General features: G+C 46.1%; 52 protein-coding genes (1 of these 52 running past the window's edge). 44 read left to right on the top strand and 8 right to left on the bottom strand.

Annotated features, from left to right (window positions below; genetic code table 11):
• Both NCY57_RS00260 and NCY57_RS00255 read left to right on the top strand, forming a co-directional pair.
• On the top strand, positions 1–1,411 hold the 3' portion of the coding sequence (locus NCY57_RS00260; protein ID WP_118752997.1) for a S8 family peptidase. Its footprint begins 401 nt before the window's first position; 1,411 of the gene's 1,812 nt are visible here — the last part of the coding sequence; its start codon lies off the left edge, out of view; its stop codon occupies positions 1,409–1,411.
• 211 nt (positions 1,412–1,622) lie between these two features.
• Positions 1,623–2,711 (top strand): class II aldolase/adducin family protein, encoded by a 1,089-nt coding sequence (locus NCY57_RS00255; protein WP_250789316.1) that lies wholly within the window; start codon positions 1,623–1,625, stop codon positions 2,709–2,711.
• A 151-nt stretch (positions 2,712–2,862) separates the two neighbouring features.
• Here the strand turns inward: NCY57_RS00255 and NCY57_RS00250 are convergent, their stop codons facing one another.
• On the bottom strand, positions 2,863–4,089 hold the full coding sequence (locus tag NCY57_RS00250; protein WP_015527199.1) for a 6-phosphofructokinase: 1,227 nt from the start codon (positions 4,087–4,089) through the stop codon (positions 2,863–2,865).
• 157 nt (positions 4,090–4,246) lie between these two features.
• Between NCY57_RS00250 and NCY57_RS00245 the strand changes: the two genes are divergently transcribed.
• From NCY57_RS00245 to NCY57_RS00165, 17 genes are all read left to right on the top strand, one after another.
• The gene (locus NCY57_RS00245; protein ID WP_015527198.1) at positions 4,247–4,477 is read left to right on the top strand and encodes an HPr family phosphocarrier protein; all 231 of its coding nucleotides are present in this window, start codon (positions 4,247–4,249) and stop codon (positions 4,475–4,477) included.
• Positions 4,478–4,693: 216 nt separating this feature from the next.
• Positions 4,694–4,972, top strand: a complete 279-nt coding sequence (locus NCY57_RS00240) for an autorepressor SdpR family transcription factor (RefSeq protein ID WP_119239061.1) — start codon at positions 4,694–4,696, stop codon at positions 4,970–4,972.
• Positions 4,959–5,618, top strand: a complete 660-nt coding sequence (locus NCY57_RS00235) for an SdpI family protein (RefSeq protein ID WP_320442562.1) — start codon at positions 4,959–4,961, stop codon at positions 5,616–5,618. Before NCY57_RS00240 ends, NCY57_RS00235 begins: the two co-directional genes overlap by 14 nt.
• 157 nt (positions 5,619–5,775) lie before the next feature.
• Positions 5,776–6,207, top strand: a complete 432-nt coding sequence (locus NCY57_RS00230; protein ID WP_092068357.1) for a hypothetical protein — start codon at positions 5,776–5,778, stop codon at positions 6,205–6,207.
• Between the two features lie 34 nt (positions 6,208–6,241).
• Positions 6,242–7,528, top strand: a complete 1,287-nt coding sequence (locus tag NCY57_RS00225) for a vWA domain-containing protein (RefSeq protein ID WP_250789314.1) — start codon at positions 6,242–6,244, stop codon at positions 7,526–7,528.
• The gene (locus tag NCY57_RS00220; protein ID WP_250789313.1) at positions 7,525–9,045 is read left to right on the top strand and encodes an AAA family ATPase; all 1,521 of its coding nucleotides are present in this window, start codon (positions 7,525–7,527) and stop codon (positions 9,043–9,045) included. Before NCY57_RS00225 ends, NCY57_RS00220 begins: the two co-directional genes overlap by 4 nt.
• 124 nt (positions 9,046–9,169) lie before the next feature.
• Complete coding sequence (locus NCY57_RS00215; protein WP_015527192.1) at positions 9,170–10,042, top strand: phosphoribosylaminoimidazolesuccinocarboxamide synthase; 873 nt, start codon at positions 9,170–9,172, stop codon at positions 10,040–10,042.
• 177 nt (positions 10,043–10,219) lie between these two features.
• The gene (gene srtB, locus NCY57_RS00210) at positions 10,220–11,038 is read left to right on the top strand and encodes a class B sortase (protein ID WP_021651401.1); all 819 of its coding nucleotides are present in this window, start codon (positions 10,220–10,222) and stop codon (positions 11,036–11,038) included.
• 32 nt (positions 11,039–11,070) lie between these two features.
• Complete coding sequence (locus NCY57_RS00205) at positions 11,071–11,793, top strand: NAD-dependent protein deacylase (RefSeq protein WP_110103217.1); 723 nt, start codon at positions 11,071–11,073, stop codon at positions 11,791–11,793.
• Between the two features lie 49 nt (positions 11,794–11,842).
• On the top strand, positions 11,843–12,037 hold the full coding sequence (locus tag NCY57_RS00200) for a DUF951 domain-containing protein (protein WP_022426426.1): 195 nt from the start codon (positions 11,843–11,845) through the stop codon (positions 12,035–12,037).
• A 115-nt stretch (positions 12,038–12,152) separates the two neighbouring features.
• Positions 12,153–12,440: a 30S ribosomal protein S6 gene (rpsF, locus tag NCY57_RS00195; protein WP_015527189.1), complete on the top strand. Its 288-nt coding sequence runs from the start codon at positions 12,153–12,155 to the stop codon at positions 12,438–12,440.
• 74 nt (positions 12,441–12,514) lie between these two features.
• Complete coding sequence (locus tag NCY57_RS00190) at positions 12,515–12,973, top strand: single-stranded DNA-binding protein (protein WP_015527188.1); 459 nt, start codon at positions 12,515–12,517, stop codon at positions 12,971–12,973.
• Between the two features lie 48 nt (positions 12,974–13,021).
• Complete coding sequence (gene rpsR / locus NCY57_RS00185; RefSeq protein ID WP_021651398.1) at positions 13,022–13,285, top strand: 30S ribosomal protein S18; 264 nt, start codon at positions 13,022–13,024, stop codon at positions 13,283–13,285.
• 173 nt (positions 13,286–13,458) lie between these two features.
• Positions 13,459–15,507 (top strand): DHH family phosphoesterase, encoded by a 2,049-nt coding sequence (locus tag NCY57_RS00180; protein ID WP_227589084.1) that lies wholly within the window; start codon positions 13,459–13,461, stop codon positions 15,505–15,507.
• 2 nt (positions 15,508–15,509) lie between these two features.
• Positions 15,510–15,956: a 50S ribosomal protein L9 gene (gene rplI / locus NCY57_RS00175; RefSeq protein ID WP_015527184.1), complete on the top strand. Its 447-nt coding sequence runs from the start codon at positions 15,510–15,512 to the stop codon at positions 15,954–15,956.
• A gap of 3 nt (positions 15,957–15,959) precedes the next feature.
• Positions 15,960–17,288 (top strand): replicative DNA helicase, encoded by a 1,329-nt coding sequence (gene dnaB / locus NCY57_RS00170; RefSeq protein WP_015527183.1) that lies wholly within the window; start codon positions 15,960–15,962, stop codon positions 17,286–17,288.
• A gap of 226 nt (positions 17,289–17,514) precedes the next feature.
• Positions 17,515–18,084: a MerR family transcriptional regulator gene (locus NCY57_RS00165; protein ID WP_022426424.1), complete on the top strand. Its 570-nt coding sequence runs from the start codon at positions 17,515–17,517 to the stop codon at positions 18,082–18,084.
• Between the two features lie 46 nt (positions 18,085–18,130).
• On the opposite strand, the gene NCY57_RS00160 is transcribed toward NCY57_RS00165, so the two are convergent.
• Positions 18,131–18,301, bottom strand: coding sequence for a DUF362 domain-containing protein (locus tag NCY57_RS00160; RefSeq protein WP_015527180.1), 171 nt, complete (start codon positions 18,299–18,301; stop codon positions 18,131–18,133).
• A 208-nt stretch (positions 18,302–18,509) separates the two neighbouring features.
• Between NCY57_RS00160 and NCY57_RS00155 the strand changes: the two genes are divergently transcribed.
• Complete coding sequence (locus NCY57_RS00155) at positions 18,510–18,710, top strand: DUF1858 domain-containing protein (RefSeq protein ID WP_015527179.1); 201 nt, start codon at positions 18,510–18,512, stop codon at positions 18,708–18,710.
• A 106-nt stretch (positions 18,711–18,816) separates the two neighbouring features.
• On the opposite strand, the gene NCY57_RS00150 is transcribed toward NCY57_RS00155, so the two are convergent.
• The gene (locus NCY57_RS00150; protein ID WP_021651393.1) at positions 18,817–19,584 is read right to left on the bottom strand and encodes an adaptor protein MecA; all 768 of its coding nucleotides are present in this window, start codon (positions 19,582–19,584) and stop codon (positions 18,817–18,819) included.
• 360 nt (positions 19,585–19,944) lie between these two features.
• Here NCY57_RS00150 and NCY57_RS00145 point away from each other — a divergent pair, with 360 nt between their 5' ends.
• The 10 genes from NCY57_RS00145 (at position 19,945) to NCY57_RS00100 (ending at position 30,653) form a co-directional block, all read left to right on the top strand.
• Positions 19,945–20,214 (top strand): hypothetical protein, encoded by a 270-nt coding sequence (locus NCY57_RS00145; protein ID WP_021651392.1) that lies wholly within the window; start codon positions 19,945–19,947, stop codon positions 20,212–20,214.
• Positions 20,215–20,399: 185 nt separating this feature from the next.
• Positions 20,400–22,049 (top strand): glycosyl hydrolase family 18 protein, encoded by a 1,650-nt coding sequence (locus NCY57_RS00140; RefSeq protein WP_250789311.1) that lies wholly within the window; start codon positions 20,400–20,402, stop codon positions 22,047–22,049.
• 85 nt (positions 22,050–22,134) lie between these two features.
• The gene (locus NCY57_RS00135) at positions 22,135–22,854 is read left to right on the top strand and encodes an N-acetylmuramoyl-L-alanine amidase (RefSeq protein ID WP_044961495.1); all 720 of its coding nucleotides are present in this window, start codon (positions 22,135–22,137) and stop codon (positions 22,852–22,854) included.
• Positions 22,855–22,923: 69 nt separating this feature from the next.
• Entirely contained in the window at positions 22,924–24,921 is a 1,998-nt protein-coding gene (locus NCY57_RS00130) for a hypothetical protein (protein ID WP_021651389.1), read from the top strand.
• Positions 24,911–25,621, top strand: coding sequence for a glycosyltransferase family 2 protein (locus NCY57_RS00125; protein ID WP_021651388.1), 711 nt, complete (start codon positions 24,911–24,913; stop codon positions 25,619–25,621). Before NCY57_RS00130 ends, NCY57_RS00125 begins: the two co-directional genes overlap by 11 nt.
• Before the next feature lie 18 nt (positions 25,622–25,639).
• Positions 25,640–27,898, top strand: a complete 2,259-nt coding sequence (locus NCY57_RS00120) for a DUF2298 domain-containing protein (protein ID WP_250789310.1) — start codon at positions 25,640–25,642, stop codon at positions 27,896–27,898.
• Positions 27,899–28,034: 136 nt separating this feature from the next.
• The gene (locus NCY57_RS00115) at positions 28,035–28,616 is read left to right on the top strand and encodes an HD domain-containing protein (RefSeq protein WP_015527168.1); all 582 of its coding nucleotides are present in this window, start codon (positions 28,035–28,037) and stop codon (positions 28,614–28,616) included.
• Between the two features lie 12 nt (positions 28,617–28,628).
• A complete protein-coding gene (locus tag NCY57_RS00110; protein WP_059086902.1) occupies positions 28,629–29,711 on the top strand; it encodes an L-threonylcarbamoyladenylate synthase in 1,083 nt (360 codons plus the stop codon).
• On the top strand, positions 29,692–30,120 hold the full coding sequence (gene rpiB / locus NCY57_RS00105) for a ribose 5-phosphate isomerase B (protein WP_015527166.1): 429 nt from the start codon (positions 29,692–29,694) through the stop codon (positions 30,118–30,120). The genes NCY57_RS00110 and rpiB overlap by 20 nt, the downstream gene beginning before the upstream one ends.
• A 38-nt stretch (positions 30,121–30,158) precedes the next feature.
• Entirely contained in the window at positions 30,159–30,653 is a 495-nt protein-coding gene (locus NCY57_RS00100) for a deoxycytidylate deaminase (protein ID WP_015527165.1), read from the top strand.
• Between the two features lie 86 nt (positions 30,654–30,739).
• Here NCY57_RS00100 and NCY57_RS00095 read toward each other — a convergent pair whose 3' ends face one another.
• Entirely contained in the window at positions 30,740–33,424 is a 2,685-nt protein-coding gene (locus NCY57_RS00095) for a sensor histidine kinase (protein ID WP_250789308.1), read from the bottom strand.
• A 42-nt stretch (positions 33,425–33,466) separates the two neighbouring features.
• Entirely contained in the window at positions 33,467–34,168 is a 702-nt protein-coding gene (locus NCY57_RS00090; protein WP_173758382.1) for a response regulator transcription factor, read from the bottom strand.
• 236 nt (positions 34,169–34,404) lie between these two features.
• On the opposite strand from NCY57_RS00090, the gene NCY57_RS00085 reads away from it, so the two are divergent.
• On the top strand, positions 34,405–35,340 hold the full coding sequence (locus NCY57_RS00085; protein WP_227589023.1) for a radical SAM protein: 936 nt from the start codon (positions 34,405–34,407) through the stop codon (positions 35,338–35,340).
• A gap of 182 nt (positions 35,341–35,522) precedes the next feature.
• Here NCY57_RS00085 and NCY57_RS00080 read toward each other — a convergent pair whose 3' ends face one another.
• Positions 35,523–36,962, bottom strand: coding sequence for a TrkH family potassium uptake protein (locus NCY57_RS00080; RefSeq protein ID WP_250789305.1), 1,440 nt, complete (start codon positions 36,960–36,962; stop codon positions 35,523–35,525).
• 12 nt (positions 36,963–36,974) lie between these two features.
• Positions 36,975–38,333, bottom strand: coding sequence for a Trk system potassium transporter TrkA (trkA, locus tag NCY57_RS00075; RefSeq protein WP_022426054.1), 1,359 nt, complete (start codon positions 38,331–38,333; stop codon positions 36,975–36,977).
• A 244-nt stretch (positions 38,334–38,577) separates the two neighbouring features.
• Here trkA and NCY57_RS00070 point away from each other — a divergent pair, with 244 nt between their 5' ends.
• Genes NCY57_RS00070 through NCY57_RS00060 form a run of 3 tightly spaced genes read left to right on the top strand, consistent with a single transcriptional unit; the run spans position 38,578 to position 39,728 of the window.
• A complete protein-coding gene (locus tag NCY57_RS00070; protein WP_250789300.1) occupies positions 38,578–38,823 on the top strand; it encodes a spore coat associated protein CotJA in 246 nt (81 codons plus the stop codon).
• The gene (locus tag NCY57_RS00065) at positions 38,823–39,101 is read left to right on the top strand and encodes a spore coat protein CotJB (RefSeq protein WP_250789361.1); all 279 of its coding nucleotides are present in this window, start codon (positions 38,823–38,825) and stop codon (positions 39,099–39,101) included. The genes NCY57_RS00070 and NCY57_RS00065 overlap by 1 nt, the downstream gene beginning before the upstream one ends.
• A gap of 3 nt (positions 39,102–39,104) precedes the next feature.
• Positions 39,105–39,728, top strand: coding sequence for a manganese catalase family protein (locus tag NCY57_RS00060; protein ID WP_015527157.1), 624 nt, complete (start codon positions 39,105–39,107; stop codon positions 39,726–39,728).
• 135 nt (positions 39,729–39,863) lie between these two features.
• Here NCY57_RS00060 and NCY57_RS00055 read toward each other — a convergent pair whose 3' ends face one another.
• A complete protein-coding gene (locus tag NCY57_RS00055) occupies positions 39,864–44,105 on the bottom strand; it encodes a 2-hydroxyacyl-CoA dehydratase (RefSeq protein ID WP_173739281.1) in 4,242 nt (1,413 codons plus the stop codon).
• 302 nt (positions 44,106–44,407) lie between these two features.
• On the opposite strand from NCY57_RS00055, the gene tgt reads away from it, so the two are divergent.
• The 10 genes from tgt (at position 44,408) to NCY57_RS00005 (ending at position 57,198) form a co-directional block, all read left to right on the top strand.
• Positions 44,408–45,559 carry a tRNA guanosine(34) transglycosylase Tgt gene (tgt, locus tag NCY57_RS00050; protein WP_015527155.1) on the top strand — a complete coding sequence of 384 codons (1,152 nt, stop codon included), beginning with the start codon at positions 44,408–44,410 and terminating at the stop codon, positions 45,557–45,559.
• Between the two features lie 157 nt (positions 45,560–45,716).
• Positions 45,717–46,031 (top strand): preprotein translocase subunit YajC, encoded by a 315-nt coding sequence (gene yajC / locus NCY57_RS00045; protein WP_015527154.1) that lies wholly within the window; start codon positions 45,717–45,719, stop codon positions 46,029–46,031.
• 746 nt (positions 46,032–46,777) lie between these two features.
• On the top strand, positions 46,778–48,133 hold the full coding sequence (locus tag NCY57_RS00040) for an SPFH domain-containing protein (RefSeq protein WP_173739280.1): 1,356 nt from the start codon (positions 46,778–46,780) through the stop codon (positions 48,131–48,133).
• Between the two features lie 84 nt (positions 48,134–48,217).
• The gene (locus NCY57_RS00035; protein WP_022426084.1) at positions 48,218–49,303 is read left to right on the top strand and encodes a hypothetical protein; all 1,086 of its coding nucleotides are present in this window, start codon (positions 48,218–48,220) and stop codon (positions 49,301–49,303) included.
• 13 nt (positions 49,304–49,316) lie between these two features.
• Positions 49,317–50,117, top strand: a complete 801-nt coding sequence (locus tag NCY57_RS00030) for a TPM domain-containing protein (RefSeq protein ID WP_173739279.1) — start codon at positions 49,317–49,319, stop codon at positions 50,115–50,117.
• Between the two features lie 266 nt (positions 50,118–50,383).
• A complete protein-coding gene (gene leuB, locus NCY57_RS00025; RefSeq protein ID WP_173739278.1) occupies positions 50,384–51,469 on the top strand; it encodes a 3-isopropylmalate dehydrogenase in 1,086 nt (361 codons plus the stop codon).
• Between the two features lie 119 nt (positions 51,470–51,588).
• Positions 51,589–53,262 carry a dihydroxy-acid dehydratase gene (ilvD, locus tag NCY57_RS00020; RefSeq protein ID WP_015527149.1) on the top strand — a complete coding sequence of 558 codons (1,674 nt, stop codon included), beginning with the start codon at positions 51,589–51,591 and terminating at the stop codon, positions 53,260–53,262.
• 15 nt (positions 53,263–53,277) lie between these two features.
• Complete coding sequence (ilvB, locus tag NCY57_RS00015; protein WP_173739277.1) at positions 53,278–54,960, top strand: biosynthetic-type acetolactate synthase large subunit; 1,683 nt, start codon at positions 53,278–53,280, stop codon at positions 54,958–54,960.
• Complete coding sequence (gene serC, locus NCY57_RS00010; RefSeq protein WP_015527147.1) at positions 54,953–56,035, top strand: 3-phosphoserine/phosphohydroxythreonine transaminase; 1,083 nt, start codon at positions 54,953–54,955, stop codon at positions 56,033–56,035. The genes ilvB and serC overlap by 8 nt, the downstream gene beginning before the upstream one ends.
• A complete protein-coding gene (locus tag NCY57_RS00005) occupies positions 56,035–57,198 on the top strand; it encodes a phosphoglycerate dehydrogenase (RefSeq protein ID WP_021651414.1) in 1,164 nt (387 codons plus the stop codon). The genes serC and NCY57_RS00005 overlap by 1 nt, the downstream gene beginning before the upstream one ends.
• Positions 57,199–57,671 lie beyond the last annotated feature (473 nt).

The raw sequence follows: 57,671 nt of genomic DNA, 5'->3' as shown, positions 1-57,671 counted from the left end.
AAATGCAGGCGGCTCCAGAATCGCTTATTTATGGGATCAGTCCATAGAAGAGGAAGAACAAAATCAGTCTGGACGGGAGTTGGAAGCTGAAAATGGAGATGCAGATAATTTGCCGGGGGATGATATAGCAGATACAGAAGTTCCATATGGCAAATTATTCCGGAAAAAGGATATCGACCGGGCACTGGCTTCCGAGGAGCCGTTTGCCATCGTGCCATCCAGAGATACCAACGGCCATGGCACGGCACTGGCAGGTATTGCTGCTGGAAATATGGTACCCGGAGAAAATTTTACCGGAGCAGCGCCGGAGGCAACCCTGATCATTATCAAGGTAAAGCCGGCAAAGCAATATCTCCGGAATTTTTATCTTTATCCTCCGGAGGCAGAAGCTTTTCAGGAAAATGATGTGATGATGGCCATTGCTTTTGCGATTTCCCAGGCCAAAAAGCTGAAGATGCCACTTTCTATCTGCCTGGGGATCGGAAGCAGCCAGGGCGCGCATCTGGGGACCAATGCGTTAAGCCAGTATGTGGACTATGTGGCAAATTTTTCTCAGGTATCCGTATCTGTGGCAGCAGGAAACGAAGGAAATACAAGAAACCACAGTACGGGGATTTTTTCTCAGGGAAGGGAACAGATCGTGACAGAACTCCGTGTAGCGGAAAGAGAGCAGGGCTTTACCATAGAATTCTGGGGAGAACCGCCGGAAATCTATGAGCTTTCCATCCAGTCACCAACCGGTGAGATACTGGAAGTCAGCAGTTCCATAGGTTCCAGAACCCAGGAGCTGTCATTTGTTTTTGTGGAAACAAAGGTGTATGTGAATTATATCCTGATCGAGCGTCAGACCGGATATTCCCTGGTGTATATCCGATTTTTCCATCCGGCGTCCGGTATCTGGAAAATTTTTACCCAGGCAAGAAATCAACAGAACGTACAGTTCCATATATGGCTTCCTGTGGAAGGGCTGATCTCCCAGGATACCTATTTTCTGGAACCATCCCCCTATACCACGGTGACAGCGCCGGGAGACGCCAGGAACAGCATTACGGCAACTGCCTACCAGCATCGTGACGGAAGCATCTACATTGCAGCAGGCAGAGGCTATACGCCAGATGGCATGATAACTCCACATCTGGCAGCTCCTGGCGTTAACGTAAAAGTGCCGCTGGTACGAGGCGGCTTTGGAACCCGCTCCGGAACCAGTATCTCCGCCGCACAGACCGCCGGTATCGCGGCACTTCTGTTTGAATGGGCGATCATACGGGATAACCAGCCGTTTTTTACCGGGAGCAGCGTGAAATATTATCTGCAGAGAGGCGCAAGAAGAGAAGAAAACATGCAGTACCCAAACCCGGAGTGGGGGTATGGGAAGGTGGATCTGTATCATACCTTTGAACTGCTGACGTGAGATGATGCGAGCTGGAAAAAATATGAAAAGCAGAAACAGATCATTTCCTTTGGAAAGAGTAGATGCATAGATATTACATTTGGAAAAATAAAAAAAGGATACGAAAGTACTAATTTTGGAAAAAATATTCATATAGATAATTCACTTTGTATCGTGTACTATAAATATATGGAAAAATCATATAATGACACAACAGGGAGGAATTTTACTTATGGAGCTTTCAACTTTGGTAAAAATGTCAAACACTTACGGAAGCAATCCGGCCTATGTTCTGGCAGGAGGCGGTAATACTTCTGTAAAAGACGATACAACACTGTATGTAAAGGGATCCGGTACACAGCTTGCTACCATTAAGGCAGAGGAATTTGTCAAAATGGACAGAGCCCGTCTGAATGAGATCATGAAAACGGAATATCCGGCGGATGATGTGAAGCGTGAATCTGCATATCTTGCAGATGTAATGGCGGCAGTGACCGATGAGGATAAAACCAAACGTCCCAGCGTGGAAGCACTGCTCCACAATCTGTTTGCTTATACGTATGTCCTGCATGTTCATCCGACACTGATCAATGGACTGACCTGCGGAATGGGCGCAAAGGCTCTTTGCGAAGAGCTTCTTGGAAAAGATGTACTCTGGATCGATATCTGCAAACCGGGATACACACTTGCCCGTATCTGCTTCGAGAAAATGAATGCCTATAAAGAAGAAACAGGAAAAGACGTGCAGGTTCTTCTGCTTCAGAATCACGGAATTTTTGTTGCGGCTGATACTGTAGAGGAGATCGGCGTTTTATTCGATGGTGTGATCGGAAAGCTGGAAAAGCACGTAAAGAGAACTGCGGATGTAAGTGATGCAGTTACACCTGAAAAAGAGCAGGCAGCACAGAAGCTTTCCAGTATGCTCGGACATGCGGTGGAAGTCGTACCGGCTGCGGAGGCGGATCATTTTGTAAAAGATAAAACTGCTGCGGCACCTCTTCTGAAGCCGTTTACTCCGGATCATATTGTATATTGCGGACCTTATCCGTTATTTGTAGAAAATATTGATGAGGCGAAAAATGCGCTGGATGCATTTATGACAGAGCATGATAAAGAGCCAAGACTGATCCTAGTACAGGGTGTTGGCGCATTTATCATGGAAGATGACAAGGGAAAGGCAGCAAAGGCACAGCTTCTGGTAAAGGATGCGATCAAGCTTGCAGTGTATGCAGAGAGCTTTGGCGGCCCGCTGCAGATGACCGATGAGATCACATATTTTATCACACACTGGGAAGCAGAAGCATATCGCAGTAAGAAATAAAAAAGAAAAATATATAGAGAGAAATAAAGAAAATGCATCGGGAACTATTAGGAAATTCCCGGTGCATTTTTTATCGAATGACGGATAAACAGTTACTCAGGACAGAGTTACGCAGCAAATGTGGATATTTTTATCCGCATTACCACAAATCTTATTTCCGATACACGAACGCCGGCAGTCCATCCTCACCAACCGGAACATTTACAGTTCCCTGGATCAGCGGGCGGGCATAGCGGATAAAGTCTTCGGTGACATCGGAGCCGTCTTCTGTGATCCATTCCACAGGGACCGTCTTTTCTTCGTTGCAGATAACGTTGACATCCTCCAGTGTACATTTCATGGAGTACGGAGAATCACTCTGACGTTTAAATGCGATCATCTTTCCGGTTTCGCCGTTCAGGGCAGCCTGTACACCAAATTCACCGGCGAGGATGCCTTCTTGCTGGTCTGTTCCGGCGAGCATAGCTGCAGAGCAGCGCTGGCTTACATTGAGCTCTACGGAGCGGGCTTTGACACCAAGACGGCTGCGTACAAGATTCTCAAGATATTTACCGCAGCCAGCAAGCATCTTGTGACCGAAGGCGTCGGTTCCGGCAGCGCTGTCGTATTCGCAGATGAAAGTGCCGTCTTTATCATGGATTCCCTCAGATACACAGACTACGACGTTGCAGTTTTTCTCGAAGGCAGCATGAACTTTCTGGAGAAATTCTTCTACATCGAAATCGGTTTCCGGAAGATAAATGAGAAGCGGATTGTCTCCAACGTATTTCCGGGCAAGGGCAGCAGCTCCGGTGAGCCAGCCTGCGTGACGTCCCATGATCTCGATGATAGTGACAGATTTTTTCTCATAGACACAGGCGTCCAGGGTGATCTCACGGACGGTGGAGGCTACGTAGCGGGCAGCACTTCCGAATCCGGGAGTATGGTCGGTGTTTACAAGGTCGTTATCAATGGTCTTCGGCTCACCGAGGATACGGATGTCGCTGCCGATCTTTTCAGCATAGCGGGAAAGCTTGCTGACGGTATCCATGGAATCGTTGCCGCCGATATAAAAGAACCAGCCGATGTTCATCTCCTCGAATTTCTGAAAAAGCTTCGGATAAACCGGATCCTCCAGGGATTCCGGAAGCTTGTAACGGCAGGAGCCGAGATAGGCACCGGGTGTCCAGGTAAGAGCGAGAAGCTGCTCTCCCGGAAGTGCTTCCTGGAAATCAAGGACTGTTCCGTTTAAAAATCCCTCAATGCCGTTGACCATACCATAAACATGGTCGATCTCCTCTGTATGTTTAAGTGCTTCAGATACCACACCGTAAAGACTGCTGTTGATAGCTGCGGTCGGTCCGCCGGATTGTCCTGCGATAAGGTTCTTTTTTGACATTCTGATACCTCCTGGGTGTTGTTTTTTTATATTGTAACAGAAATAGGAGAAGATAACATCTAAAAAAATCACCTTTTTTATAAAAAAAATACTCTATACAAATAATTATATCATAGTAAAATAGTAGTATAGATAGAGAAAAGAGGTGAAAAAAACGATGACAGTAAAAAAAGTACAGTTTGAGAGCATGGATGAAGTGAACCGTTTTCTTGATGTGACGGAGCATTTTCCGTTTGCAGTGGATCTGAAAAGGGGAAGCAGAACAGTAAATGGCAAATCCATTCTTGGAGTTGCATCCATTGGCCTTGGCAGAGAGATGGACTTTTGTGCACATGTGCCGGAGCTTGCGCCGGAGATCACATCCAGTCTTGGTTTTTGCATGAGGTAGGTTTAAGAGGGGAAAAAATAAATAATGGTTGATCGATGGTGAATGAGGATATCGTAAGGTCGCAGAGGCGATGATCGGTATCCTCATTTTTTTATAGATGACAAATGTAAGTATTTAGAAAAAAATCTAAATACTTATTGACTGGGAAATCTGAAAATGATATATTCTATTCAGAAATATTTCTAAATACCATCCAAAAGGAGGAAGACATACACGATGGCGTTTGCGGAAACCTTCAAGGCACTTTCGGATCCTGTGCGGAGAGAAATCCTGCAGCTTCTGAAAAACGGGAAAATGTCAGCCGGTGAGATCGGAGGACATTTTAACATGACAGGCGCAACCATATCCTATCATCTGAAAATTTTGAAGAAAGCAGATCTTGTGTGGGAGACGAAGGTAAAGAATTTCGTGTATTACGAACTGAATACCACAGTTGTAGAGGAGCTGCTTCTGTGGCTCAGTGATCTGAAAGGGGGAAAGAATGATGAAAGGTGAAGAAAGAAAAGAGTTTCTGAAGGAATATAAAATGTCCCTGATCTCCGGGAGTATCCTTACGATCTCGCCGTCACTGGCAGGGATCCTGCTGTGGAACCGTCTGCCGGAGAAGATCGCAACACATTTTGATCAGCATAATCTGGCCAACGGCTGGAGCAGCAAGCCGATGGCAGTTTTTGGAATTCCATTTCTGCTTTTGCTGATCCATCTGTTTTGCGTGTTTTTTACAGCCAATGATCCAAAGAGAAAAAATATCAACAGGCGTATTTTTACCATGGTCCTGTGGCTGGTTCCGGTGGTGTCTGTGATTACCTGCATGTCAATCTATGGTCTTGCTCTGGGTATGGACATTGATATAGGTGTGATCGTGAATATCATGGTGGGGATCATGTTTATCATTCTCGGAAATTACGTTCATAAGGTGAAACAGAATTATACAGTGGGAATGAAGCTTCCCTGGACCTTGAACAGCGAAGAGAACTGGAACCGTACCAACCGTATGACAGGCTGGATACTGATCCTGTCAGGGCTGCTTTTTCTTATGAATTCGCTGCTCCTGAAAACGGAAATTGTTTTTGCGGTAATTTTGCTGGTCATCCTTGTGCCAATGATCTATTCATTTATTCTTTATAAAAAGGGAATCTGAGAAAATAATTTCGGACCGTCACTGTCAGAAAAAAGGCAGTGGCGGCTTCTTTTTTATCAAAAAATAATGTTCAAACAAAACGGTACGTGATATGATAATATCATACAAAAGCATTTCCTCGAACACTATAAACAGACAGCAGACAGGAGGGATCATTATGACAGAATTAAGCCGTTTTCAAAAAGATGTGGAAGTTGCTGCCACTGCTCTTGAAATGCGGGCGGAGAACGAGGATGCCAAAGAAGAGGCCATTCATCTTTACCGGAAATTCGGAAGTACCAAACAGGAGCCGCTGCGGCTGGCAGTTGCCTTGCGGGGATATTTTCTGGAGGAAGGTGTGGAGGAAGAGGAACGCGCGCATTATGGAGCATATCTTAAGAAAAGGATCCGTCCGGCTGTGGAACGCCTGATCCTGGAAGATGACTGGGAAAAGATCGAGAAGCTTTATGAGAACGAATGGTTTGGGGAACAGGAACTGGAAGTGTTCCTGAAACTGGCTGAAGAGTGGAGGAGACCTGCAGCGCTGATGGGACTTCTCCATTTGAAAAAAGCAAATTATGGATTTAAAGAGAAGAAATTCGAGCTGTGATTTTTTCAGGAAAGCGGGAATGGAGGCGGATTCGGTGGAACGGAGGCAGGAAGAGCTTGGAATACATATCCTGGAAAATATAAGGAACGAACTGTACTACTATTTTCCATATCTGGACGGTGCTTTTGCCTGCATTTCCGGGAAGGGCTCAGAGCAGACCGGAACCATTGGAACAGATGGAGCTTTTTTTCTTTTTTCCCCGGAATATCTTCTGAAGCTTTATGTAAAAAAGCCGGAGGCAGTGCGAAGAGGTTATCTGCATATGCTGCTGCACTGTCTGTATCTGCACCTTTTTCGGGAGGATCAGGAGGACAGACGCTTATGGAACCTGGCCTGTGATATTGCGGTGGAACAGATCATTTCCAGGGAAAAGATCCCGATTCTGGAGACAGGCGGCGATGCGAAAAAAATCCGTGAAAAGGTTTTTCATATTCTGGGAGACAGGTCGGATTCCGCAGAAAAGATCTGCCGGAAGCTGAAGGAACAGGTTTTTCCGTTTCACCTGGAAGAACTGGAGGAAGCCTTTCATTTTGATGACCACACCCTGTGGGACACCTGCACAGGAGAAAAAGGAAAAAGAACAAAGGAAAAATGGAACAAGCTTCTTTCCTATACTGCCGCAAACCGTCAGGATCACCGGAAACGGCGGGGAAGCCAGAAAGGGGACCAGAAGGAAGAGGCAGGAACGGTAAGATCCGGAAGGTACGATTACAAAAAGTTTCTCCGTCAGTTTTCTGTGCTGCGGGAAGAGGTGGAGCTGGATACGGAAAGCTTTGATTATATTTTTTATAATTACGGGATGGAGCATTATGGAAATCTTCCGCTGATCGAGCCGCTGGAATATAAGGAAGTGAACCGTCTGGAGGAGCTGGTGATCGCCATTGATACTTCCGGCTCCTGTGATGGAGAGACTGTGCGGAGATTCCTTGGAGAAACGTATTCTATTCTCAGTGAAAAAGAGAATTTTTTCCATAAAATGAAGGTGTATCTGATCCAGTGTGACTGCTGTATCCAGGATGTTAAGGTGATCCATTCCGAGGAAGAATGGAAGGAATACAGCAAAAATATCACCATACAGGGCCGGGGCGGAACAGATTTCCGGCCGGTGTTCCGGTATGTGAAGGAGCAGCAGGAGAAAAAAGAAATCCGCAGTCTTAAGGCTCTGATCTATTTTACAGACGGGGATGGGATATATCCCGGAAGCAAACCGGATTATGAAACGGCCTTTGTATTTTTACATAAAACAGAAAAAATGGAGCTTGTTCCGCCCTGGGCGATCCGGCTTGTGGCAGAACAGGAAGGAGTGCGTTACAGAACATGAACATAAAAGAGGCAAAAGAAGAGATCAAACATACCTTACTGGCTTACAACCGGAAGGATGCAGCCGGACGCTACACATTTCCTAAACTCCGGCAGCGTCCCGTCCTGCTTATGGGGCCTCCCGGAATCGGGAAAACAGCGATCATGGAGCAGGTGGCAGAGGAATGTAATGTAGGTCTGGTAGCCTATACCATTACCCATCATACAAGACAGAGTGCGGTAGGACTGCCAAGGATCGTGACCCGGTGCTACAACGGAAAAGAGGTCAGCATCACAGAGTATACCTTAAGCGAGATCATTGCTTCTGTGTATGATTGTATGGAACGTACCGGAAAGAAGGAGGGAATCCTGTTTATCGATGAGATCAACTGTGTCTCCGAGACACTTGCGCCTACCATGCTGCAGTTCCTTCAGAACAAGACCTTCGGAAGCCACAGTGTGCCGGAAGGATGGCTGATTGCGGCAGCAGGAAATCCTCCGGAATATAATAAATCGGTCCGGGAGTTTGATATTGTAACACTGGACCGTGTGCGGAGGATGGATATCGAGGCAGATCTTGAGGTGTGGATGGAGTATGCCTGGAAAAAGGAGATCCACGGATCAATCCTGGCTTATCTCGGCATGAAAAAGGATCATTTTTATTCTGTGGAGAATACAGTGGACGGGAAATTCTTCGTGACAGCAAGAGGCTGGGAAGACCTGTCTGAGATCCTGAAGGCTTATGAGGAGCTGGGCGTGGAGATCACAGAGAATCTGGTCGGGGAGTATTTATGCAGAGAGGAGATCGCAAGAAACTTTTTTGCCAGCTATCAGCTGTATCGGAAGTACGGAGAGGACTATGGCCTGGAACGTCTGCTTTCCGGAGAGATGCCGGAGGAGGAACAGCAGAAAAAGGTAAAAATGGCGAAGGAAGCTTCCTTTGAGGAACGCTTCCTTGTGACAGGGCTTCTGCTTGACGGTCTGAACGGAGGTTTTCTGACCTATGAGAAGATGGATGGTGAGACAGGTGCTGTTTATCAGGAACTTCTGCATCTGAAAGCTTTTCTTCAGGATAAAAAGGACATGACAGCGCTGGATGAATTTACAGATATGAAGAAGAAAAGTCTGGCTGTCCGTCTGGAGGCGGAGCTTCTTACCGCAGATCAGCAGACTACGGAAGAGCTTGTGATCCGCACTCTGGAGGAATTCAGCCTTACTATCCGAAAGGAGCATATTACAGAAACAGAGGCTGGTTTTGAACGGATCCGGCAGCTGTTTACGGAAATGGCGGAGAAGAGAAAGGCCTGTGCGAAAAAGATCAGCGGGGAGCTGGAACAGGCATTTACATTTATGAAGGAATGCTTCGGGGACGGACAGGAAACGGTGCTTTTTGTCACCGGATTGACCCGGAACAGCCATGCGGCGGCCTTTATCCGGGAGTATGGCTGTGATCCTTATTTTGCCTGCAGTGAGAAGCTTCTTTACCGGAAACAGGAGAAAAAGCTTCAGGAGGAATGTGCATCACTATTAGAAATATGAATGATCCCTTAACGAATACTTATGACTGAAAGGGGCCTGACATCTTGACAGGAGGGCTTGTGAGGTGATACGGTAACGGTGTCGAAAACAAAAATCAAATAACCGAATGATGAGGTGTGAGAACATGCAGGAATTAAAACCAATCAAAGAAGGTAAAGTACGTGAGATCTATGACAATGGAGACAGTCTGATCATGGTTGCAACAGACCGTATCAGCTGCTTTGACGTAATTCTGAATAACGAAGTTACAAAGAAAGGTGCTGTACTGACCCAGATGTCCAAATTCTGGTTTGACATGACTGAGGACATTCTTCCGAACCACATGATCTCTGTAGATACCAAGGATATGCCGGAGTTTTTCCAGCAGGAGAAATTCGAAGGAAAATCCATGATGTGCCGTAAACTGAACATGCTGCCGATCGAGTGTATCGTACGTGGATACATCACAGGAAGCGGCTGGGCAAGCTACAAGGAGAACGGCACTGTATGCGGCATCAAGCTTCCGGAGGGACTGAAGGAATCCGACAAGCTGCCTGAGCCGATCTACACACCATCTACCAAGGCTGAGATCGGTGATCACGATGAGAATATTTCCTTTGAGCAGAGTATCGATCATCTTGAGAAATACTTCCCAGGAAAAGGACGCGAGTATGCAGAAAAGCTTCGTGACAACACCATTGCTCTTTACAAAAAATGTGCAGAGTATGCACTCAGCAAGGGAATCATCATTGCAGATACAAAATTCGAGTTTGGTCTTGATGAGGATGGAAACATGGTTATCGGTGATGAGATGCTGACACCGGACAGCTCCCGTTTCTGGCCGGCAGAAGGCTATGAACCAGGACATGGTCAGCCATCCTTTGACAAACAGTTTGCACGTGACTGGCTGAAAGCCAATCCGGACAACGACTGGACACTTCCGCAGGAGATCGTTGACAAGACTATTGAGAAATATCTCCAGGCATACAAAATGCTTACAGGAAAAGAACTGGCCTGAAAAATAACAGCAGCTCTGAAATAGAACATACCTTACAAGCCGCTTCGGATGCCCATTCCGAGGCGGCTTCTTTCTGTATAAAACAGGACAAAAACAAAACGGTTGCAAGAAAACGGAGGGATATTTATAATAAATACAGAAACCAGATGATCCTGACAGATTTAAAGGAGTGTGATTATGAGCAGGAAAAACAAGGTGAAAAAGAAAAAAACAGTTGGAGATCATATTCTGACGATCGTTCTGATCGTGGCAATCTGTATTTTCTGTTATGCAGCTTTTAACCTTTATCATATTTATACAGAATATAAAAAAGGAACCGATGAATATAACAGCATTTCCGAAATGGCAGTGACAGAACGTGATCCGGACCAGGTGGAAGAGATAGATCAGCCGGATGAACAGCCTGTAGCACCTGTGAGCATTGATTTTGATTCTCTCAGGAGTATCAATGAGGATGTGATCGGCTGGATCTATATGGAAGCATTGCCTGAGATCAGTTATCCGGTGGTACAGGGAGAGGATAATAATTTTTATCTGCACCAGACATATGAGAAAAATTATAATTTTGCGGGAACGATCTTTATTGATTATGAGAACAAAAGAGATTTCAGCGATTGTAATACCCTGGTGTACGGACACAACATGAAGAATGGTTCCATGTTTGGAATGCTGAAAAAGTACAGAGCTGATGAGACGCTTTATAATACCAGCAAATATTTCTGGATCCTCACACCGGAAAAAGATTACCGGTATGAGATTATTGCAGCGTATACGACTTCTGTAAACAGCGATACGTATACCTTATTTAAAGGACCTGGCAAAGAGTTTCTGGAATATGAGAAAAAAATGTTCCAGAATTCGGAGATCAGAACAGATGCCACTGCAAGTGAAGCCAATGTGAAGGATAAGATCGTTACATTATCAACCTGTACCGGCAATCAGGCAACACGTTTTGTGGTACAGGGAAAAAGAGTGAATGCGGTGAACCCACAGTAGAGCTTTTGCGGATAAGTTTGGGAGGAAATGATATGGGAAATGAGATAGAAAAATTACAAAAGATCATTGATGAGAGCAGAAATATTGTATTTTTCGGCGGCGCAGGTGTTTCAACAGAAAGCGGGATCCCGGATTTTCGAAGCCAGGACGGACTGTATAACCAGAAATATGATTACCCGCCGGAGACGATCTTAAGCCATACATTTTTTATGCGAAAACCTGAGGAATTCTTTAAATTTTACAGAGATAAGATGCTTTGTGATACTGCAAAACCGAATGCGGCACATCTTAAGCTGGCGGAGATGGAGCAAACAGGAAAGCTGAAGGCTGTGATCACTCAGAATATCGATAATCTTCACCAGATGGCAGGAAGTAAAAAGGTCCTGGAGCTTCACGGAAGCGTTTACCGAAATCATTGTATGAAATGCGGGAAATTCTATGATTTTAAATATATGAAGGAATCGAAAGGTGTTCCGCGGTGCAGCTGCGGCGGCATGATCAAGCCGGATGTGGTCCTTTATGAGGAAGGGCTGGATGACTATACGATCCAGGAATCAGTAAGAGTGATCTCAGAGGCGGAGGTGCTGATCATTGGGGGAACTTCTCTGGCGGTATATCCGGCAGCAGGCCTGATCGATTATTTCAGGGGAAATCATCTGGTGGTGATCAACAAGGCACCGACACCGAGGGATAAATATGCGGATCTTCTTATTAAAGAACCGATCGGGCAGGTGTTTTCTCAGATAAGAGTCTGAAAATATGGGAACCTGGGATGATCTGCAAAATAAAAATGAGGAGTATCAAATGGGATTAAATTATGAAGTTGGAGATATTGTCACACTGAAGAAGGCTCATCCCTGTGGCAGTAAAGAATGGGAGATCCTTCGCGTAGGAGCGGATTTCCGCCTGAAATGCAAGGGCTGCGGACATCAGATCATGGTGGCACGTAAGCTGGTTGAGAAAAATACACGAGATTTGAAAAAAATTGAAAAAAATTAAATTTATGCTTTACATCACGGGAGAGATGTGCTAGAATCAACAATCGTGATATATTTCATATCCTTGCTCTTTGACAGGCAAAGGGCCAAAAGACCATAAGGAGGTTAAGACAAGCATGAACAAGTACGAGTTAGCATTAGTTGTGAGCGCTAAGCTTGAGGACGAAGCACGTGACGCTGTAGTTGAGAAAGCAAAAGGCTACATCACACGTTACAACGGCGTGATCACAGAAGTTGAAGAATGGGGTAAGAAGAAATTAGCTTACGAGATTCAGAAAATGCATGAAGGCTTCTACTATTTTATTCAGTTTGAAGCAGATTCTCAGTGCCCGGCGGAGATCGAGAGACATGTCCGCATCATGGACAATGTATTAAGATACCTGGTTGTCAAGAAAGAGGCATAATTTTTGCAGCGGATTTTTCGAAAACACCATTAAGAACCTGTTCAGTTAAGTGAAATCATAAGAGAGGTAGAACGATGAACAAAGTAATATTAATGGGACGCTTGACAAGAGATCCTGAGGTAAGATATTCCGCAGGCGAAAATGCCCTGGCAATCGCCAGATATACGCTGGCAGTTGATCGCAGATTCCGTCGTGACGGAGAGGCAAGTGCTGATTTTATCAGCTGTGTTTCTTTCGGACGTACAGCAGAATTTGCAGAAAAGTATTTCAGACAGGGACTGAAAATTGCAGTTACGGGACGTATCCAGACAGGAAGCTATACGAACCGTGAGGGACAGAAGGTTTATACGACAGAGGTTGTTGTTGAGGATCAGGAATTTGCTGAGAGCAAAGCATCAAGCGACAGCTATGCAGCAGCTCATCCGAGAACAGAGGCAGCACCTGCAACGTCTATGCCGAGTCCGAGCGCAGCAAGCGCCGACGGCTTCATGAACATTCCAGATGGAATTGATGAGGAGCTGCCGTTCAATTAGAACATCTGATCAAGACAGATGAGACGAATAAGATAGGAGGAAACAATCATGGCTTACAATAGAGGCGAGAGACCAGATTCTCCGATGAAGAGAAGAGGCGGACGCAGAAGAAAAAAAGTTTGTGTATTCTGCGGTAAAGAGAATAACGAGATCGATTACAAGGATGTAGCAAAGTTAAGAAAGTATGTTTCCGAGAGAGGTAAAATTCTCCCGAGAAGAATTACAGGTAACTGTGCGAAACATCAGAGAGCACTGACAGTTGCTGTTAAGAGAGCACGTCATATGTCCCTGATGCCATACGTTCAGGACTAATTCTGATCTTATACGGGGTCGTTGCGAAACAGATGAGTAGTCATCTGGAGGCAGCGGCCCTGTTTTTTTTATGAGCAAAACAGATTTTATCATTGCTATGGAATTATAATAAGGAATCTGGTATAATGTTAAATAACTTGTGGGTTAAATTACATTAAGAACAGGAAAAAGCAATGAACAACAAAGTTAAATTCAAGGGGCCTATGAAACACTTCATGCGCTGGCCGCTGTACCTTTCGGTCCTGGTCGTGCTGCTGGACCTGCTGGTGTTTATTGTAAGTGTAAAGGCCGGAATTCTGGTGTCTGTAGGTACTGTGATCTATATTTTTATCGCAGTACAGCTTTTTCGATATCACAAACCGCTGATCATCAATGATATGATCGCATTTGCCAATCAGTATGATGTGGTAGAAAAGCGGATGCTGGAAGAACTGGCGCTTCCTTATGTCATTATGGATATGGAAGGCCGCATGATCTGGTCCAACCGTATTTTTTCAGAGATCACGGGGAGAGATCAGTTTTATAAAAAAAATATCAGCACAGTTTTCCCGGATATTACTTCGGACAAGCTTCCTGTAGCCGATGAACCGGAAATTTCTGAGATGAGTATACATTTCGGGGATCGGATCTATCGGGTTTCCATGCAGCGGGTGACTATGGGTGAAGTAGTCAGCCATGCGGATATTTTGGAGAATATGTCCCAGAATGTCAGTCTGATCGCCATGTATCTTTATGATGAAACAGAACTTAAGGAATACATCCAGAAAAATGAGGATAACAAGCTTGTTGTAGCACTGGCTTATCTGGATAATTATGAAGAAGCACTGGAGAGCGTGGAGGATGTGAGAAGATCTCTGCTTATCGCACTGATCGACCGAAAGATCACCAAGTATTTTTCCAACTTTGACGGCCTTGTGAAGAAACTGGAGAAAGATAAATATCTTCTGATCATGCGCCAGAGTTCACTGGAAACACTGAAGGAACAGCGTTTTCATATCCTGGATGAGGTTAAGACGGTTAACATCGGAAATGAAATGGCTGTGACATTAAGTATCGGAATCGGTCTGAATGCTTCTACGTATATCCAGAATTACGAATATGCCAGAATTGCCATTGAGATGGCACTGGGCCGTGGCGGTGATCAGGTAGTGATCAAAAATGAAAATAATATTACCTACATTGGCGGCAAGGCACAGCAGATGGAGAAATCAACCCGAGTGAAGGCACGAGTGAAGGCTCAGGCTCTGAAGGAATTTATGAGCACCAAGGATCGAGTGGTGGTTATGGGACACAAGATCACAGATGTGGATGCTCTGGGAGCTGGGATCGGTATTTACCGTGCCGGTAAGACTCTTGGTAAGCCGGTGCATATTGTGATCAATGATCCGACCACATCCATTCGGCCGCTGATGAGTGGATTTATGGAGAATCCGGATTATGAGCCGTCCATGTTTGTGGACAGTAATCAGGCCAAAGAACTGGTGGATAACAATACGGTAGTAATTGTGGTGGATACCAACAAGCCAAGCTATACCGAATGCCAGGATCTTCTCTATATGACAAAGACCATTGTGGTATTGGATCATCACCGCCGCGGCAGCGAGGTGATTCAGAATGCAGTTCTGTCCTATGTGGAGCCATATGCATCCTCAAGCTGCGAGATGATCGCAGAGATCCTGCAGTATTTTGCAGACGGGCTGAAGCTTCGAAGTATTGAGGCGGACTGTATTTATGCGGGTATCATGATCGATACCAACAACTTTACAACAAGAGCGGGTGTGCGTACCTTTGAGGCAGCAGCATTCCTGCGCAGATGCGGAGCAGATGTGACACGTGTACGTAAGATGCTCCGGGATAATATTGATTCCTATAAGGCGAGAGCGGAGGCAGTTCGTACTGCGGAGATCTACAGAGATTATTTTGCCATTGCAAGATGTCCGAGTGAAGGTCTGGAAAGTCCTACCGTTGTAGGAGCACAGGCGGCCAATGAGCTGCTCAATATCGCAGGAGTCAAGGCATCTTTTGTTCTTACCAGCTATAATAATGAGGTTTACATCAGTGCCAGAGCCATTGATGAAGTGAATGTACAGGTCATGATGGAACGGATGGGCGGCGGCGGACATCTGAATATTGCCGGTGCACAGGTGAAAGACACCATGGATGAGACCGAAAGAATGCTGAAAGAAATTATAGACCAGTTATATCAGGAAGGGGACAAATAGAAATGAAAGTAATTCTTCTGGAAGATGTTAAATCCCTGGGTAAAAAGGGACAGATCGTAAATGTAAGTGACGGATATGCAAGAAACATGATCCTGCCAAAAAAGCTTGGTGTTGAAGCTACATCCAAGAATCTCAATGACCTGAAACTCCGTAAGGCAAATGAAGAAAAGGTTGCACAGGAAAACCTGGACGCTGCCAAGGCATTTGCAGAGGAGCTTTCCACAAAGGAGGTTATCCTTACTCTGAAGGTAGGTGAAGGCGGAAGAACATTCGGTTCTGTATCCTCAAAAGAAATCTCAGAGGCAGCCAAAAAACAGCTGAATCTTGATATCGATAAGAAAAAGCTCCAGCTGGAGAATCCGATCCGTAACCTGGGTGTTACCAATGTTCCGGTACGACTTCATCCGAAGGTAACCGGAAGTCTCAAAGTCTGGGTAAAAGAGGCGTAATCAATGGAAGAAGCACTGATCAAGAGGATTCTGCCTCACAGTATTGAGGCAGAGCAGTCAGTGATCGGATCCATGATCCTGGATCGTGATGCGATCCTGGTGGCTTCCGAGATCCTGACCAGTGATGATTTTTATCAAAAACAATACGGCATCATTTTTGATGCCATGGTGGAGCTCTGTAATGAAGGACAGCCGGTAGATCTGATCACTCTGCAGAATCGTCTCAAGGAGAAAGAGCTTCCGCCGGACATCAGCAGTATGGAATATGTCCGTGATCTGATCGCAGCAGTTCCTACATCAGCCAATGTGAAATACTATGCCAATATCGTAAGCGAAAAGGCAGTTCTCCGTCGGCTGATACGGACTACGGAAGAAGTTGCCAATGCCTGTTATCTGGAAAAGGACAGTACGGAAACCATACTTGAGGAATCCGAGAAAAAGCTGTTTAATATTTTGCAGAGAACAAATGGCAGCGATTATGTGCCGATCCAGCAGGTTGTGTTGAATGCAGTCAGCAATATTGAGAAGGCTTCCAAGCTGAAGGGCTCCGTTACCGGGATCCCGACCGGATTTGTGGATCTGGATTATAAGACTTCCGGTATGCACGCATCCGATCTTGTACTGATCGCAGCTCGACCTTCCATGGGAAAAACTGCCTTTGTATTGAATATTGCCCAGTATATGGCGTTTCGTAAAGATGTGACCGTGGCTATTTTCAGTCTGGAGATGTCCAAGGAGCAGCTGGTAAACCGTCTTCTTGCTATGGAATCTCACGTGGATTCCCAGAATCTCCGTACCGGAAATCTGAAAGATGAGGACTGGACGAAGCTGGTAGAAGGAGCGGATATTATCGGTGGCTCCAATCTTATTATTGATGATACACCTGGAATTTCCATTGCGGAGCTTCGTTCCAAATGCAGAAAATATAAGCTTGAGCATAATCTGGGGATCATCATGATCGATTATCTTCAGCTGATGAGCGGAAGTGGAAAATCGGATTCCAGACAGCAGGAAATTTCAGATATTTCACGATCGCTGAAAGCGTTGGCAAGAGAGATCGATGTACCGGTAATTGCGTTATCACAGCTTAGCCGTGCAGTGGAACAGAGACCGGATCACAGGCCGATGCTCTCGGATCTTCGAGAGTCCGGAGCTATTGAGCAGGATGCGGATGTGGTCATGTTTATCTATCGAGATGATTATTATCACAAAGATACCGAGAAGAAAGACATTGCGGAAATTATCATAGCCAAGCAGAGAAACGGCCCGATCGGAACTGTGGAGCTGGTATGGCTGCCGAGATATACCCAGTTTGTAAATATGAAAAAATAGAGCCGTGCAGACGGTAAATGAAAGGCTGTCAGGATGAAAGCTCATAGTTATCCTGATGGCCTTTTGTATTTTTGTCTGTGTGATCGTGGAGTTCGGGATGCTATGGATATAGGCAAAGAGTCATATTTGGTAAAATTATGTCAACCGATTATTCTTGCTATTTCCTGATCTCAGGGGTTATACTGTAGACAGCAGCAGTGAATCTCTATATAAGGGGGCGTTCACAATGGAAAAAAGATATACAGTCAGACAGGCCGTAACACTGACCGGAGTGAAATCTTATGTCCTGCGTTACTGGGAGGAAGAACTGGAGCTTCGGATCGGACGCAATGAACTGGGACATCGCTATTATACACCGTTTGATATCCAGCTTTTTCTTAAAATAAATGAGCTGAAAAGTAAAGGACTTCAGTTGAAAGCAATCCGTACACTGATCCCACCGGAGGCAAGAAAGGCAGATACACCGGATTTTTCAGAATCTGGTATCAGGATCCTGGATGGAGAAGCTGTTGAGCTTGAAGATATTCCAATGAAAAAAACGGGATCTGAAAAGGAGTTCATGGAAAAAACGGAATCCGGGAATACAGAGAAGTGTGGAGCAGATAACGATAAGATACTGGAGTTTCAGGAAATCATGGAACGCCTGATCCGTGAGGAAATGCAGAGAAAGAAAGAAGGAGAGTACCGGTGTCGTTCTCTGGATGAAGCGATCCGCAGGCAGCAGCAGGCAAGAAGAGAAGCGGCAGCTTCCTGTGAGGGAAAAAAGAATAAAAAAAACAGAAAAGGCTGCCGGTAAACCGGCAGCCTCATTCATTATAGCAGCTTATCAAGCTAATGATGCATTACTCAGCAGAGATAGCACCAACTGGACAGGCCTCAGCGCATGTTCCGCAGTCAACACAAGCGTCTGCGTCGATTACATAATGCTCGTCTCCCTGAGAAATAGCCTCGTTCGGGCACTCACCCTCACATGTTCCACAGCTAACGCACTCGTCAGAAATTACATATGCCATAATTGATATCCTCCTTTTAAATTGTGTATTATATGTATCCCCTACCAGGGATTCTATTCCCATTCTAATATATCTGCATAAAGAATACAAGTATAAATTTATAAACAAAACTGAAAATTCGTAACCCGTTGATTCCATTCCGGATTCGTATTATAATAGCAGAACGGAATGAAAATATTTCGATAAAACAGTAAAGGAGAATACAATCATGGCAAAAGTTACAAAGAGCATGCTGATCGGAGAACTGCTCACTGTAGACCCGAATATCGCACCGATCCTGATGAGAGCAGGAATGCATTGTCTTGGCTGCCCGTCTTCACAGATGGAATCTCTGGAAGAAGCAGCAATGGTCCATGGCTTGGACGCAGATGTCCTCGTAGCTCAGATCAATGATTTTCTTGGTGAGTAATAAACAGAAGTTTTTTTGCTGAAACAAAAGGACCGCTGTCGGGAAATGCAGATCATATGGATCGCATTCCGACAGCGGTTTGTTTGTCTGTAGGATATTTGGTTTGTCAGATATTCAGAAGCTTCTGAAGTGCATGATCAGCGATCAGTGCACAGTGCTCTCTGAGGTAGGCTTCACCGGCTGGTGTGAATGCACGGCCGATGCCATACTCGGAAAGGATATTGCAGACCTTGTTAAATTCTTCTGGTGTACAGTCTGACTGATGAAGTACCAGCTGATAGACACCGTCTTCTCCTTCACGATAGAGAGTATTATCACCGGTAAAGAAACCATTCATACCATGAGATGCGGCAATAACATCATCCAGCCCCGGGAAAGAGTACAGGCGTATAAGCTTTACAGAACTCTCAGCCGGCTGCTGTGATGCATCCGGAGTTTCTGTTGCCTGAGAGGCGGAAGTTTCCGCCCTTTTTTCTTCCGGTTTCTGTGAAAGATCCTTAAGCTTGGATTCACAGAGCTTCTGGAAGATATCGATGATATTGTCAGCGCCATCGATCTCTACGGTATCGGAAGGTTTGTTGCCCTTGAAGGGTGCAAATTTGGAAAAACGTGTATCCAGTTCTTCAGGATCTTCCACTTTAGTGATAATGAGGATAATACTTTCGGCATTGACAGGAATAGCCTCAATCATCAGAGGAATATTATCTGCTTCAAAACCAAATTGTATCTGTGCCTGCTGCATCATATCACGAAAGAGACGTTTGGCTTTTTCGGTACCGTATGCAAGTTCGCTGATACGGATCTGATGACTGTCCAGATCTTCTTTCGTCAGGGTACAGCGGATCTGATTTTCATTGATTTTTTCTATTTTCATATGATCACATCCTATAGGTAAATAAATTTAATCTTTTACATACTGTATTATATAACAGTTATACACAAGATGTAAAGATGTAGAAACCGGAGAAAAAAGAAAATTTCTGATTCTTTTATAAAAGACTTGCATCTGAAGGGAAATCAGGTATAATGAAAAGCAGAAAAGCTGTCTCCTCCCGGAAGCAAGAAGACAGTAACGATAACTTAAAGTCATATTTTTCTGAAGATAAGGATTCTGTGTGAAATTCATCGGCGAGTCTGTCGGTACACAGAGAAATTTCCCCCCATTTTATTATTTATATTTTATTACAAGTATCATCCTAACAGGGAAGGTGCAGCTTTTCGAGAACCATTGCTGGTGTTTTCTGAAAATCTAACCAGGAAAGGAGGTCGGGATACGCCAAATATATCACAGGAAAAAAAGAAATCCGCAAAACCCCTTCGAAGGGAACTGGAGCTTTATCGTGAGAACGGAGTTTCTCTTTATCTCAATGGAGCACCAAGCACTCCGAAAAAAATCGCAAAAGCCTGTCAGATTGCGGAAAACGGGGTCTATATGCGGGATTATACGGAAGATGAAGACGGCCATATCGCCTGTGTAAGCTTTGATCTTATTCGCAAAGAATGACCGTACATAAGAAAAAACGGTTCCCCGGATAACGATCATCCCCTGCACTCATGCATACCATGCGGGGAACCGAAATTCTAAAGAAATTGTGAAAAATTATTAAAAGTCGATTTTTATAACGAAATGTAGACAAGATATGTTATAATAAAGCAAATTATGACATTTTATACCGAAAGGAAAAAAACATGATAAAAAAACACATACCGGTCCTTGTGGTAGGTCTGCTGATCGTTCTGGTCGCTCTTGCCGGAGGGACTGTTTACGGGATCAATAAGCTTATACCAAGCAGGAAACAAATGGATCTGACAGAATACTACGGCCAGAATGCAGACGGTGAGGCTGCGTTGATACTTGGAACTGAGAAACTGGAAGAGAAGGCACTTATCTCAGGAGAAGATGTATATCTTCCGCTGGATGTAGTGAACGGATATTTGAATCAGAGATATTACTGGGATAGCGAAAACAAGAAGATACTGTATGCAACACCATCCAGTCTCACAGAGGAACCGGCTTCAGATAAGGCAGACGGAAACGTGTGGCTGAAGGATGACACGGTTTATCTGAAACTGGATTATGTAAAAAAGTATACAGATATCGATTCTTATATAGAGCAGGATCCTGCAAGGATTGCGATACAATACAAATTTACCAATGTGGAGACCGTGACCACGAAGAAAGATACCGTGATCCGTTACCGGGGCGGGATCAAGGCGCCGATCCTTTCCAAACTGGCGAAGAATACAGTTCTCCGGCTGATGAATGAAGGAGAGGACTGGGATCAGGTGGCAACCGATGACGGTTACATCGGTTATATTCAGAAGAAAAAAGTAAGTGCTGTGGATACAACGGATTATGAAAGGGATTTTAAAACAGAGTCCTATACATATCTTACCATGGATGAACCGGTGAACCTGGCATGGCACCAGGTTACCAGCACAGATGCAAACAGCTATTTCGCAGATGCGGTACAGAATATGACAGGCGTGAATGTGATCTCTCCAACCTGGTTTTCTGTAACAGATAACTCCGGAAATATTTCAAGTCTTGCATCTGGGGAGTATGTGATGCAGGCACATGAAAAAGGACTGAAGGTATGGGGATTGGTGGATAATTTTAATGAGAACATGAATACCAAAGAAGTTCTTTCAAAAACCAGTTCAAGGCAGAATCTGGAGAATCGGCTGATCACTTATGCACTGAAAGTAGGAATGGATGGAATCAATGTTGATTTTGAATCTTTGAGCGAAGGAGTAGGAATCCATTTCCTTCAGTTTTTAAGAGAGCTTTCTATCCAGTGTCACGCCAATAATTTGGTACTGTCTGTAGATAATCCGGTTCCGGAAGATTTTACCAGTCATTATGACCGTGCGGAGCAGGGCAAGGTTGTGGATTATGTGATCATTATGGGCTATGATGAGCATTACGTAGGCTCCGATGCCGGTTCTGTGGCATCTCTGCCATGGGTAGAACAGGGGGTTAAGGATACGCTTTCAGAAGTAGCGGCTCAACGGACGATTCTTGCGATTCCGTTCTACACAAGGCTCTGGAAGACTACAGATGGCGGTGCACTGACAAGTGAGGCCATCGGTATGGATCAGGCACAGCAGACGATCAGTGATAACGGAGCAGAAACATACTGGGACAAGAAGACAAGTCAGAATTATGGAACCTATGAAGGGGAAGGTGCCACATACCAGATCTGGCTGGAGGACTCTAAGTCTATTGCGGAAAAGGTTAAACTGATCAAAAAATACAAACTGGCAGGTGTGGCAGAGTGGAAGCTTGGATTCGAGAACAGCGGGATCTGGAGCGTGATCACAGAAAACCTGTCATAAACAGAAGAAAACATTGTGATCTTCACAATGCTAAAAACACTCCCGGCAACATATATTAAAATAAATATGCCGGGGGTGTTTTGCGTTGAAAAAACATTTCATAGAATTGGCAATGGCAGTTCTTATGCTGGTCTGTTTTTATATTCTGTCATGGGAAGCGGCAGAAACTGCAGGCAGACTTATAGATGTATCCGGAAATATAAAAGCAGATCAGGTGATCCTGGTGGATGCCGGTCATGGCGGTGTGGATTCCGGAATGGTGGGAATCGGTGGACTGAAGGAAAAAGGAATCAATCTGGATATTGCCATGAAGCTAAAAACGATCCTGGAAAAAAAAGGCCTTGCCGTAGTAATGACCCGGGAAGAAGATAAAGGTCTTTATGAAAATGGTACAAAAAATATGAAAGCACAGGATCTGCAGAATCGTATTGAACAGATCCGGAAATATGAACCGGTGCTTTCTGTGAGTATCCATCAGAACAGCTACAGTGATCCCGGAGTAAAAGGCCCGCAGGTATTTTATTATGAGGATTCGGAAGGCGGAAAAGAACTGGCACTTGCGATCCAGGAAAACATGAACCGGAAGCTTTCCATTGCACGGCCGCGGGTGGCAAAAGGAAACAGAACCTATTATCTTCTGAAGAGAAGTCCGGGTGTGATCAATATCGTAGAATGTGGATTTCTTACAAATCCGGAGGAAGCCGCCCTGCTTCAGACAGAGAAGTATCAGAGAAAGGTAGCAGAGGCTGTGGCTGATGGAATCGTTACATATCTGAAAAAACAGAAGGAAAACGAAAATAATTGAAAAAAATGTGAATAGCCTTTTCATAGGAAGGTGATTCTGCTATACTTTACGTGAATTAAGGAGAATCCTATGCTTGGAATCATTTATCTTATATTATGTATGTTAACAGGAATGGAAATGGCAGGATGTCTGTTTCCGCGTCAAACAACTGAAAGAGGAAACAGGATATGGGTGGTCCTGCCGGCAGCGTTTGGGATGGGAATCCTGATGCTGACCTGGGCAGTCTATATTCTTTCCTGGATGTTCAGCATATGCGCGGGGGTAGAGCATCCTCTTTTTTATGGAAATCTGATCGTATTTCTGGTAGATATCCTGTTGCTTTCGGGAATCTTTCGGTGGAAAAAGAAAAAACAGCAAAAAATGTTTGTGATATCCGAACGGATGATCAGCAGAAAATGGATCCTGAAAAAAGAGCTTCTGCTTTTTGGCATTTTGACGGTTTTTGTGACCTGGATGATGTTTTACGTTTTCCATATGAAAGACGGCATTCTGTACTCCGGCTTTTCGGTATACGGAGATTATGCACCCCACACGGCAATGATGCGATCTTTTTCAAGGGGAAATAATTTTCCTACCCAGTATCCGCATTATGGCGGGCAGGATGTGAAATATCATTTTATGTTCCAGTTCCTTGTGGGAAATCTGGAGTATCTGGGCCTTCGTCTTGATCTGGGATATAATCTGGTAAGCATCCTGTCTCTGGCGGGATTTCTTATGGTGCTTTACGGGATCAGCTACCGGATGTTCAAAAGCTTCTGGGCAGGGGCAGCTGCCATTGTTTTCTTTTTTTTCCGCAGCGGAATAGCGTTCTGGCGTTATCTGTGGGAACATCTTCAGGCGGGGGACCTTGTACGGACTCTGGAAGAAAATACGGCGTTTATCGGTTATACTACCAATGAAAACTGGGGATTATGGAATTTCAATGTATATCTGAACCAGCGTCATCTGGCTTTCGGCCTTCTGATGGCAGCTGTAGCGGTATGGACCTTTATGGATTGGGTGGAAGCCGGATGCAGTCACAAGGAGCAGGGATTTTTGTGGGTCCGTAACCGTTTTTTTACAAAAAAAGCCTGGATCTGCAGAAATGTGGATACGGCGATCCTTCTGGGACTGTTTCTGGGATTAACTGCCTTCTGGAACGGAGCTGCGCTGATCGGCGGCCTTCTGATCCTTGCCGGACTGGCAGTGTTTTCTGACGGTAAGCTGGATTATGTGATCTGTGCCGGACTGGCAGTGCTTTTTTCGGAACTGCAGTCGAAGATCTTTGTGTCGGGAAGTGTTATGAGTCCATCCTTTTATTGGGGCTTTCTGGCAGACAATAAAAGCATTTCCGGTGTACTCTGGTATCTGGTGGAGATCAGTGGATTTTTCTTTGTGGGAATGATCGTGGCAGCAGTATTTCTGAAGAGAGGTCAGCGGGCAGTGCTGATGGGCTGTTTGCTTCCAATGGCATTTGCATTTCTGGTATCTCTGACTCCGGACATCAATGTCAATCATAAATATGTGATGATTTCCTATGCCTTTGTGACAGTTTTCTGGGGATGGATCGTAAGATGTGTTTTCCTTGCAGGGAAAAACAGCTGGAAGAAATGGGCCGGTCGCGCAGCGGCAGCGGTCCTTTGTATCTGTCTTAGTGCAACGGGGATCTATGATTACGTGATCATCTTAAGAGACAACGATTCTGCACACAGGATGACTGTAAATATGGAAAGCAGCCTGACGGACTGGCTCAGTGCAAATCTTAAGAAAAATGATCTTCTGCTGACACCGGAATATACCATGAACGAGGTTACCATGTCCGGTGCCATGCTGTATTGCGGATGGCCTTATTATGCATGGTCTGCAGGGTACGATACGGGCTATCGTGCCGGCCAGGCAGTGCTCATATATACCACGGATGATCCGGAGCTACTGAAAGCTGCCGTAAAACAGGAAAAGATCACATATATCCTGTTTGAGGAGGATATGGAATTTGAACAGCAGGAATGTCGTGAGGATATCATCAGGGAGACATATCCACTGGTGTATACCTCAGAGGATGGGAGAATAAGAATCTATGAAACATGACAGCTTATATATCATTATGCCGGCATATAATGAAGAAAAAAATATCGGGACCGTGATCGAGCAATGGTATCCGGTAGTGGAGAGGATCGGCGGGGACAGCCGCCTGGTGATCCTGAATGATGGCAGCAAAGATGCTACCTACAAAAAAATACAGAATTATCAGAAAAATTATGACCGTCTTATAGGAATCGATAAACCGAATGAAGGACATGGAGGAACAATCCTTCGGGGATATCGTTACGCAGTAGAAAAAGGTGCCGATTATATTTTTCAGACGGATTCAGACGGTCAGACACTTCCGGAGGAATTCTGGCAGTTCTGGGAAAAACGTCAAAAGTGTGGGCTTCTTATCGGCTACCGGCAGAAAAGAGAGGACGGGCTTTCCAGGGTTTTTGTGACAAGAGTATTGCGACTTGTGCTTTTCCTTATTTTTGGAACCTGGGTAAAAGATGCAAATACGCCATATCGGCTGATGGATGGAAAACAGCTCGCCAAAGTACTGAAGCGTATCCCAAGCGGATTTTTCCTTTCCAATGTGCTGATGACCGTGATCTATGAAAAACATCATCTTTATGTGGAATATATCCCCATCACATTCCGACCGAGACAGGCCGGAAAAAACTCTATCAACATGAAACGGATCATAAAGATCGGAAGACAGGCATTTGCGGACTTTATCCGTCTGCGGGGCAGGATCTGATACAGGAGGGACAGAAGGATGAAAAAAAAGATCAGAGAATTATTTCCGGAGCTGACTGCAGCAGTGCTCCTGACAGTACTTTCTGCGTATCTCCTGGGAGGAGATGTATGGACATTCTGGACCTGGTGGCTGCTTGCGCTGTTTATGGGAATGGTGGCAATGCCGGTCACAGGAAGGCTTTTTGGTGGTTTTGAAGACCGGGGCTGGCTTTTTTCAAAGGTACTTGCCATTGCGGTTACCGGATTTCTCACCTGGCTTCTGGTAGCGGTGGAAATCCTTTCTTTTACAGCAGCAGTGTGTGTAGGAGTATCTGTGGCTGTTGGCATTTTATGTGCTGTACTTTTTCATGTTCAGCTGAAGCATGGCATTGAATGTTATCCGTCAGGAAAGATGCAGTTGATCTTTCGGGAGGAGCTTCTGTTCTTTGGGATCTTTCTGCTGTGGACTTATCTGGCAGGATTCCGGCCGCAGGCATATGGAACAGAGAAATTTATGGATTATGGCTTCATGGAGGCCATGATGCGGAGCAAAACTCTTCCTGCACGTGATCTCTGGTATTCACAGGGAACCATCAATTATTACTATGGCGGGCAGTATTTTGCAGTATTTCTTACGAAGCTTACAGGAAGCAGAGTGGAAGTGACTTATAATCTGATGCGTACCTTTGTGGCAGCGTTTGCCTTTGTGTATCCGTTTTCCCTGGTCCGTCAGATGACGAAGGACAGGCTGTATGGACGACTGGATGGAAAGAAGAAATATATTCCTTCACTAGCAGGAGTTACTGCAGGTATTGCAGTATCTATCGCGGGAAATGTACATTATATCGTCTACCGTTGTGTACTGCCGCTGATCCGGAAGATACAGGGAGTGGCAGAAACAGCCAGCTACTGGTTCCCGGATGCAACTCGTTACATAGGGTATAATCCGGTGAATGACAGTGATAAGACCATACATGAATTCCCATGCTATTCCTTTGTTCTGGGAGATCTTCATGCCCATGTGGTAAATGTGATGTTTGTGACATTTCTGGTGGGAATGCTCTATGCATGGCTGAAAATGATCCGAAAAAGAGGGCCTGAGCCTGAAAAACAGGAACGCAGTGTTTTCTGGCTGAGACAGCTTCTGATGCCGCATATCCTTTTGGCGTCCGTTTTTCTTGGCATGTTCCAGTGGACCAATTACTGGGATTTTGTGATCTATTTTGTAGTGACCGGTGGAGTTGTCCTGATCGCAAATATCATACGATTTGAGGGAAAGATAATCAGGATCCTGGCAGTGACGATCGTACAGGCAGTGGAGATCATAGGTCTCTCTTATCTGGTGATCCTGCCCTTTACATTGAAATTTGATACGATGGTACAGGGGGTGGCACTGGCACAGCATCATTCACTGTGGTATCAGCTTCTGATCCTCTGGGGACTTCCGGTGCTCCTTACTGTTTTGCTGATCCTGTCTGTTATCACAGAAAAAATGAAGGGACTGAAGCATAAAAGTCTTTACAGGCTGCTGGAGGCGATCACAGTTCCGGATCTTTTTGCAGTGATCATGGGCTTATGTGCTATCGGACTGGTTTTGATCCCGGAGCTTGTATATGTGCGGGATATTTATGAAAATGGAAATGCCAGAGCCAATACTATGTTCAAGCTGACGTATCAGGCATATATACTTTTCGGAATGACAATGGGATATGGGATTTATCGTATGCTGGTGATATCCAGACAGAAGATCATCCGGATCCTTTCAGGTGTGGGGCTTTTTGTACTGCTCTGGACCGTGGGCTATTTCGGAAATGCCGTGCATTCCTGGTTTGGGGATGTCTGGAAGGTTTCGGAGTATCAAGGACTGGATGCAACTACATTTCTTGAGCAGGATTTTCCTCAGGATGCGTCGGCGATCCGCTGGCTGAAGCAGAATATCAAGGGCTCTCCTGTGGTGCTCGAGGCTAACGGGGACAGCTATACCGGATATGAGAGAGTTTCTGCATCTACGGGGCTTCCGACCGTACTGGGATGGTATGTGCATGAATGGCTCTGGAGAAATAATGTACCTGACCTCAATGAAAAAAGTGCGGACATCCAGACTATTTATACATCTACAGATGCAGAGACGGTAAAAAAACTGATCAGCCGTTATGATATTTCCTATATCTTTGTAGGAGGACAGGAAAAAGAAAAATACGGAACAGAGCTTAATGACCGTGTTCTTCAGAGTCTGGGAAGCATTGTCTTTGAAGATGATATGTCAGGAACCTACATTGTGAAAGTGGAGCAGGATTGACATTTTTTCCATAATAACGCTATAATGTAACTATTATGTAGCTATCTGTTAACGGATATGCTCAGCAGGAGATTTCTGCTGAGCAGTATACAGAAAAAAGTGACAGTTGCAGGATGGCAGCAGAGAGGAGGATATTATGAACAGAATCGACAGACTTTATATGGAAATGATCCATTATTATCAGGGGGATCCGAAGCATATCCAGCATTTTGTGAAGGTGCATGATCTTTCAAGGCTGATCGGCCAGAGTGAGGGTCTGGATGAAGATACGATGCATGTTCTGGAAGCTGCGGCTCTCGTTCATGATATCGGGATCAAAGTCGGTATGGAAAAATACGGACGCTCTGATGGAAAGACGCAGGAAGCAGAAGGTCCGGCAGCTGCCAGAGAGATGCTTACCGCACTGGGCTTTCAGGAGAGGGTGATCCGCAGAGTGGAATATCTGGTAGGACATCATCATACCTATAAGGATATTGACGGGCTGGATTATCAGATCCTTGTGGAAGCTGATTTTCTGGTTAATTATTTTGAAGATGGACTGGATAAAGAACATATAAAGAAAAGTGCAGAGAAGATCTTTAAAACAGAAACAGGTAAAAAAATAGTAAAAGACATGTTTTTCCCGGAGACTTTTCAGAAATCCGAAACCTGGGCACAGGATGCCCTTCAGGATCTGGAAGATTTTATTGAAGAGCAGGGGATTTATATCAGACAGTAAATGGAGCGTAAAATGAAAGCAGAAATAGCAGTTATGACAGCGGAGAATATAGACAGAAAGGCAATTGCCAGAGGTGGCGAGATTCTGAAAAACGGCGGGCTTGTGGCATTTCCCACAGAGACTGTATACGGCCTTGGAGGAAATGCCCTGGATCCGAAAGCATCGATGAAGATCTATGCAGCCAAGGGAAGACCTTCGGACAATCCGCTGATCGTACATATCGCAGATATCCGTGACCTGGATAAGATCGTTACGGAGGTTCCTGAAAAAGCCAGAATACTGGCTGAGAAATACTGGCCGGGTCCACTGACAATGATCCTTCCCAAGGCAGATATCGTGCCAAAGGAAACAACCGGAGGACTGGACAGTGTGGCAGTACGTTTTCCAAGTGATCCTATCGCACAGGAGCTGATCCTTGCGGCTGGCGGATATGTGGCAGCGCCAAGTGCCAATACTTCCGGAAGACCAAGTCCTACGACAGCGGGACATGTGGCAGAGGATCTGGGAGAAGCCATTGATATGATCATTGATGGAGGACAGGTAAATATCGGTCTGGAATCTACGATCGTAGATTTTACAGAAGACATACCGGTAGTCCTGCGGCCGGGATATATTTCCCTGGAAATGCTCCGGGAAACACTTGGAGATGTAAGGATGGATAAGGGGCTGATCAAACCGGACAGCAAAGTCCATCCAAAAGCACCGGGAATGAAATACCGTCATTATGCACCAAAGGCAGATCTTGCCATTGTGGAGGGGGCCACAGAGGGTGTGATCGCGGAGATCGAAAAAAGAGCTGGAGAGGCTGAGGAGAAGGGACTGACGGTGGGGATCATCGCAACAGATGAAACAAAAGGCCGATATTCACATGGAATCGTAAAGAGTATCGGAAGCCGGGAGCAGGAAGAAACGATCGCGCATCATCTGTACGAGGTCCTGCGTGATTTTGACAGCTGTAATGTAAGTGCCATTTATTCAGAGGCATTTTTTACACCAAGAATGGGACAGGCGATCATGAACCGCTTACTGAAAGCGGCTGGTCATAAAATTATCAACGTTGAGGAGGAGAAAGAAAATGATAGCACTGGGATGTGATCATGGCGGCTATGAGCTGATGCAGGAGGTAAAGAAGCATCTGGAAGAGAGAGGACTGGAGTACAAAGATTTTGGATGCAATGGTCCGGAATCTGTAGACTATCCTGTTTATGGAAAGAAAGTAGCACAGGCAATCGTAGACGGTGAGTGTGAGAAAGGAATCCTGATCTGCGGAACAGGTATCGGAATTTCCATCACTGCTAATAAATTCAAGGGAATCCGTGCTGCACTTTGTACAGATTGCTTTACTGCAGAGGCAACAAGACTTCATAACGATGCCAACATTCTGGCCATGGGCGGTCGTGTAGTAGGACCGGGACTTGCTCTGAAGATCGTGGATACATTCCTGGATACACCATTTTCCGGGGATGAGCGTCATATCAGAAGGATCAACATGATCGAGGATTGATCGATCAGTAAGAAACCAATAGAAAAAGAGGATTCTGTATGGATAAAAAAGGACAGAAACGACAGGGATATCTTTCCTGGGATGAGTATTTTATGGGTGTTGCCATGCTTTCCGGCATGCGTTCCAAGGATCCGCATTCACAGGTTGGTGCCTGTATCGTAAGTGAAGATAACAAGATCCTGTCAATGGGGTACAATGGATTTCCAAAGGGATGCTCCGATGATGAGTTTCCCTGGGGAAGAGAAGGAGATCCGCTGGATACCAAATATCTTTATGTGACACACAGTGAGCTCAATGCCATCCTGAACTACCGGGGAGGAAGTCTGGAAGGTGCCAAGCTTTATGTGTCCCTGTTTCCCTGCAACGAATGTGCCAAGGCTATTATCCAGGCAGGGATCAGGACTATCGTATACGACTGTGATAAATATGCAGATACTCCGTCGGTGATCGCATCCAAAAAAATGCTGGATGCAGCCGGAGTCCGGTATTATAAATATAACCGGACAGACCGTGAGATCACCATTAAAGTGTAAAAGAGAACAAAAATAAGAGAAAAACAGCAGCCTGGCTCCTGATTTATCATATCATCAGGGCTTCCGCTGCTGTTTTTTATGAATGGTTAAGAATGTGCTTCGGAATGAGAATCTTCCGGTGCGGATAAGGCTGTGGGAGAGATCTTTTGTGGAAAACTTAAGCAGACTTTGAAAAGGTCACCGTCCAGATAAAGTTTAAAGGTGCCACCTTGAAGCTGGGTAAGGCTCTGTGCGATGGATAATCCAAGTCCGCTGCCTTCTGTATTTCTGGCAACATCGCCACGGATGAAACGTTCGGTCAGTTCTTCAGCCGGAATGTTCAGAGGCTGTGCGGAAATATTTTTCAGGGTAAAGATGACTTGATCTTTTTCCAGAAGAACTTCTGCATAGACTCTTGTATTCTCCATGGCATATTTCAGAATATTGCCGAAAAGATTTTCAAGGATACGCCACATCCGTCTGCCATCGGCATAGATTATGGCAGGAGAATCAGGCAGATGTGTCATTAGGGTCAGATGTCTGTTTTCCATCCGTTCTTCGAATTCCCCCATCACCTGGTAAAGCATTTCCACAAAGTTCAGTTCCGTCATTTCCAGAGAAAGATTTCCGGTACTGGCTTTGGAAGCTTCCACTACATCTTCGGTCAGACTTTTCAGACGATGTGCCTTTGAGTCCAGGATCTCAAGATATTTCAGTGCTTCCGGATCTTTGAGGTTCAGCCTTTTCAGCAGATCAATGTAATTGATGATGGAAGTCAGTGGCGTTTTCAGATCATGGGAGACATTGGTGATCAATTCGGTTTTCATACGCTCATCTTTGAGGCTTTTTTCCACGGCAGCGTCCAGCCCATCACCAATGCGGTTGATATACTGTGCCATTGCTTTCTGATCACCACGGAGTTCCTTTTCCGGGATCTTGTAAGTGAGCTCTCCATCGGTGATCCGTTTCAGGCCATCAAGGAGGAGTTCCCGTCCAAGAGCAATTTTGTAGACGCAGAAAAGCGCACCCAGATCCAGAAGGAATAGAAGCAAAAACATCAGGAACCATCCATCAGATGCCGCGAGCAGGGCACTGAAGAAAAATTCAAGGAATAGAAATACGCCAAGTCCCACTACCATGCGGATTCTGCTGATGGTATTCCTGGAGAAAAAATCGATCAGTTTACCGGCTTTGCAAAGACACAGACGGGGAAGCTTCAGACATTTGCGAAGCAGGCTGTTTTTCCACAGGGTGTGCGCTTTGATCCTGCGGACCAGACTTAAATAGCCGATCCAGAACAGGCACGTGATCAGGAAAATCGTGATACCCAGGATGATCAGGGAGGAGACAAGGTTATAGGTGGAAGCTTGCATGCTCAGTCCTGCAGTCAATACACCAAGTGCCGGGATACACACAAGTCCGGCTGCTACTTCCGTATAGATCCTGTCAAAAAAGTTCAGTTCTGGTTGAGCCGTGTCTGTGTTACCGCTATCGGAATTTCTTCGTCCGGTGTGGACAGTAAGCCAGATAAAATCTATGATAAAGAGCAGAAAACTGATCACGGTGATCACAGCAGCCGGGATAAATAAAGTACGGTAAGTCAGGAAATGCTGTCTGTCAGTTTTAATGGAATCCTGTACAGGAAGGCTGGTATCATCGATCCAGGCAAGAAAACTGCAGTTTTCATCGTATGTGGAATTTCGAAGGAGATCGATCCAGTTTCCTACAGAAGAGTTTGCAGCAGCGGAAAGGTTCAGATTCATAAGACCATTCCGGGCATTTTTCTCATCTGTGGCAGCTTCGTTGACACTTAGAAACACGTAAGGCTTTTTGTCTGAAAAACCGGAAATATCAGTCAGGTCGGAAGTATAGGCTGCATCTGTATTTGTGAAGATTTTCTGTGAGGTGTTATCCGTATAGGCATAATGGATATTGGAATTATCGCTGTTGTACGCATCCAGTGTCTGAGCAGCTTCTGTCCAGCTGGAAAAAAGATCCCGGGCATTATCCAGCTGCTCAAAGGCATCGGTCAGGTTCCCTTTGAAATTCCTGGTTTTGGATGAGGTGGAATTCATGTAATCCAGGAGGCTGTCGTAACCTTCCGGTGCACAGGGGATTTCAAGGATCGGAGTGAGCATATTTGCCACATCTGTGTAAACCACATTTCCGTTTTTGTCTGTGATGTTTTTCAGAGGTTCCTGTGACTGGATGCCGCCGTCTGCATATTCGGCGCTCAGAGAGGAAAGAATACGCTCAGTCCAGTCTTTCTGGGAAATTCCCTCGTATTTCAGGACACCGGAGTTGGCATTTAGCTGCAGGGTTCCGTCTTCCAAAGCCTTTTTGAAATCGGAATAGTACATATATTTTGTTTCACCCTCCGGGGTGGTAAGGCCCAGGACGATCCAGTCATCATTGGAATGGATCGTCTGTGAGCTCCATTCCCTAAGATCATTGAAGGAATAGGCTAGTCCGGAGGTGTTTTTGAAGGAGAGAGAATCTCCGTTATAAAGCTCTCCGAGATCAATGTATGCATCTTCGTCTGTTTTATCCAGGATTTCCTTGGCTGAGATTCCGGACAGGATTGTGGAAGCTTTTGAGTAAAAGCTGTCAGCAAAGGCAGAGGTCTGGAAATAATCCTTTGTTTTAAGATCCTCGGCAGAGTCCATCTGTATACCTGCCTGGATCACCAGTGCCGCTGAAAAGACCATGATCAGAGGCAGGATAAGGGCAAGGACAAGAGCAGGAATGCGCATAAATGAACGGTTTTTTCCCGTATGTTTATTTTTATTCATAATACCCCTTTCTGAAGTACAGATACTTCATGGCCGGCTGGCTCACCGGCTCAGTTTTTCGATTTTATAACCCAGGCCCCAGACAACTTTCAGATAGCGGGGATCCCTGGGGTTGATCTCAATCTTTTCGCGAATGTGACGGACGTGGACGGCTACCGTGTTATCCGCGGCCAGAGCATCTTCATTCCAGATGCTCTCGTAGATCTGCGTGGTGGAAAAAACATGTCCGGGATTTTTCATGAGAAGAAGCAGGATATTATATTCGATGGGCGTCATCCGTACCGCTTCTCCATCTACCAGCACCTCTTTTTTGTCATCGTTTACCGTAAGACCTCCGGTTGTGTAGATGTGTTCTGATGCTGCCGGTGCAGCGGAGCCAAGCTGTGTGTACCGGCGCAGCTGGGATTTTACCCTGGCGATCAGCTCCAGAGGATTGAAAGGTTTGGTGATATAGTCATCTGCACCGATGTTAAGGCCAAGGATTTTGTCCGTGTCTTCAGATTTTGCGGACAGGATGATGATGGGCAGAGGATTGCTTTCCCGGATCTTGACCGTTGCCCGGATTCCGTCGAGACGGGGCATCATCACATCGATGATCAGCAGATCTACAGTTTCGCTGTTCAGGATATCCAGTGCTTCCTGTCCGTCATAGGCTTTCAGAATGTGATAGCCTTCCTGCGTAAGATAGATTTCGATAGCTTCCACGATGTCTTTGTCGTCATCGCAAACAAGTATGTTAGCCACTTTTTTGTACCTCCCTGATGTTATTAGAATAGCAGCCGGAAATTAAGACGAAAGGGGTAAATTCTTAAGATTCCATGAAATCCATTGTACTATATTAAGGATATAGTGTAAACAGAGAAAGCCTTGTTGGCAGCAGACGTGATGTGCTAAACTAGTACTAGATAACAGAAAATAACGATATTGGAAGAAAGATCAGGAGAAAAGTGAAAGTGGAGAATGAAAATAAAATCAGCAGTATGGCAGGGAGCGCGCACTGTACGGAAGAAATTATGTCAGCTTGTGCTCTTTGTCCAAGAGAATGCCTGGCAGACCGGGGTGCAGGGAAAAAAGGCTTCTGTGGCATGGATGAGAGAATTTATCTGGCAAGAGCGGCGCTTCATATGTGGGAGGAACCATGCATTTCTGGAACAAAAGGCTCCGGGGCAGTGTTCTTTTCCGGGTGCGGACTGCGTTGCTGTTTCTGCCAGAATCATGATATTGCCATCGGGAGCAGGGGACGGGCTGTAAGTGTGGAACGGCTTGGAGAGATTTTTCTGGAACTGAAGGAAAAAGGAGCTGCAAACATCAATCTGGTAACAGGTGCACATTATGTACCGCAGATCATAGAGGCACTGGATATGGCCCGGAGGAAGGGCCTGGATATTCCGGTGGTGTATAATTCCAGCGGGTATGAAAAAACAGAAACCCTGAAGCTTCTGGAAGGATATGTGGACATTTATCTTCCGGATCTGAAATATCTGGATCCGGAGCTTGCACAGAAATTTTCTTATGCGCCGGATTATGTGCAGGCTGCAAAGGCTGCAATTGGAGAGATGGTGCGTCAGACCGGGAAATGTGAGTTTGGAGAGGATGGATACATCCGGAAAGGAACCATTGTCCGTCATCTGATCCTGCCGGGACATACAGGAAATTCCATAAAGGCTCTGAGGTATCTTCATGAAACCTATGGGGAAGATATTTATATCAGTATTATGAATCAGTATACGCCGGTGAGAAAATTTGTGGAATTTAAGGAATTAAACCGGAAAGTTACAAAAAGAGAGTATGAAAAAGTTCTGGATGCTGCTGTGGATATGGGGATTCAGAATGGATTTATCCAGGAAGGAGAAACTGCTTCAGAAAGCTTTATTCCGGATTTCGATTATGAGGGAGTGGAAAAAAATACTCCATAAATGGAAGGAGGCCGGTACTTTCGTACCGGCGCGTATGAAAAAGAAAAATATTATAGAAAGTTCATCACCTTCTATGACTTATAATATACAGTAAAAATGTGAAGAAAGTGTGTCTAACATTTGAAATAAATGTGAAAAGAACAATTTATGCCACAAACATAGCAAAATATGACGAATATTTATCAGAATTTCTTCCAGGTTTCACGAAGGAAAAGGATCAGGATCGGAAATAGCTCCAGTCGGCCGGCCAGCATATCGAAAGAAAGGACCAGCTTGGACAGCGGAGAAAAGATCCCGAAGTTTCCGGTAGGACCGATCAGGGAAAGACCGGGACCCACATTGTTTAAAGTGGTGACTACGGCTGTGAAATTTGTTACAAGATCAAATTCATCAAAACTGATGATAAAGATAGATGCAGCCACGATCATCAGATAAACGATCATATAAATATTGGTGGCACGCATAACTTCGTGAGACACCGCTTTTCCGTCCATTTTGATCTTTTTTACTGCATTGGGATGCAGATAAAGATGCAGTTCCTTGCGGACGGATTTTGCAAGAAGCAGAAGACGGGAAATCTTGATTCCGCCGCCTGTACTGCCAGCACAGGCACCACAGAAGGTAAGCAGTACCAGAATCGTTCTGGATACCGCAGGCCACTGGTTAAAATCCGTAGTGGCATAACCGGTGGTGGTGATAATAGAACTAACCTGGAAAAATGCCTGTTGAAGTGCTTCCCACACATTGTCAAACAGATGCCGGACGTTGAAAGTGATCATCAGGGCAGAGGCGATGATCACAAAGAAGTAGCAGCGGACCTCTTCAGATTTCAATGCCTGAGAAAACTTCCTGGTGAGAAGAAGAAAATAGACATTGAAGTTTACGCCAAACAGGATCATAAAGATAGTGATGACGATCTGAATATATAAGCTGTAACTTCCCATACTGTCGGATTTGATTCCGAACCCACCGGTTCCGGCAGTTCCAAATGCTGCACAGAGACTGTCGTAAAGAGGCATCCCCCCAAGAAGCAGGAGGATGATCAGTGCAACAGTGAGTGCAATGTAGATCTTGTACAGGATCTTGGCAGTTGACTGGACTTTTGGAAGAAGCTTTCCTACGGAAGGACCGGGGCTTTCTGCCTTCATAAGGTTCATATGATAGCCACCTGCAAGCGGAAGCAGTGTCAGGATAAATACCAGAACACCCATACCACCGATCCAGTGGGAAAAACATCTCCAGATATTGATGCTGTAAGGCATCTGTGATGGATCGGAGAGAATACTGGAACCGGTTGTAGTGAAACCGGAAACAATCTCAAAAAAAGCATCAATGGGATTCGGGATAGCCCCGCTGAGCACAAACGGCACAGCACCGACAATACTGAGGACGATCCAGCTTAAAGCAGTAGTCACAAGGCCTTCACGGGCGTAAAACGCTTTCTTGGACGGTTTGCGGCTGACCAGAGGAACACCGATGGCCAGACATGCCAGGATCGTGATCAGGAAGGCAATACCGGATTTTTCGCGGTAGATAAGGGCAGTGATACCGGGAACCAGCATACAGACAGCCTCCACATTCATGATCCATCCCAGGATATAAATAATAATCGAATAATTCATTTGTCAGTACCTCTATTTTTCAAGTATATCTGTGATGTCGCGAAGCCCCTTGTGAGTGGTTACGATGATCACGGTATCTCCCACCTGGATCATATCCTGACCACGGGGAATGCGGATGCGGCCGTTGCGGTTCAGGCATCCCACCAGAAGATTTTTGCGGAGATTCAGCTCTGCAAGAGGGATATAAGTTACGGCAGATTCCTCACGGATCGCAAATTCCAGTGCTTCTGCATTGCCATCCAGAATATGATAAAGGGTTTCTACATTGCTGCCGATGCTGTTCTGAGTGGCGCGGACATACTGCAGGATATAATCAGCAGTGATATTTTTCGGGTAGATGACACTTCCGATATCCAGGGAGTCGATGACATCATCAAATTCCAGACGGTTGACCTTGGCAACCAGCTTGGCATCGGAGATGCTTTTGGCAAAGAGGGCAAGAAATACATTCTCCTCATCCAGATTCGTCAGAGTGACAAAGGATTCGGACTCGGAAAGTCCTTCTTCGAGAAGAAGAGAACGGTTCGTTCCGTCACCATTGATGATAGTTGCATCCGGAAGCAGTTCGCTTAAGTGCTCGCAGCGATTTTTGTTCTGCTCGATGATCTTGACACTGATCTTCATATCCAGAAGTGCATGGGCAAGATAATAGGAAATGGTTCCGCCACCTACGATAATACAGTTTTTGACCTGATTGGTCTTGAGACCGATCTTACGGAAAAATGCCGCTGCATTAAGCGGAGAGGCCAGAATGGAAACCATATCTCCGTCGTGTATAATGTGATCACCACCAGGAATGGATACATTGTCACGGCTTTCAATCGCGCAGACCAGAATATCACTTCGGAAAGCATCTGAGATCTGGGAAACGCTCATTCCGTCCAGCTTGAATTCCGGGAGAACTTTAAACTTGAGAAGTTCTACACGGCCACGTGCAAAGGTGTCGATCTTGATCGCAGATGGAAAACGGAGAAGCCGTGAAATTTCCTGGGCAGCGGCAAACTCCGGGTTAATGATCATGGTAACACCAAGACGTTCTTTGATGAATCCGATTTCTTTTTCATAAATGGGGTTACGGACGCGGGCGATGGTCTGACAGTGGTTGGCCTTCTGCGCGATCAGACAGCAGAGAAGGTTCAGCTCGTCAGAAGCGGTAACTGCGATCAGGATATCTGCAGTATCAACACCTGCCTCCATTAAAGTATTGATGCTGGCACCATTACCGACGATTCCCATAGCGTCGATATTTTCGCAGAGATCATTGATCTTGTCGGCAATAACGTCGACAAGAGTGATATCAATATCCTCTGCCTGAAGCTGCTCTGCAAGATTTCTACCGACTTTTCCGCAGCCTACAATAATTACCTGCATAATTTCCTCCTTCAATAGCCGGTCAGGGCTACAAATCATAAGTAAAAGCGCCCATCCGTGTAAAGATAGGCAAGGATATTATAGCACTGTATATCTGATTTTTAAACAGTAATATTTTCCTGTATATATAGAAAAAAATGGCAGAAAGATAGATATATGTGAAGGAAAGTGAACATTCCTGTTTTCACAAGTTTAAAAAACGGTCATAAAATATAGCGTGATCATGAATGAAAGGATTTCGATTATGGACCGATTTCAGATGAATCGTTCGGGCTGCCGGCCATATCAGTATACCTGTGGGATGAATAGCGGGATGGCAGGCCGGACGGATCGATCATTTTCTGATATGGCAAAACAGGTTCCTGCAATGGCGTATGTGCCATACCAGGAATTTGCGCCTACCTTTGAGTTGAAAAAAGCTCTTCAGGTCGGAACTATTTTTCCTGAGCTTTGCAAGCCGTTCTGCGGCAGGAGAGGAGGAATTCGATGATGTACGGAAATTGTACTTCCAAAAAAGAACTGCTGCAGTTTATTGACCAGGTAAGCTTTGCCATTGACGATCTTCTCCTTTTTCTGGATACGCATCCAAAAGAAAAAAGAGCTCTTGAATATTACAGTGAGCTTTCAGCCAGAAGAAATGAGCTCCTGGAAAAATATGCGAAATTTTATGGACCGCTGACCATTGATACCGGAAACGACAGCGATCTTAAGTCATGGCAGTGGATGGAACAGCCGTTTCCATGGGAACAGGAAGGAGGGTGCAGATAAGGTATGTGGAATTATGAAAAAAGACTCCAGTATCCTGTAAATATCAAGACGCCCAACGCAAAGCTGGCACAGTTTATATCCAGCCAGTATGGCGGGCCGGACGGAGAAATAGGAGCTTCCATGCGGTATCTTTCCCAGCGTTTTACCGCACCGAACCGGATGGTCGCGGCAGTGCTCAATGATGTGGGAACAGAAGAACTGGCACATTTGGAAATCGTATCCACCATTGTCCATCAGCTGACAAAGGATCTTTCTATGGAAGAAATCGAGAACAGCGGACTTGGGCCGTATTATATTGACCACACGGTGGGAATCTGGCCGCAGGCTGCAGGTGGAGTGCCCTTTAATGCCTGCGAATTCCAGAGTAAGGGTGATCCGATCACGGATCTGTTTGAAGATCTGGCAGCAGAACAGAAGGCACGCTCCACCTACGATAATATCCTCCGGGTGGTGAAAAATATCCCGGAGGTTGCAGATCCCATCCGTTTCCTTCGGGCAAGAGAGGTAGTCCATTTCCAGCGTTTCGGTGAAGCACTGAGATCCGTGCAGGAGCAGCTGGATGCCAAAAATTTCTATGCCTTTAACCCGAGCTTTGATGCTCCGTGCAAAGCCTCCTGTGAAGAGTGATGGATCAGAGAAAAAATCTGTCTGACAGGAATCATATCTGAAATAAAAAGAGCTGCACAGCCGGCAGGGATCCTGCGGCTGTGCAGCTTTGAATTTGTTTTTTGGGAAAAAGATGTTTGTAACCTGTATTTCTTGTTATGCGTCTTTTTTATCGTCTTTATGCAGATTCTTCTGTGCTGTGGAAAGCATAAGCTTGATCCTGTTCAGCTGATTTACTTCGCTGGCACCTGGATCGTAGTCGATGGCAACAATGTTGGCTTCCGGATGCTCACGGCGAACTTCCTTGATGACACCTTTTCCTACGATGTGGTTCGGCAGGCATCCAAAAGGCTGGATGCAGACGATGTTCGGGACACCGCCGTGGATGAGTTCCATCATCTCTCCGGTCAGGAACCATCCTTCACCGGTCTGATTTCCGGCAGAAACGATGGGCGCAGCCATTTTTGCAAGATCACGGATATCTGCGGCCGGTGTAAAGTGGCGGCTCTGCTCCAGGGCCTCATTTGCTGTTTTTCTCAGCCAGTCGATGGCTCTGAGACCAAGATTTGCGATGGTTGCCTTGGATTTCTTGAATCCAAGCTTTTCAACCTTGAAATTCTGGTTGTAGAAGCAGTAGCAGATAAAGTCGATAAGATCCGGAACAACCGGTTCAGCCCCTTCAGCCTCCAGAAGATCTGCCAGGTGGTTGTTGGCAGCAGGCAGGAACTTGACAAGGATCTCACCTACGATACCAACGCGAGGCTTTTTCTCATCGGAGATCGGGATCGTATCAAAATCATGGACCATCTCACGGCACATTTTTTTGAAGGTACCATGGCTGACGCTGCTGCCTGTTACGAAGGCAATGACGCGCTGCTCCCAGATTTTGTGCTTGCGGTTTACGATACCCTTTTCCAGCTCGTAAGGACGCATGCGATATACGCATTTCATCAGGATATCACCGAATACGGCACCGTAAACGATACGCTTGATCAGCGGCAGTGTCAGCTTAAAGCCAGGGTTGCTCTCCAGTCCGCTTAAGTTGAGGGAGATAACCGGAATCTGTTCCATGCCGGCTTTTTTCAGAGCACGGCGGATGAATGCGATATAGTTGGAGGCACGGCAGCCGCCGCCTGTCTGAGACATGATGACTGCAGTTTTGTTCAGGTCATATTTGCCGGAAAGAAGAGCATCCATGATCTGTCCCACAACCATCAGGGACGGATAGCAGGCATCGTTGTTTACATATTTAAGGCCCACATCAACAGCATGCTTGTTGTCGTTGGGGAGGACTTCCAGGTTATAGCCGGATGCCTTAAAAGCAGCCTCAAAGATTCCGAAGTGGAATGGAGACATCTGCGGGCAGAGAATGGTGTACTCCTTACGCATCTGCTTGGTAAAGGATATCTTCTCAATGGAAGCCGGCTTGATGTTCCTTTTTTTATTCTGTGCCTGTTTTGCACGGATAGCAGCGATCAGGGAACGGATACGGATCCTTGCCGCACCCAGGTTGTTGACCTCATCGATCTTCAGGCAGGTGTAGATCTTGTCACTTCCATCCAGAATCTCATAAACCTCATCGGTGGTAACGGCATCAAGTCCGCATCCGAAGGAATTCAGCTGGATCAGATCCAGATCCTCTCTTGTCTTTACAAAATTTGCGGCAGAGTAGAGACGGGAGTGATACATCCACTGGTCGTTGACACGGATGGGACGCTCCAGATGTCCAAGGTGTGCAACGGAGTCTTCGGTAAATACGGCGATTCCGTAGCTGTTGATCATATCCGGGATACCGTGGTGGATTTCCGGATCAATATGGTATGGACGGCCTGCAAGAACGATTCCGCGGCGGCCGGTTTCTTTCAGGTACTGCAGGGTTTCCTCACCCTTTTTCTGGATATCCATATGTACGGCTGCAAGTTCTTCCCAAGCCTTGTGGGCAGCAGCTTTGACCTCGGCGGCAGGTATATCCTGGAATTCTTCCACAAGGCGGTTTGTCAGGATATCCTCGGAAGTAAATGCCAGGAACGGGTTGCGGAAGGTGATGGACGGATCATTGAGTTCGTCCACATTGTTCTTGATATTTTCCGCATAGGAAGTAACGATCGGGCAGTTATAATGGTTGACCGCATCCGGGAACTCGTTGCGTTCGTAAGGGATGCATGGGTAGAAGATAAACTTCACACCGTTACGGATCAGCCATGTGACATGTCCGTGAGCAAGCTTGGCCGGGTAGCATTCGGATTCACTTGGGATGGACTCAATACCCAGCTCGTAGATCTTACGTGTGGAAGTAGGAGAAAGTACCACCTGGTATTTCAGCTCTGTAAAGAAGGTATACCAGAACGGGTAATTTTCAAACATGTTCAGAACACGTGGGATACCAACCTGTCCACGGGTAGCCTTATCTGCGGAAAGTGGTTCATAGGAAAAAATCCTTTTATATTTGTAATCGAAAAGGTTCGGGATATGATCCTTGTTCTTTTCTTTTCCAAGTCCGCGCTCACAGCGGTTTCCGCTGATGTATTTACGGCCGCCGGAGAATTTGTTGATGGTCAGACGGCAGTTGTTGGTACATCCGCGGCAGTTTGCCATGGAGGTGGTGTACTGGAGGCTGTTGATCTGATCGATGGAAAGCATGGAGGTTTTTTCACCCTCCTGATAGCGCTCCCTTGCGATCAGAGCAGCACCGAAGGCACCCATGATCCCGGCGATATCCGGGCGGATGGCCTGGCAGTTGGCAATCTTCTCAAAGCTGCGGAGAACTGCGTCATTATAGAAGGTACCACCCTGTACAACGATATGCTTGCCAAGCTCGGAAGCATCGGAAACCTTGATAACCTTGTAGAGGGCGTTTTTGATAACGGAGTAGGCAAGACCAGCGGAGATATCGGAAACCTCAGCGCCTTCCTTCTGGGCCTGCTTAACTTTGGAATTCATAAATACAGTACAGCGCGTTCCAAGATCAATGGGATGTTTTGCAAAAAGAGCTGCTTTTGCAAAGTCCTGTACTGTGTAGTTTAGAGATTTTGCAAAGGTTTCGATAAAGGAACCGCAGCCTGAGGAACATGCTTCGTTGAGCTGTACACTGTCAACAGTCTGGTTACGGATCTTGATACATTTCATATCCTGACCGCCGATATCCAGGATGCAGTCTACTTCAGGATCAAAGAAAGCAGCTGCGTAATAATGGGAAACGGTTTCGACTTCACCTTCGTCAAGAAGAAGTGCCGCTTTGATCAGGGCTTCGCCGTAACCGGTGGAGCAGGAAAAAGCAATCTCGGCGTCTTCCGGAAGAAGTTCATAGATCTCCTGGATGGAACCGATGGTGGTCTTCAGCGGATTTCCGTTATTATTGCTGTAGAATGAGTACAGAAGTGTTCCGTCTTCGCCTACCAGTGCAGTTTTGGTGGTGGTGGAACCGGCGTCGATTCCCAGGAAACATTTTCCCTTATATGTAGAAAGGTCGCCTGTTTTTACCTTGTAGGCGCTCTGGCGGTCATGGAAAGCCTGATAGTCCTCCTCTGTGGCAAAAAGCGGCTCCATACGTTCTACCTCAAAGTCCAGTTTGATGGTGGTACGCATGCGTTCCTTCAGTTCAACCAGAGATACGGTTACGTTCTGCTTTGCGTTGAGGGCGGAGCCGATGGCTGCGAACAGATGGGAATTGTCCGGCGCGATAATGTGTTCGTCATCCAGCTTCAGGGTGCGGATAAAAGCGGTCTTCAGTTCGGAAAGGAAGTGAAGCGGGCCGCCCAGGAATGCAACGTGTCCGCGGATCGGTTTACCGCAGGCAAGACCGGAGATGGTCTGGTTGACAACTGCCTGGAAAATGGAAGCGGAAAGGTCTTCCTTGGTTGCTCCGTCGTTGATCAGCGGCTGGATATCTGTCTTTGCGAAAACACCGCAGCGTGCCGCAATGGGATAAAGTGCCTTGTAATGTTTGGCGTATTCATTAAGACCTGGTGCATCGGTCTGGAGCAGAGATGCCATCTGGTCAATGAAGGAACCGGTACCGCCGGCACAGATGCCATTCATACGCTGCTCTACATTTCCGTTTTCGAAATAGATGATCTTGGCATCCTCGCCTCCAAGCTCGATAGCAACATCCGTCTTTGGTGCCAGCTTCTGCAGGGAAGTGGATACGGCGATAACCTCCTGTACAAAAGGTACTTCCAGATGATTGGCAAGTGTCAGTCCGCCGGAACCTGTAATGACCGGACAGAGTGTCAGTTCACCAAGCTGATCCTCAGCTTTCTGAAGAAGATCTGCAAGGGTTTCCTGGATATTTGCAAAATGTCTCTCATAGTCGGAGAAGACAAGCGTATCGTTTTCGTCTAAGATCGCAATCTTAACAGTGGTGGAACCAATGTCAATTCCAAGTGTGTGTTTCTTCATAAAAAATTGATTTCCTCCTCGTTGTATCTATACAGGGATTGCCCGACTCTGACATTTCTGTCAGATGGGAGTTGTTTCTTCTTATTATAAAGGATTTTTAAGCGAATATTCTATATTATACGATATCGTTTAAAAAATGGCAATGTAAAAGTTTAACAATCAGTAGCCGTAAAGAAAAAAATGTGTTATGATATTGACTAAAAGTTTTGAAAGATATTTGCATCGGCAGCTGGTTATGGCTGTATCTGCGACGCAGATGCCGGGCAGAGACAACTTTAAAATATTTTTAGAAGGGAAATGAAATGGCAGAATATAAACTGATCACAACAGAAGGAAGAGCGAAAAGGGGCGAGTTTAAGACGGTCCACGGAACGATCCAGACTCCTGTTTTTATGAATGTAGGAACAATTGCGGCAATTAAAGGTGCAGTTTCCACTGTGGATCTTCATGAGATCGGTACACAGGTAGAGCTGTCCAATACCTATCATCTTCATGTGCGCCCTGGCGACAAGGTGGTAAAGCAGCTGGGAGGTCTTCATGAATTTATGAACTGGGACAGACCGATCCTTACCGATTCCGGCGGATTTCAGGTGTTTTCGCTGGCGAAGCTTCGTAAGATCAAGGAAGAGGGCGTGTATTTTAACTCTCATATCGATGGTCATAAGATTTTTATGGGACCGGAGCAGAGCATGCAGATCCAGTCAAATCTGGCTTCTACCATTGCAATGGCTTTTGATGAGTGCCCAAGCAGTGTGGCAGACAGGGATTATGTACAGAAATCGGTAGCGCGTACAACACGCTGGCTTAAAAGATGCAAGGATGAGATGGCTCGTCTGAACAGTCTGCCGGATACCATTAACAAGAATCAGCTTCTTTTTGGCATTAACCAGGGGGCTGTTTATGAAGATATCCGTATTGAGCATGCCCAGGCTATCGCGGAGATGGATCTGGACGGCTATGCAGTGGGCGGCCTTGCAGTTGGTGAAAGTCATGAGGAGATGTACCGGATCCTGGATGAGGTGGTTCCGCATTTGCCGCAGAACAAGCCGACGTATCTTATGGGGGTTGGTACCCCGGCCAATATTCTGGAGGGGGTTGAGCGTGGTATTGACTTTTTTGACTGTGTATATCCCAGCCGTAACGGCCGTCATGGTCACGTGTATACCAACCATGGCAAGATGAATCTTTTTAATGCAAAGTATGAGCTGGATTCCAAACCGATCGATGAGGAGTGCCAGTGCCCGACCTGCCGTCATTACAGCAGAGCGTATATCCGTCATCTTCTGAAGGCGAAGGAGATGCTTGGCATGAGGCTTTGTGTTCTGCATAATCTGTATTTCTATAATCATATGATGGAAGAGATCAGAGATGCGCTGGATGCAGGGAATTTTGCGGCTTATAAGAAGATGCGTCTGGAAGGCTTTGAGGAAGGCAGGATCAACGGGAACCGGTAAGTTTTATTTATAAAATTTGTGTAAATTACTTTGATTTTATAAGAAAACTCTTGAAGGTTTTTTGGTTTTTGTGTATGATAGTACGAAGTGACACTTTTAGAGGTCAGTAACGGCGGGGGTACCGCAGATTATTTGTTTTTAGCAGGAGGAATTTGAAATGATCGCATCATCTACAGCGGCAGCTGGCGGACTTAGCGCGGGTCTTGGTATTGTCTGGATCGTAGTTCTGTTTGGAATTATGTATTTTATGATGATCCGTCCGCAGAAGAAGGAGCAGAAGAGAACTCAGACTATGTTGAACAGCATGGAGGTTGGTGACAGTGTTGTTACTACCAGTGGTTTTTATGGTGTTGTTATTGATATGACTGAGGAAGATGTTATTGTTGAGTTTGGTAATAATAAGAATTGCCGTATTCCTATGAGAAAGCAGGCGATTGCTGAGGTTGAGAAGGCTGATCAGGCTTCTGCTTGATGCTTTTTTCGCAATAACTTGAATATGAGAGAGGCACTGCGTTTTTTGTGACGTGGTGTCTTTTTTGTATTTGTATGTGGACGGACGAACGAACGGATGAAGGGACGCCGGGGAAGGGGATGCTGGCTGGTCTGCGGCTTCGTCGGGGGCTGGCTTCTAGGACGCCGGAAATCTGCTAAAAGCGTTTTTAAAAAGTCCGAACTCGCGGCCTGCTGCCGCTCAGACAGCGGACTTTTGAAAAACAACGCAGATTCCCGCCGTCCAAGAATCAGCTCCCCTCCTGCAGAAGCAGAGCCATCCAGCATCCCCTTCCCCGGCTGGTGCTTCCGGTGAGAAATAGTGTCGTTTGACGGTTGGTTGTGGGTCGTCAGCGCTGCGCTGGACGACTGCAATGGCTGAGTTTGTGTTTGATTGGGAGGACGGCTGAGGCGCTGCGCTGTCAGCCTGGATTGCGGATGTGCCTAGAATTGCGGATGTGATGGGAGAATAGACTTTGATGCCAGCACAGATGGACTGTGTGGATGTGCCTAGAATAGCCTTTGATGCCAGCGCGGATGGACTGTGTGGATATGCCTACAATTGTGGATGTGATGGGAATATGACAATTGTAATATTGTATAGAAATAAGTAGATTTTTGGTAAAATTCGTGTAATAATGATGTTACTATCAGAAATGAGAGTGACGATGGCTTTGGAATATCGTAAAATTGTAAATAAGAATGAATTTTCAGAAAGGGGTTGGATTTATGGGTCTTATCAGAGCGGCTGTGGGTGCAGCGGGTGGTACGTTGGCGGATCAGTGGAAGGAGTTTTTTTACTGTGAGGCTATGGATAAAGAAGTGATGGTTGTGAAGGGGACGAAGAGGTCTTCTTCCAGGTCTTCCAATAAACATGGGAGTGATAATATCATTTCCAGCGGCAGCGGGATCGCTGTGGCGGATGGTCAGTGTATGATGATCGTGGAGCAGGGAAAGGTTGTTGAGGTTTGTGCGGATCCGGGAGAGTATACGTATGATGCTTCTACGGAGCCGAGTATTTTTTCAGGTAGTCTGGGTGACGGAATCAGGAAGACCTTTGATACGATCGGGAAGAGGTTTGCTTTTGGCGGTGATACGGGTAAGGATCAGAGGGTGTATTATTTTAATACCAAGGAGCTTGTGGATAACAAGTTTGGTACTGCTAATCCGATCCCGTTCCGGGTTGTGGATTCTAGGATCGGGCTGGATGTGGATGTGGCTGTGAGGTGTCATGGTGTTTATTCCTACAGGATCGCGGATCCCCTTCTTTTTTATACGAATGTGTGTGGAAATGTGGAGCGGGAGTATACCAGAGAGGAGCTGGACGGACAGCTGAAGGCGGAGTTTATCAGTGCGCTGCAGCCTGCTTTCGGAAGGCTTTCGGAGCTGGAGTTGCGTCCGAATCAGATCGTGACTCATAATACGGAGCTGGAGAATGCCATGAATGAGGTGCTTTCTGCCAAGTGGGAGGAGCTTCGTGGGCTTAAGGTGGTCAGTGTGGCACTTGGTTCTGTGACATTGCCGGATGAGGATGCCGAGATGATCAAGCAGGCTCAGCGTACAGCTATGATGCGTGATCCTGCTATGGCTGCGGCTACTCTGACCGGGGCCCAGGCGGATGCTATGAAGGCTGCGGCTTCTAATTCAGCAGGGGCTATGACTGGTTTTATGGGCATGGGTATGGCTGCTAATGCAGGTGGCCTGAATGCGCAGCAGTTGTTTGAGATGGGCCAGAAGCAGCAGGCGCAGCAGCAGAGTGTACAGAAGCAGGCAGCGCAGCCGGTTTCGCCGGCAGGGAACGGAGCAGGGGCTGCGGCTGGTTCCTGGACCTGCAGCTGTGGTGCGGTTTCTTCGGGGAAATTCTGTCCGGAGTGTGGTGCATCGCGTCCGGTGGAGGACAGATGGACCTGTTCCTGCGGTACGGTGAATAAAGGAAAGTTCTGTATGAACTGCGGAGCGAAGAAGCCGGAGAAGAAGATGCAGTATCGTTGCAGCAGGTGCGGATGGGAACCGGCAGATCCGGAGAATCCACCGAAATTCTGCCCGGAGTGCGGTGATCCGTTCGGACCGGAGGATGCAGTATAGATCAGAAAGAGAGATGGTCAGGAGCAAAATGCAGGGTAACTCCTGCCGGTTGTTGGATACAGAATGATGAAGTGAGGTGAATATATGGCGAAGATGCAGGAGTTTAAGTGTCCGTGCTGTGGTGGCTCCATAGAGTTTGACAGTTCTGTGCAGAAGATGAAGTGTCCGTTTTGTGATACGGAGTTTGATGTCGGGACGTTATCGGAATATGCCCAGACTGTGGAGGAAGAGCAGCCTGAGGATATGAGCTGGTCGGATGAGGCCGGCAGTGAGTGGCAGGACGGGGAGAGTGAGGGGCTGCGTACCTATGTGTGCAAGTCCTGTGGCGGTGAGATCGTGGGAGATGCCAATACGGCAGCAACGGCCTGCCCGTTTTGCGGAAGTCCGGTGGTAATGACCGGGCAGCTGTCCGGTGCACTGAAGCCGGATTATGTGATCCCGTTTAAGCTGGACAAGAAAGCGGCAAAGGAGAGGCTGAAAAAGCATCTTACCGGTAAGAGACTTTTGCCGAAAGCATTTAAGTCAGAGAATCATATCAGCGAGGTTAAGGGCATCTACGTTCCGTTTTGGCTGTATGACACAGACGCAGATGCAGATATCCGTTACCGTGCAACAAAGACCCGGTTCTGGAGCGATAGTGATTATGATTATACGGAGACCAGCTATTATGCAGTACACAGAAGTGGTTCTCTTGGTTTTGATCATGTACCGGTGGATGGCTCTGCCAGCATGGAAAATGATCTGATGGAGTCTATAGAGCCTTTTGATTTCAAAGAAGCGGTGGATTTTCAGACTGCGTATCTGGCTGGATATTTTGCAGATAAATATGATGTGACAGCCAGCGAGTGTGAGGAACGTGCCAATGAGCGTATCCGCCGCAGCACAGAGGCTGCATTCCGGGATACGGTGAGAGGATACGCCAGTGTGGTACCGGAGAATACCAGTATCCGGCTTCATAACGGGACAACGAAATATGCGTTATATCCCGTATGGATCCTGCAGACGAAGTGGAAGGGTGATAATTACATATTTGCCATGAATGGTCAGACAGGGAAATTTGTGGGAAATCTGCCTACAGACAAGAACGCTTTTGCACGATGGTTCCTGGGAACAACGGGGGTCGTGGGTGTGATCACTTATATTATCCTGTATCTGATCTGGGCTTTGTAGGGAGGTGGATGCCATGAAAAAAAGAATATCTGTATTTTTGATATCGATCCTTTTGTGTCTGGCATGTGCTTTTCCGGTATGGGCAGGCACCGTAAGCCGGCTGGATGACCAGGCGGGACTTCTGGATGCAGAGCAGCAGGAGAGCCTGAGCAGTACTTTGGATGAGATCAGTGAGCGGGATCAGGTAGATGTTGTGGTCGTTACCGTTAACAGTCTTGAGGGAAAAACAGCCCAGGCGTATGCGGAGGATTATTTTATTGACCATGGATATGGACAGGGGGAAAATGGTGACGGTATTTTATTCCTGTTGGATATGGGAGACCGTAACTGGGCCATTGCAACACACGGATATGCGATAGAAGTGTTTACGGATGCCGGACAGTCCTACATCATGGATCAGGTGAAGCCTTATTTAAGTGACGGTGATTATAACGAAGCGTTTCATAAGTTTGCCACGGAATGCGATGATTTTATCACGCAGGCAAATGAGGCAGAGCCATACGATGTGGAAAACCTTCCGGATGAGCCTTTTGCGGTTGGGATAAACCTGCTGATCGCTCTTGCTGTGGGGCTTGTGGCAGGATTACTGGTGACCGGAAATATGAGAAGAAAGCTGAAAACTGTGCGAAAACAGGATCGGGCGGCTTCTTATGTGCGGCAGGGCAGTATGAATGTGACCAGAAGTAATGATTTTTACCTCTACAGTACGGTATCAAAATCCGCAAAACTGAAAAATGAGGATAATAACGGTGGTTCCAGCACCCATACCTCATCTTCCGGTGATACCTTCGGTGGTTCTAGCGGGAAATTCTGAGAAGATCATCAGGAAAAACAGAATATGATAAAAAAAGAAAGACTGCTGTACCGGAATGGTAGGGCAGTTTTTCTTTTTTCTGTGTGCGAAAGTATGTCTCTGTGGCGGCAGAAACAGGGAATTGCCGTTTATTTTTTGCATTCCGGAAATAACTTTATCTATTTAATAGGTTGAAATCCGTCGAAAAGTGCGTTATGATAATAACAATTATCCACACCAGTGCGTTAAAATTTTACAGCACAGGGGAAATCGGAGGAGTGAATAAAATGGAGTACAAGATTGCCCTGATTCCGGGAGACGGAATCGGTCCGGAGATTGTTGCCGAGGCCAAAAAAGTTTTAGACAGAGTATGTGAGAAATACAGTCATAAATTTTCATACACAGAGGTTCTTTTAGGAGGGGCATCCATTGATGCTCACGGAGTACCTCTTACAGAGGAAGCCATTGCCCAGGCAAAAGCTTCTGATGCAGTACTGATGGGTTCCATTGGCGGTGATGCCAAGACATCCCCGTGGTATAAGCTGGAGCCGTCCAAACGTCCGGAGGCAGGTCTTCTTGCGATCCGTAAGGCGCTGAACCTGTTTGCAAACCTTCGTCCGGCGTATCTTTACAATGAGCTTCGTGATGCCTGCCCGCTCCGTGATGAGATCATCGGAGATGGTTTTGACATGATCATCGTAAGAGAGCTTACAGGAGGTCTTTACTTCGGAGCAAGAAAGACTACTGAGGAGAACGGAGTCCGCACAGCGGTAGATACTCTTTCTTATAATGAGAATGAGATCCGCCGTATTGCCATTAAGGCATTTGAGATCGCACGTAAGAGAAGAAATAAGGTTACAAGTGTAGATAAAGCCAATGTTCTTGATTCTTCCAGACTCTGGAGAAGTGTAGTGGAGGATGTGGCAAAGGATTATCCGGATGTAACACTGGAGCATATGCTGGTTGATAACTGTGCAATGCAGCTGGTACGTGATCCGAAGCAGTTTGATGTTATCCTTACAGAAAACATGTTTGGAGATATCCTCTCTGATGAGGCAAGTATGGTGACCGGTTCCATCGGAATGCTTTCCTCCGCAAGCTTAAATGAGACAAAGCTTGGTCTCTATGAGCCGAGCCACGGTTCAGCACCGGATATCGCAGGACAGAACAAGGCAAACCCCATCGCAACCATTCTTTCCGCTGCTATGATGCTGAGATATTCTCTGGATCTTGATAAAGAAGCAGATGCTGTGGAAGCAGCAGTACAGAAGGTTCTTACAGATGGTTACAGAACAGGAGATATCATGTCTGACGGATGCAAGCTTGTCGGAACCAGAGAGATGGGCGATCTGATCGCAGATGCCATTGCATAAATAAAGCGGGACAGAGAGAAGAAAACGAAACAGAACAGAAAAAACCGGTACCTGGAAGAGGAAGTCTATAAACAGATACCGGATCCTATCGTAAAGAATAAAAAGGAGAGACCTTAAAAATGAAAAGTGATACCGTAAGAAAAGGCACACAGCAGGCACCACATCGTTCCCTGTTCAATGCCCTTGGAATGACAAAGGAAGAAATGGACAAACCACTGGTAGGAATCGTAAGCTCTTATAACGAGATCGTACCGGGACATATGAACCTTGACAAAATTGTAAATGCTGTAAAGCTCGGCGTTGCAATGGCTGGCGGCACACCGGTTGTATTTCCGGCGATCGCAGTATGTGACGGAATCGCAATGGGACACGTTGGAATGAAATATTCCCTTGTAACACGTGACCTGATCGCAGATTCCACAGAGGCCATGGCACTGGCTCATCAGTTCGATGCCCTGGTCATGGTTCCCAACTGTGACAAAAACGTACCTGGCCTTCTGATGGCAGCGGCAAGGATCAACGTTCCTACTGTATTCGTAAGCGGCGGTCCGATGCTTGCCGGTCATGTAAAAGGACATAAAACCAGTCTTTCCAGCATGTTTGAGGCAGTAGGATCCTATGCAGCAGGAACCATCACAGCAGATGATCTGGAAGAATTCGAGAACAAAACCTGCCCGACTTGTGGATCATGTTCCGGTATGTACACTGCGAACAGCATGAACTGCCTGACAGAGGTTCTCGGTATGGGACTGAAAGGAAACGGTACCATCCCGGCAGTATACTCTGAACGTATCCGTCTTGCAAAGCATGCAGGAATGCAGGTAATGGAAATGTACAGAAGGAACATCCGCCCAAGAGACATTATGACAAAAGAGGCAGTTTTAAATGCACTTACAGTAGATATGGCACTTGGATGCTCCACAAACAGTATGCTTCATCTTCCGGCTATCGCACATGAGATCGGAATGGACTTTGATATCAGCTTTGCAAATGAGATCAGTGAGAAGACCCCGAACCTTTGCCACCTTGCACCGGCAGGCCCGACCTACATGGAAGATCTTAATGAGGCCGGTGGTGTCTATGCGGTCATGAATGAGCTGAACAAGCTGGGACTTCTCCATACAGAGTGTATGACAGTAACCGGAAAAACAGTAGGTGAGAATATCAAAAACTGTGTAAACCTGAATCCGGATGTTATCCGCCCGATCGACAATCCGTATACAAAGACAGGCGGACTTGCCGTACTGAAAGGAAACCTTGCACCGGATGGTGGTGTTGTAAAACGTTCTGCAGTTGTACCGGAGATGCTGGTACATGAAGGTCCTGCACGTGTATTTGACAGCGAGGATGACGCAATTGTTGCCATCAAGGGCGGTAAGATCGTAGAGGGAGATGTTGTGGTTATCCGCTACGAGGGACCAAAGGGTGGTCCTGGAATGCGAGAGATGCTGAATCCTACATCTGCTATTGTGGGAATGGGACTTGGTTCTTCCGTAGCCCTGATCACCGACGGACGTTTCAGTGGTGCATCCAGAGGAGCCGCTATCGGACACGTATCACCGGAGGCAGCAGTAGGCGGCCCGATCGCACTGGTTGAGGAAGGCGATATCATCAGCATCAATATTCCGGAGCTGAAACTGGAGATCAAGGTTTCAGATGAAGAGATGCAGGCTAGAAGAGAAAAATGGCAGCCAAGAGAGCCGAAGGTGACAACCGGATATCTGGCAAGATACGCTTCCATGGTAACATCCGGAAACCGTGGTGCGATCCTGGAAGTACCGAAAGCAAAATAAGGAGGAACGAAAGATATGCAGCCTACAGGTGCAGAGATCATCGTAGAATGTCTGAAGGAACAGGGCGTTGATACCGTATTTGGATATCCGGGCGGCGCGATCCTGAATGTTTACGATGCCTTATATGAATACAAAGATGAGATCACACATGTACTGACCTCCCACGAGCAGGGTGCATCCCATGCTGCTGACGGTTATGCAAGAGCGACCGGAAAGGTAGGTGTCTGCCTGGCAACCTCCGGTCCAGGAGCAACTAACCTGGTAACAGGGATCGCGACTGCATACATGGATTCCGTACCGATGGTAGCCATTACTGCAAACGTAGGAAGACCACTCCTGGGAAGAGATTCTTTCCAGGAGGTTGATATCGCAGGTATCGTAATGCCTGTAACAAAATACAGTTTCATCGTAAAGAATATCGAAGATCTTGCAGATACGTTAAGAAGAGCATTTTATATTGCAAAAAGCGGAAGACCCGGCCCGGTGCTTGTGGATGTCCCGAAGGATATCACAGGAATGAAATATGAATATGAGCCATGCCATCCGGCTACGGTTAACCGTGAGATCAAAAGTATCCGTAAAGAAGATATTGATCAGGCACTGGAAATGATCAGAGAGGCAGAGAAACCGTTTATTTTTGTTGGCGGCGGATGTGTGATCTCCGGTGCTGACCAGGAAGTACGTGAGCTGGCTCGCAGGATCCAGGCTCCTGTCTGCGATACTCTGATGGGCAAGGGCACCTTCCCGGGAGAAGATCCTCTCTATACAGGTATGGTAGGTATGCACGGAACCAAGACTTCCGATCTTGGCGTAACAGAGTGCGATCTTCTTATTGTTCTCGGTGCACGCTTCAGTGACCGTGTAACAGGAAATACCAAAACTTTTGCACATAATGCAAAAATCCTTCAGATCGATGTGGATGCTGCGGAGATCAATAAAAATATCAAAGTGGATGCCAGTGTGATCGGTGATGTGAAGGAAGTGCTGAAACGCCTTCTGGAGGAAATTCCGAAGAAAGAACATCCGGAGTGGATCGCACATATCCAGGAATTGAAATCAAAATATCCGCTGAATTATGATCACACACAGCTTACAGGTCCGTATATTATAGAGAAGCTTTATGAGTTGACCAACGGTGATGCGATCATCTCCACAGATGTTGGACAGCATCAGATGTGGGCGGCGCAGTATTATAAATACAAAGAGCCGAGAACTCTTCTTACTTCCGGCGGCCTTGGAACCATGGGCTACGGCCTTGGCGCTGCAATTGGCGCGAAGATGGGCAGACCGGAAAAAACAGTTGTAAATATAGCAGGTGACGGATGCTTCCGTATGAATATGAATGAGCTGGCAACAGCTGCACGCTGTGGCAGACAGCTGATCCAGATTGTTATGAACAATCATGTACTGGGAATGGTGCGTCAGTGGCAGACGCTTTTCTATGGAAAGAGGTACTCTTCCACAGTACTGGATGACGCCGTTGATTTTGTGAAATTATCAGAGGCGCTGGGTGCAAAAGCCATTCGTGTGACAAAGATGGAGGATGTGGAGCCTGCACTTAAGATGGCACTGGCAGCAGAGGGGCCTGTCGTTCTGGATTGCTGGATCGATCAGGATCTGAGTGTGTTCCCGATGGTACCGGCTGGTGCGAACCTTGATGATGTATTTGACGAGGAGGATATGAAGAAACATGAGTAGAGTGTATAATTTTTCTGCCGGACCGGCAGTGCTTCCAGAGGAAGTACTCAAAGAAGTAGCGGATGAGATGATGGATTATAACGGCACAGGAATGTCTGTTATGGAAATGAGCCACAGAAGTGCAGCTTTTCAGGAGATCATTGATACTGCAGAGAAAGATCTTCGCGAGCTTATGAACATTCCGGATAACTACAAGGTACTTTTCCTTCAGGGAGGAGCATCCCAGCAGTTTGCCATGATCCCGATGAACCTTATGAAAAACAAGGTCGCAGATTATATCGTAACAGGACAGTGGGCAAAAAAAGCTTATCAGGAAGCTCAGAAATACGGAAAAGCAAACAAGATCGCCTCTTCTGAAGATAAAACCTTCAGCTATATTCCGGACTGCAGTGATCTGCCGATCAGCCCGGATGCAGACTACGTATACATCTGTGAGAACAACACCATTTACGGCACAAAATTCAAAAAACTTCCAAACACAAAAGGTAAGACTCTGGTAGCAGATGTATCCTCCTGCTTCCTGTCTGAGCCGGTGGATGTAAGCAAATATGGTATTATCTATGGCGGTGTTCAGAAGAACATCGGACCGGCAGGCATGGTTATCGTGATCATCCGTGAGGACCTGATCACAGAGGATGTTCTTCCGGGAACCCCAACCATGCTTACTTATAAGACACATGCAGACGCAGGCTCTCTTTACAATACGCCGAATGCTTACTGCATCTATGTATGCGGAAAAGTATTTAAATGGCTGAAGAAGATGGGCGGTCTGGAAGTGATGAAACAGCGCAATGAGGAAAAAGCAAAAATCCTTTATGATTACCTGGATTCCAGCAAGCTGTTCAAAGGAACTGTAGTTCCGGAAGACAGATCTCTTATGAATGTACCGTTCGTAACCGGTGACAAGGAAATGGATGCCAAGTTTGTCAAAGAGGCAACTGAAGCAGGACTTGTAAACCTGAAAGGACACCGTACTGTTGGCGGAATGCGTGCCAGCATCTACAATGCCATGCCAAAGGCCGGCGTAGAGGCACTGGTTGCATTCATGAAAAAATTCGAGGAGGAGAATGCATAATGTTCCAGTATCATTGCCTGAATCCTATCGCTGAAAAAGGTCTGAAACTTTTTGGCGATAATTATAAAAAAACAGAGACCGCTGACCAGTGTGATGCAATCCTTGTAAGAAGTGCAAAAATGCACGACATGGAGCTGCCGAAGAGCGTTTGCGCAGTTGCACGTGCAGGTGCAGGCGTCAATAATATTCCGGTTAAGGAGTATGCAGAGAAGGGTGTTGTTGTATTCAACACGCCTGGAGCTAACGCAAACGGCGTAAAAGAGCTGGTACTTGCAGGTATGCTCCTTGCATCCAGAGATATCGTAGGAGGTATCGAGTGGGTTGCACAGGAGAAAGATAAAGAGCACATCGGCAAGCTTGCCGAGAAGCAGAAAAAACAGTTCGCAGGATGCGAGATCAGCGGCAAAAAGCTTGGTATCATCGGTCTTGGAGCCATTGGAGCCATGGTGGCAAACGCAGCATGCGGTCTTGGCATGGAAGTATATGGCTATGACCCATATCTTTCTATTGATGCGGCATGGAACCTGTCCAGAACCATCAAGCACAGCAAGAGCCTGGATGAGATCTACAGCCAGTGCGATTATATCACCATTCATGTGCCGCTTCTTGACAGCACTAAGAAGATGATCAACAAAGAAGCTTTCGATAAGATGAAGGACGGCGTAGTTCTTCTGAATTTTGCAAGAGATCTTCTTGTTGATGAGGATGCGCTGATCGAGGCTGTTGAGAGTGGCAAGGTTAAGAAGTATGTAACTGACTTTGCAAATGAGACAGTTGCAGGACGCGAGGGTATTCTGGTAACTCCTCATCTTGGTGCGTCTACAGAGGAATCTGAAGAAAACTGTGCAGAGATGGCTGTAAAGGAGATCCGCGATTACCTTGAGAATGGTAATATCAAAAATTCAGTTAATTATCCGAACTGTGATATGGGTACCTGTGTGGCTGTTGGAAGAATCTCTCTTGCGCACAGCAACACACCGAATATGATCAGTCAGGTTACCAAGATCCTTGGATCTGAGGGACTGAATATTGCGGATATGACGAATAAGAGTAAAGGGGAGTTTGCTTATACTCTTATTGATCTTGAGAGTGCGGCGTCTGCTAAGGCGTTGGATGAACTCAAGGAGATTGAGGGAATGTATAGGGTGCGTGTTGTTAAGTAAAGTAACAAGAGGTTAGAAATACTTTTTTTTAAATACTGTGTGGCGTTTGCTTTTTTGGCGAATGGTGCACAGTATTTTTTTTGAGGAAAAAAGGAAAACCGCAAAGGGGCCGCAAAGCCGCGGCCCCTCTGCACACCCCTCGGGCTTTTTTTAGGAGTGCTTGGTTGTGGAGGACGGGAGTTTGGTTGACTTGTGTCTGTATGCGACGGTGCTGGGAACGAAAGGTTGAGCCGATGGAGGAGAACGGCCTGACGGGGTTGTTGAGAGTGAAAAAGTCTTGAGGCCGTTATAGGTATGTGACGGTATTGGATGTGGAAGGTTGAGCCGAGAGTGAGGGTGGGAGGGCGTTGGTAGGTCTCGATGTGCGGGGCACATCTGCGGATTTTTTGGAATAATATAGAAGTGAATTTGAGCGGTAAATATATCAAATGCAGATATATCAAATGATCAAATTCAAATATATCAAATGATCA

Source organism: Blautia sp. MB18-30, from assembly GCF_023669475.1.
In the GTDB taxonomy this organism is placed as follows: domain Bacteria; phylum Bacillota; class Clostridia; order Lachnospirales; family Lachnospiraceae; genus Blautia_A; species Blautia_A fusiformis.
This window is presented reverse-complemented; position numbering and strand designations above follow the sequence as displayed.

Bases quoted from the DNA above. Each gene is read 5' to 3' on its own strand.
- dnaB (WP_015527183.1), top strand. From the start codon at position 15,960: ATGGAAGAAGCACTGATCAAGAGGATTCTGCCTCACAGTATTGAGGCA.
- rpiB (WP_015527166.1), top strand. From the start codon at position 29,692: ATGATAGCACTGGGATGTGATCATGGCGGCTATGAGCTGATGCAGGAG.
- NCY57_RS00040 (WP_173739280.1), top strand. From the start codon at position 46,778: ATGGGTCTTATCAGAGCGGCTGTGGGTGCAGCGGGTGGTACGTTGGCG.
- trkA (WP_022426054.1), bottom strand. From the start codon at position 38,333: ATGCAGGTAATTATTGTAGGCTGCGGAAAAGTCGGTAGAAATCTTGCA.
- NCY57_RS00120 (WP_250789310.1), top strand. From the start codon at position 25,640: ATGAAAAAAAAGATCAGAGAATTATTTCCGGAGCTGACTGCAGCAGTG.
- NCY57_RS00065 (WP_250789361.1), top strand. From the start codon at position 38,823: ATGTACGGAAATTGTACTTCCAAAAAAGAACTGCTGCAGTTTATTGAC.
- NCY57_RS00205 (WP_110103217.1), top strand. From the start codon at position 11,071: ATGGGAAATGAGATAGAAAAATTACAAAAGATCATTGATGAGAGCAGA.
- NCY57_RS00055 (WP_173739281.1), bottom strand. From the start codon at position 44,105: ATGAAGAAACACACACTTGGAATTGACATTGGTTCCACCACTGTTAAG.
- NCY57_RS00240 (WP_119239061.1), top strand. From the start codon at position 4,694: ATGGCGTTTGCGGAAACCTTCAAGGCACTTTCGGATCCTGTGCGGAGA.
- NCY57_RS00160 (WP_015527180.1), bottom strand. From the start codon at position 18,301: ATGGCATATGTAATTTCTGACGAGTGCGTTAGCTGTGGAACATGTGAG.
- NCY57_RS00095 (WP_250789308.1), bottom strand. From the start codon at position 33,424: ATGAATAAAAATAAACATACGGGAAAAAACCGTTCATTTATGCGCATT.
- NCY57_RS00155 (WP_015527179.1), top strand. From the start codon at position 18,510: ATGGCAAAAGTTACAAAGAGCATGCTGATCGGAGAACTGCTCACTGTA.
- NCY57_RS00035 (WP_022426084.1), top strand. From the start codon at position 48,218: ATGGCGAAGATGCAGGAGTTTAAGTGTCCGTGCTGTGGTGGCTCCATA.
- srtB (WP_021651401.1), top strand. From the start codon at position 10,220: ATGAGCAGGAAAAACAAGGTGAAAAAGAAAAAAACAGTTGGAGATCAT.
- rplI (WP_015527184.1), top strand. From the start codon at position 15,510: ATGAAAGTAATTCTTCTGGAAGATGTTAAATCCCTGGGTAAAAAGGGA.
- NCY57_RS00070 (WP_250789300.1), top strand. From the start codon at position 38,578: ATGGACCGATTTCAGATGAATCGTTCGGGCTGCCGGCCATATCAGTAT.
- NCY57_RS00130 (WP_021651389.1), top strand. From the start codon at position 22,924: ATGCTTGGAATCATTTATCTTATATTATGTATGTTAACAGGAATGGAA.
- ilvD (WP_015527149.1), top strand. From the start codon at position 51,589: ATGAAAAGTGATACCGTAAGAAAAGGCACACAGCAGGCACCACATCGT.
- NCY57_RS00115 (WP_015527168.1), top strand. From the start codon at position 28,035: ATGAACAGAATCGACAGACTTTATATGGAAATGATCCATTATTATCAG.
- NCY57_RS00165 (WP_022426424.1), top strand. From the start codon at position 17,515: ATGGAAAAAAGATATACAGTCAGACAGGCCGTAACACTGACCGGAGTG.
- NCY57_RS00250 (WP_015527199.1), bottom strand. From the start codon at position 4,089: ATGTCAAAAAAGAACCTTATCGCAGGACAATCCGGCGGACCGACCGCA.
- tgt (WP_015527155.1), top strand. From the start codon at position 44,408: ATGGCAGAATATAAACTGATCACAACAGAAGGAAGAGCGAAAAGGGGC.
- NCY57_RS00005 (WP_021651414.1), top strand. From the start codon at position 56,035: ATGTTCCAGTATCATTGCCTGAATCCTATCGCTGAAAAAGGTCTGAAA.
- NCY57_RS00100 (WP_015527165.1), top strand. From the start codon at position 30,159: ATGGATAAAAAAGGACAGAAACGACAGGGATATCTTTCCTGGGATGAG.
- NCY57_RS00230 (WP_092068357.1), top strand. From the start codon at position 5,776: ATGACAGAATTAAGCCGTTTTCAAAAAGATGTGGAAGTTGCTGCCACT.
- NCY57_RS00215 (WP_015527192.1), top strand. From the start codon at position 9,170: ATGCAGGAATTAAAACCAATCAAAGAAGGTAAAGTACGTGAGATCTAT.
- NCY57_RS00200 (WP_022426426.1), top strand. From the start codon at position 11,843: ATGGGATTAAATTATGAAGTTGGAGATATTGTCACACTGAAGAAGGCT.
- NCY57_RS00150 (WP_021651393.1), bottom strand. From the start codon at position 19,584: ATGAAAATAGAAAAAATCAATGAAAATCAGATCCGCTGTACCCTGACG.
- NCY57_RS00030 (WP_173739279.1), top strand. From the start codon at position 49,317: ATGAAAAAAAGAATATCTGTATTTTTGATATCGATCCTTTTGTGTCTG.
- leuB (WP_173739278.1), top strand. From the start codon at position 50,384: ATGGAGTACAAGATTGCCCTGATTCCGGGAGACGGAATCGGTCCGGAG.
- NCY57_RS00080 (WP_250789305.1), bottom strand. From the start codon at position 36,962: ATGAATTATTCGATTATTATTTATATCCTGGGATGGATCATGAATGTG.
- NCY57_RS00255 (WP_250789316.1), top strand. From the start codon at position 1,623: ATGGAGCTTTCAACTTTGGTAAAAATGTCAAACACTTACGGAAGCAAT.
- NCY57_RS00220 (WP_250789313.1), top strand. From the start codon at position 7,525: ATGAACATAAAAGAGGCAAAAGAAGAGATCAAACATACCTTACTGGCT.
- NCY57_RS00140 (WP_250789311.1), top strand. From the start codon at position 20,400: ATGATAAAAAAACACATACCGGTCCTTGTGGTAGGTCTGCTGATCGTT.
- NCY57_RS00085 (WP_227589023.1), top strand. From the start codon at position 34,405: ATGGCAGGGAGCGCGCACTGTACGGAAGAAATTATGTCAGCTTGTGCT.
- NCY57_RS00060 (WP_015527157.1), top strand. From the start codon at position 39,105: ATGTGGAATTATGAAAAAAGACTCCAGTATCCTGTAAATATCAAGACG.
- NCY57_RS00110 (WP_059086902.1), top strand. From the start codon at position 28,629: ATGAAAGCAGAAATAGCAGTTATGACAGCGGAGAATATAGACAGAAAG.
- NCY57_RS00235 (WP_320442562.1), top strand. From the start codon at position 4,959: ATGATGAAAGGTGAAGAAAGAAAAGAGTTTCTGAAGGAATATAAAATG.
- rpsR (WP_021651398.1), top strand. From the start codon at position 13,022: ATGGCTTACAATAGAGGCGAGAGACCAGATTCTCCGATGAAGAGAAGA.
- serC (WP_015527147.1), top strand. From the start codon at position 54,953: ATGAGTAGAGTGTATAATTTTTCTGCCGGACCGGCAGTGCTTCCAGAG.
- NCY57_RS00190 (WP_015527188.1), top strand. From the start codon at position 12,515: ATGAACAAAGTAATATTAATGGGACGCTTGACAAGAGATCCTGAGGTA.
- ilvB (WP_173739277.1), top strand. From the start codon at position 53,278: ATGCAGCCTACAGGTGCAGAGATCATCGTAGAATGTCTGAAGGAACAG.
- NCY57_RS00125 (WP_021651388.1), top strand. From the start codon at position 24,911: ATGAAACATGACAGCTTATATATCATTATGCCGGCATATAATGAAGAA.
- rpsF (WP_015527189.1), top strand. From the start codon at position 12,153: ATGAACAAGTACGAGTTAGCATTAGTTGTGAGCGCTAAGCTTGAGGAC.
- yajC (WP_015527154.1), top strand. From the start codon at position 45,717: ATGATCGCATCATCTACAGCGGCAGCTGGCGGACTTAGCGCGGGTCTT.
- NCY57_RS00245 (WP_015527198.1), top strand. From the start codon at position 4,247: ATGACAGTAAAAAAAGTACAGTTTGAGAGCATGGATGAAGTGAACCGT.
- NCY57_RS00180 (WP_227589084.1), top strand. From the start codon at position 13,459: ATGAACAACAAAGTTAAATTCAAGGGGCCTATGAAACACTTCATGCGC.